36 protein-coding genes (1 of these 36 running past the window's edge) are annotated in these 57671 nt (G+C 59.1%); 20 read left to right on the forward strand and 16 right to left on the reverse strand.

Going from position 1 to position 57671, the window contains the following annotated elements:
* Positions 1–145: 145 nt before the first annotated feature.
* From ACFE7X_RS01810 to ACFE7X_RS01825, 4 genes are all read right to left on the reverse strand, one after another.
* On the reverse strand, positions 146–670 hold the full coding sequence (locus ACFE7X_RS01810; protein WP_375433946.1) for a DinB family protein: 525 nt from the start codon (positions 668–670) through the stop codon (positions 146–148).
* Positions 671–846: 176 nt separating this feature from the next.
* A complete protein-coding gene (locus ACFE7X_RS01815) occupies positions 847–1803 on the reverse strand; it encodes a helix-turn-helix transcriptional regulator (protein WP_375433947.1) in 957 nt (318 codons plus the stop codon).
* A gap of 98 nt (positions 1804–1901) precedes the next feature.
* The gene (locus tag ACFE7X_RS01820) at positions 1902–2159 is read right to left on the reverse strand and encodes a hypothetical protein (protein ID WP_375433948.1); all 258 of its coding nucleotides are present in this window, start codon (positions 2157–2159) and stop codon (positions 1902–1904) included.
* A gap of 59 nt (positions 2160–2218) precedes the next feature.
* The gene (locus ACFE7X_RS01825; protein ID WP_375433949.1) at positions 2219–2527 is read right to left on the reverse strand and encodes a hypothetical protein; all 309 of its coding nucleotides are present in this window, start codon (positions 2525–2527) and stop codon (positions 2219–2221) included.
* A gap of 422 nt (positions 2528–2949) precedes the next feature.
* Here ACFE7X_RS01825 and ACFE7X_RS01830 point away from each other — a divergent pair, with 422 nt between their 5' ends.
* Positions 2950–3750: an SDR family NAD(P)-dependent oxidoreductase gene (locus ACFE7X_RS01830; RefSeq protein WP_375433950.1), complete on the forward strand. Its 801-nt coding sequence runs from the start codon at positions 2950–2952 to the stop codon at positions 3748–3750.
* Positions 3751–4043: 293 nt separating this feature from the next.
* Here the strand turns inward: ACFE7X_RS01830 and ACFE7X_RS01835 are convergent, their stop codons facing one another.
* The 3 genes from ACFE7X_RS01835 to ACFE7X_RS01845 form a co-directional block, all read right to left on the reverse strand.
* Positions 4044–4943, reverse strand: coding sequence for a YsnF/AvaK domain-containing protein (locus ACFE7X_RS01835; protein ID WP_375433951.1), 900 nt, complete (start codon positions 4941–4943; stop codon positions 4044–4046).
* A 25-nt stretch (positions 4944–4968) separates the two neighbouring features.
* Positions 4969–5445, reverse strand: coding sequence for a YsnF/AvaK domain-containing protein (locus ACFE7X_RS01840; RefSeq protein WP_375433952.1), 477 nt, complete (start codon positions 5443–5445; stop codon positions 4969–4971).
* Between the two features lie 576 nt (positions 5446–6021).
* The gene (locus tag ACFE7X_RS01845; RefSeq protein WP_375433953.1) at positions 6022–9030 is read right to left on the reverse strand and encodes a PAS domain S-box protein; all 3009 of its coding nucleotides are present in this window, start codon (positions 9028–9030) and stop codon (positions 6022–6024) included.
* Between the two features lie 646 nt (positions 9031–9676).
* Between ACFE7X_RS01845 and ACFE7X_RS01850 the strand changes: the two genes are divergently transcribed.
* The 5 genes from ACFE7X_RS01850 (at position 9677) to ACFE7X_RS01870 (ending at position 16003) form a co-directional block, all read left to right on the forward strand.
* A complete protein-coding gene (locus ACFE7X_RS01850; RefSeq protein ID WP_375433954.1) occupies positions 9677–11278 on the forward strand; it encodes a YdiU family protein in 1602 nt (533 codons plus the stop codon).
* Between the two features lie 366 nt (positions 11279–11644).
* Positions 11645–13231: an amidohydrolase family protein gene (locus ACFE7X_RS01855; protein WP_375433955.1), complete on the forward strand. Its 1587-nt coding sequence runs from the start codon at positions 11645–11647 to the stop codon at positions 13229–13231.
* Positions 13232–13476: 245 nt separating this feature from the next.
* On the forward strand, positions 13477–14274 hold the full coding sequence (locus tag ACFE7X_RS01860) for a HipA family kinase (protein ID WP_375433956.1): 798 nt from the start codon (positions 13477–13479) through the stop codon (positions 14272–14274).
* On the forward strand, positions 14252–14635 hold the full coding sequence (locus tag ACFE7X_RS01865) for a DUF3037 domain-containing protein (RefSeq protein WP_375433957.1): 384 nt from the start codon (positions 14252–14254) through the stop codon (positions 14633–14635). The genes ACFE7X_RS01860 and ACFE7X_RS01865 overlap by 23 nt, the downstream gene beginning before the upstream one ends.
* A 45-nt stretch (positions 14636–14680) precedes the next feature.
* The gene (locus tag ACFE7X_RS01870; protein ID WP_375433958.1) at positions 14681–16003 is read left to right on the forward strand and encodes a leucine-rich repeat-containing protein kinase family protein; all 1323 of its coding nucleotides are present in this window, start codon (positions 14681–14683) and stop codon (positions 16001–16003) included.
* A gap of 216 nt (positions 16004–16219) precedes the next feature.
* On the opposite strand, the gene ACFE7X_RS01875 is transcribed toward ACFE7X_RS01870, so the two are convergent.
* The gene (locus ACFE7X_RS01875; RefSeq protein WP_375433959.1) at positions 16220–17104 is read right to left on the reverse strand and encodes a DUF1080 domain-containing protein; all 885 of its coding nucleotides are present in this window, start codon (positions 17102–17104) and stop codon (positions 16220–16222) included.
* Between the two features lie 160 nt (positions 17105–17264).
* Here ACFE7X_RS01875 and ACFE7X_RS01880 point away from each other — a divergent pair, with 160 nt between their 5' ends.
* On the forward strand, positions 17265–17960 hold the full coding sequence (locus ACFE7X_RS01880; protein ID WP_375433960.1) for an HAD family hydrolase: 696 nt from the start codon (positions 17265–17267) through the stop codon (positions 17958–17960).
* Positions 17961–18006: 46 nt separating this feature from the next.
* Here ACFE7X_RS01880 and ACFE7X_RS01885 read toward each other — a convergent pair whose 3' ends face one another.
* A complete protein-coding gene (locus tag ACFE7X_RS01885) occupies positions 18007–19236 on the reverse strand; it encodes a multidrug effflux MFS transporter (RefSeq protein ID WP_375433961.1) in 1230 nt (409 codons plus the stop codon).
* Between the two features lie 507 nt (positions 19237–19743).
* Here ACFE7X_RS01885 and ACFE7X_RS01890 point away from each other — a divergent pair.
* On the forward strand, positions 19744–20838 hold the full coding sequence (locus tag ACFE7X_RS01890) for an AI-2E family transporter (protein WP_375433962.1): 1095 nt from the start codon (positions 19744–19746) through the stop codon (positions 20836–20838).
* Positions 20839–21052: 214 nt separating this feature from the next.
* Here ACFE7X_RS01890 and ACFE7X_RS01895 read toward each other — a convergent pair whose 3' ends face one another.
* Positions 21053–22477: a hypothetical protein gene (locus ACFE7X_RS01895; RefSeq protein ID WP_375433963.1), complete on the reverse strand. Its 1425-nt coding sequence runs from the start codon at positions 22475–22477 to the stop codon at positions 21053–21055.
* Positions 22478–23025: 548 nt separating this feature from the next.
* On the opposite strand from ACFE7X_RS01895, the gene ACFE7X_RS01900 reads away from it, so the two are divergent.
* Positions 23026–23628, forward strand: a complete 603-nt coding sequence (locus ACFE7X_RS01900) for an HdeD family acid-resistance protein (protein ID WP_375433964.1) — start codon at positions 23026–23028, stop codon at positions 23626–23628.
* Positions 23629–23704: 76 nt separating this feature from the next.
* Here the strand turns inward: ACFE7X_RS01900 and ACFE7X_RS01905 are convergent, their stop codons facing one another.
* The gene (locus ACFE7X_RS01905) at positions 23705–24187 is read right to left on the reverse strand and encodes a DinB family protein (protein ID WP_375433965.1); all 483 of its coding nucleotides are present in this window, start codon (positions 24185–24187) and stop codon (positions 23705–23707) included.
* Between the two features lie 327 nt (positions 24188–24514).
* Here ACFE7X_RS01905 and ACFE7X_RS01910 point away from each other — a divergent pair, with 327 nt between their 5' ends.
* On the forward strand, positions 24515–27082 hold the full coding sequence (locus ACFE7X_RS01910; RefSeq protein ID WP_375433966.1) for an excinuclease ABC subunit A: 2568 nt from the start codon (positions 24515–24517) through the stop codon (positions 27080–27082).
* Positions 27083–27389: 307 nt separating this feature from the next.
* On the opposite strand, the gene ACFE7X_RS01915 is transcribed toward ACFE7X_RS01910, so the two are convergent.
* Entirely contained in the window at positions 27390–28415 is a 1026-nt protein-coding gene (locus ACFE7X_RS01915) for an SDR family oxidoreductase (protein WP_375433967.1), read from the reverse strand.
* A 442-nt stretch (positions 28416–28857) separates the two neighbouring features.
* On the opposite strand from ACFE7X_RS01915, the gene ACFE7X_RS01920 reads away from it, so the two are divergent.
* From ACFE7X_RS01920 to ACFE7X_RS01930, 3 genes are all read left to right on the forward strand, one after another.
* The gene (locus tag ACFE7X_RS01920) at positions 28858–29664 is read left to right on the forward strand and encodes an alpha/beta fold hydrolase (RefSeq protein ID WP_375433968.1); all 807 of its coding nucleotides are present in this window, start codon (positions 28858–28860) and stop codon (positions 29662–29664) included.
* A gap of 2 nt (positions 29665–29666) precedes the next feature.
* The gene (locus ACFE7X_RS01925; protein ID WP_375433969.1) at positions 29667–30854 is read left to right on the forward strand and encodes an ATP-binding protein; all 1188 of its coding nucleotides are present in this window, start codon (positions 29667–29669) and stop codon (positions 30852–30854) included.
* A gap of 318 nt (positions 30855–31172) precedes the next feature.
* Positions 31173–31805: a class I SAM-dependent methyltransferase gene (locus tag ACFE7X_RS01930; protein ID WP_375433970.1), complete on the forward strand. Its 633-nt coding sequence runs from the start codon at positions 31173–31175 to the stop codon at positions 31803–31805.
* 10 nt (positions 31806–31815) lie between these two features.
* On the opposite strand, the gene ACFE7X_RS01935 is transcribed toward ACFE7X_RS01930, so the two are convergent.
* Positions 31816–33765 (reverse strand): acyl-CoA synthetase, encoded by a 1950-nt coding sequence (locus ACFE7X_RS01935; protein WP_375433971.1) that lies wholly within the window; start codon positions 33763–33765, stop codon positions 31816–31818.
* A gap of 473 nt (positions 33766–34238) precedes the next feature.
* Between ACFE7X_RS01935 and ACFE7X_RS01940 the strand changes: the two genes are divergently transcribed.
* The 7 genes from ACFE7X_RS01940 to ACFE7X_RS01970 all read left to right on the forward strand — a co-directional run bounded on the left by ACFE7X_RS01940 (position 34239) and on the right by ACFE7X_RS01970 (position 52035).
* Complete coding sequence (locus tag ACFE7X_RS01940; RefSeq protein WP_375433972.1) at positions 34239–34730, forward strand: hypothetical protein; 492 nt, start codon at positions 34239–34241, stop codon at positions 34728–34730.
* Between the two features lie 230 nt (positions 34731–34960).
* Positions 34961–35734 (forward strand): DUF3891 family protein, encoded by a 774-nt coding sequence (locus tag ACFE7X_RS01945; protein WP_375433973.1) that lies wholly within the window; start codon positions 34961–34963, stop codon positions 35732–35734.
* Positions 35735–36113: 379 nt separating this feature from the next.
* Positions 36114–37769, forward strand: a complete 1656-nt coding sequence (locus ACFE7X_RS01950; RefSeq protein ID WP_375433974.1) for an SBBP repeat-containing protein — start codon at positions 36114–36116, stop codon at positions 37767–37769.
* A gap of 430 nt (positions 37770–38199) precedes the next feature.
* Positions 38200–41406 (forward strand): SBBP repeat-containing protein, encoded by a 3207-nt coding sequence (locus ACFE7X_RS01955; RefSeq protein ID WP_375433975.1) that lies wholly within the window; start codon positions 38200–38202, stop codon positions 41404–41406.
* A 432-nt stretch (positions 41407–41838) separates the two neighbouring features.
* Positions 41839–45018, forward strand: coding sequence for an SBBP repeat-containing protein (locus tag ACFE7X_RS01960; RefSeq protein WP_375433976.1), 3180 nt, complete (start codon positions 41839–41841; stop codon positions 45016–45018).
* 402 nt (positions 45019–45420) lie between these two features.
* Complete coding sequence (locus ACFE7X_RS01965; protein ID WP_375433977.1) at positions 45421–48555, forward strand: SBBP repeat-containing protein; 3135 nt, start codon at positions 45421–45423, stop codon at positions 48553–48555.
* Positions 48556–48843: 288 nt separating this feature from the next.
* Positions 48844–52035 carry an SBBP repeat-containing protein gene (locus ACFE7X_RS01970; protein WP_375433978.1) on the forward strand — a complete coding sequence of 1064 codons (3192 nt, stop codon included), beginning with the start codon at positions 48844–48846 and terminating at the stop codon, positions 52033–52035.
* Positions 52036–52162: 127 nt separating this feature from the next.
* Here the strand turns inward: ACFE7X_RS01970 and ACFE7X_RS01975 are convergent, their stop codons facing one another.
* From ACFE7X_RS01975 to ACFE7X_RS01985, 3 genes are all read right to left on the reverse strand, one after another.
* Positions 52163–53008 carry an SDR family oxidoreductase gene (locus ACFE7X_RS01975; RefSeq protein WP_375433979.1) on the reverse strand — a complete coding sequence of 282 codons (846 nt, stop codon included), beginning with the start codon at positions 53006–53008 and terminating at the stop codon, positions 52163–52165.
* 315 nt (positions 53009–53323) lie between these two features.
* Positions 53324–54241 carry a helix-turn-helix domain-containing protein gene (locus tag ACFE7X_RS01980; RefSeq protein ID WP_375433980.1) on the reverse strand — a complete coding sequence of 306 codons (918 nt, stop codon included), beginning with the start codon at positions 54239–54241 and terminating at the stop codon, positions 53324–53326.
* A gap of 125 nt (positions 54242–54366) precedes the next feature.
* Positions 54367–57671: the 3' portion of a DEAD/DEAH box helicase gene (locus ACFE7X_RS01985; protein WP_375433981.1), read on the reverse strand. It continues 88 nt past the right edge of the window; 3305 of the gene's 3393 nt are visible here — the last part of the coding sequence; the start codon falls outside the window, past its right edge — the gene reads right to left on this strand; the stop codon is at positions 54367–54369.

The raw sequence follows: 57671 nt of genomic DNA on the forward strand, positions 1-57671 counted from the left end.
CCGACACAGCATTTTACCTGTCGCGCGGCGGCGGGCAGCAAGACAAGTTGCCTCAACGTGTAAGTAGCCAACTGGCCAGAGCAAAGCCCCAGCTACGCGTTGTAACTGGGGCTTTAACGGAAAAGAATGGGCTCAACCTGAGTGTTTAGCCATGAAACATCGGCTCGTCGGCGGAGGGGCCGTAGATGGCGGGTACGGGCACATCGAGGAGGCGCAGGTAGACGCTCAGCTGGCCGCGGTGGTGCGCCATGTGGCTGATGAGGTGGCGGATGATTTCGGCGCGGGTCTGGCGCAGCAGCACTTGTTCGCCTTGGCGCAGCGTCCAGATTTGCTCGAAGTCGTCGGGTGTAGCCGCCATGAGAGCGGCCCGATTAGCGGCGCCGTTGGCATCAAGGTGCTGAAGGAGTTCTGAGTTGGTTGTAGCAGGCTGGGCCTCTTGGTCGGTGAAGTAGGATAAGTCTATTTCAGTGGTCTTGAGAGTGTTTTCGATGCCACCCATCAGGTCGGTGATGTGCGAGGCCAAGTGCCCAAGCGTCATCGACTTAGGATGAGGCTGCCAGTTGAACTGCGCGTCGGGAACGCGCGCCAGCACGCGGCGGGTGGTTTGCAGCTCGTCGTCGAGTTCAACTATCAGGCTTTGGGCGAGGGGGGCTAGCGTGTCGGTCAGCATAACGGAATGGGGTTTCGGTGAATGATATCCCAAACCTACCAGCCACCTATGACAGCCCTATGTCAGTAGGAAATGCGACCAGCGTATTTTTTTCAATAGTTCTGTTTGGAAACGATGCCACACGATGCAGAGGGAAAGCTCACCTAGCTGTTTTCCCCTACCAAGTCGTACGTGCCCTATTCTTTCCCGAAACACTCATAAGCAAGCTGCGCTAGTTGGCGCAGTTGCTGGTGCAAAGTGGGCGGCGATACTATGCTAACGTGGCCGGGGAAGAGCAGCAGCCAGCGCGCTAGGTAATCGAGGCGACCCGTCAGGAAGGTGATTTCCAGCCCGCCGTCGGGCAAAGCTTGCTCGTGGGCCCAGCCAAAATAGTGCTTATTTTCCTCTACATGAGCCAAAGCCTGCGGGGCGAAGCGCACCACGGCGGGGTACTGCTGCCGCTGCTCGGCGAGTTGCTGCCAATAGGAGTGCAGCGTTTCGGGGCGGGGCGCAAACTGCTCGTCGCGGAGGTGAAGCTGGGCAATCCGGTCGAGACGGAAGTCGCGGTACTCTTGGCGCAAGCGGCAGAACGCCACCACATGCCAGTACTGCCCGAAATACACCCCAATCGGCTCGACGTCGCGCTGGCTGGGCGCGGCCTGGTAGCCGGCCCGGTAATCCAGCGAAACCACTTGCCGGTTGGCAATGCCCGTGAGCAGCAACTGATGAGTATTGGGCGCCAACGGCACAGCAACCCGTTGCGAGCGGTTGGGCAGAATGGTGATGCGCGGACTCAGTTCTTCGAGATAATCCCGGTCGGGGCGGCGCAGCACGGCGCGAAGCTTGTCCATGGCCCCGCGACTAAGCTGGGCGGTGTGCGCATCGGTGAGTTGCACCACCAGCTTTTCGGCGGTGATAAGGGCCGTGGCTTCTTCGCGGGTGAACATGACGGGTGGCAGCCGGTAACCATCGGCCAGGGAATAGCCCACGCCTGCTTCGCCACACAGCGGCACGCCCGCTTCTTCCAGAGTGCGCAGGTCGCGGTAGATGGTGCGCAAGCTCACGCCAAACCGCTCGGACAAGTCTTGCCCCTTCACCACGCGGCGAGCCTGCAACTGCACCAAAATGGCGGTAATCCGGTCGAAACGATTCATAAACTCAGAAAAATAGCCATTGCCGGCCAGTTGAGGCAGCAATGGCTATGCCGTGGTAACCGACGGGGGCGGTGGGCGCAGCAGCTCAGTGCTAGGCCTTAGCTGGCATCAGCTTGGATATTGGTTACCGAAAAGCCCGCCGCCTCCAACGTTTCTTGAATGCCATCTGCGCCCGGGTTGGCAGCTTGGCTAACGGCTACTTCCACCTCGCCCTGGTCGATGCGGTCGACTAGCAGCCCCAAGCTCGTAAGCTGCTCACGCACCTCACTGATGCGCTCGGGCGTGTTCAGATCGGCTATCTGCACTGTGTAGCGGAGCAGTTGGGTAGGATTGATGTCGGGACTGGAAGAAGTCATGGGGCTGGTCGTTTTGGTGAGAAGGAGAGGGTGACGGGAGCGTTTCGGCGCTGCCGGTGCTAAGCAACCTGCTGCGACGCCGCAACAGCGGCTGGTGGCGTTGCCGCGGTTATGGCAGTAGCGGCTTTGATGTTGCCCGCCGCGTCGCAGTAGCAAACTACGTATTCAAGCTGCGAATCCCTAGCGATAAGAGAATAGTCGAAGTAAGGACTGCACGCATTGCGCGCTACGCACTGCCAAGCCTGTTGGTGCTGGCGGCGGTAAACGTACGCAAAACAACCGGGTACACATTCGAAATCGAGGCGCCGGCCGGCCGGCACCAAGTGGAGTTGCAGCGCCGCAGACGGCACGTTCGTAGGAGTGAGCATAGGGGTTAGGTTGGTGGTAGGAGCAGGAACAAGACGCCCGAAACGAAACGCATGGGCACTACTATAAACGATAGGCGCCAGGTATTTGAATCCCGGATTTCTACGGGTTTCTGCGTGGGTAAACCCTGATTTTACTGGGTTGGAAAGCATACTACCCAGGATGGTAGCGCGGGGGGCGTCAACGGAAAATAGGGCGGAGAGGCCAGAGCCGCCAACCCTCCGAAGTGCATTACCAAGCCCGTGAGCCCCGAATCTGCGCGTGCGGGCACTCGGCAAGGTTTCCGCGGCTGAAGAGCTACGGTGCAGCTCCCGCTTCTCTGCGTTGCTTATAGGCTGCCAAAAGCCTTGCCGGTGCGCTAAACGAGGATCAGGCACTCATCGTACGTAGACTAAACCCTGATTGAACTAATCACCAAACTGCTATGGCAAACGACCAAAAATACGCCCTCATAACCGGGGCAACCAGCGGGATTGGCCACGAACTGGCCAAGCTTCTCGCGCAGGACCACTACAATCTCGTGCTGGTAGCCCGCAACGAACACGAACTGGAAAGCACCGCCGCCGAATTTCGAGCGCAGTACGGAGTGGAAGTGCTGCCTATTGCCCGGGACTTGTTTCAGCGGGAAGCGCCATTTCAAGTATATGAGCAAGTGAGCGGCCAAGGCATTCAGATAGATGTACTCGTAAACAATGCTGGCCAGGGGCAGTATGGCGAGTTCGTGGAAACGGATATTTACCGGGAGCTGGACATTGTTCAACTCAACATCGGGGCCTACGTGATATTAACCAAGTGCTTCCTGAAAGAAATGGTGGCCCGCGGCGACGGCAAGATTTTGCAGGTGTCGAGCATTGGGGGAGAACTGCCAGGGCCGCTTCAGGCGGTGTACCACGGCACCAAGGCCTTTATTACGTCGTTTACGGAAGCCATTCGGGAGGAAACCAAAAACTCGGGGGTAACCATTACGGCCCTGCTCCCCGGCGTTACCGATACCGATTTCTTCAACAAAGCCGACATGACGCAGTCGAAGCTAGTAGCTGAAGGCAGCAAAGCCGACCCCGCCGAAGTGGCCAAAGACGGCTACGAGGCGCTGCTAGCTGGCAAAGACAAAGTCATTTCCGGCCTGAAAAACAAAGCCATGGTTTACGCCAGCAACCTAATGCCCGACGATATGGTGGCCGCCAACATGCACCAGCAAGGCAAACCCGTGGATGAAAGCAAGTAGTGTTGCTTTAACTCAACTAATTGAAAAAGGCTCTGGCAATTGCCAGAGCCTTTTTTGCTGCCCGTCTAAGGCTACAAGCCCCAGAAGTTAGCAAGCAAGTTGCCTGCCCAATTGAAGAGCGTAGGGAGTGACTAAAGCCCTGATCATCTAGCCCGTGCCCCCAAGCTAACTGCTAGGATTTACTCCGCCTGTAAGCCAACGGCGCCGACCTAGTTTTGGGGGAGAGGGGCAACAAAAAAGGTGACCTAACAGGTCACCTTTTTGCAGCTTATATTCTCGCTGTATTAGCAATACTAGCGGCGAGTTGTGGTGTCGTCGTCGTCGTAGGTAGTGCCCGTCGTGTTGGTAGTGCCCGTAGTACCGGTGGTGCCTTCGATGCGCTCAATGTCTACTTCGGTTTTGCGCACCGTATCGTGGATAGTTTCCTCACGCTCGGTTACTTCTTTGCCGAGGGTTACTTCTTCTACCACGCGGGCTTCTTTGCCTACTACGGCACGCTCAGCACTTTCCGTGATTTCGATTTCGCCTTCTTTGAAGGTATTGAAATCAGCTTCCGTTGCCGGGCGGTTCACTGGGTTACGCTGCACGGTTACGTGCTCTTCGCGCAACCGCACGCTAGCTTCTACGGGGCGCTCGATGATGCGGCTGCGCAGACGAGCACCGCCCGTTTGCTCTACCCGCTTGCCTACTTGCAAGTTTTCTTCGATAACCTTGGCCGACATTGCTCCTTCAGTGGTAGCAGCGGCTTCCGAAGCACCGGTGTAAGCCTGACCACCAGTGGACTGGTAGCCCGACTGGGCAGCGCGGTCATCTACGTCGATAGCACCGGCGGCATCCAAGATTTCGGCGGCACGCTGCGCGTTTTCAGCTGAATGAGCGTGTACCGTTACAATAGAACCCGTAGAGCGGGCTACGTGCGAGTAACGCTGCGTATCATCGTAGTCGTCGCCGCCGAACAGGTTGCTAAAGAAGTTACCGATACCGTCGCCGGTGCGGCCTGCTGCATCAGCAACGCCTTCAGTAGCCGTACCGCTCGTATTGCTGTAGTTGCTTGAATCTGAACCCGAATTGGATTGGGCATTGCGCGTAGATACGTCTACGTGGTCTAAGTTGAAGCCTGCGGCCTGAAGTTGCTGTGCGGCGTTCTGCGCTTCGGCAGCTGTGTCGAAAATTCCTACTACTGTCTGGCTCATAGCTTTTTTGGAGATTAGTGAACAATTAAAGGGTTTGGTTATGGGAATTGGGAAGGGAAGACGTTGTGTTGTCTGGCGCTATGCGCTCAACTTGTATTTGCTCGCTACGAAGAGTTACGCGCTGCGTTTCTTGCGTTTGAACTTGATGCTTGGTTACGCGCAACTCCTCCACAAGGAGTAGGCGTTTTACCATCACTTCGCGCACCACCGGAATTACCAACGTGTCACCTTCGTAGCGCATAGCCGGGGCGGTAGCCTCGTCAGCCACGTACTGGTTGCGCGGCACACGCTCTACATTCACTTCTTCGTGTTGCAAAGCAAGGTCGATGGCTTCCTCGTGCTCGTGCACAATTTTGGACAAGCGCACCCGGCCGCTTTCCACCATTTCGCGGTGAACAACAGTATGCTCCTCGATTACTGGCACCACCAAAGGAGTGGTCAGAGAAGGGGTAGGGAGCCGGCCAGAGGCGTCGGCGGAGAAGGAGTCGGTTGTGGTATCCATTTGGATCAAACTATACGCCGAGTCAAATGGTGAGTTTCAAGTATTTTATATGTTATTTTTGTTAGCTAAAACGTAGAGACAGGACTTATTTTATATATATAAAGCGTTATGTTTAAGCTAAAAACAGGTGATAAAGCAACGCAGAAGTTGTTTTTTACCAGTCAACCTTAACAATAAAAAATTTGCTTATTTCAAGATAAGTGAGTGCTAACTCCGGTTCTTGCTGCGTATAAAAAATTAGGGCTTAACATATACTGCCTCAACACGTAAGAATCAGGTCGCAATTCCGGCATCAACAGGCCCGCAACGAGTCACCCGCCTGACTTCACGGCTGAGGTAGTTGCCGGCTCTAACACAGGGCAACCCAGCACCAGCCAGCGCGCACTCGAAACAAAAACGAGCAGCGTAGAAGAGCACTTACTGAAACTTTCAGTGAGCTAGGTTCGCAGCATTCAGATGCTTCCTTAATACCGGCAAAGCCCTCAACGGCTAATTTCGTTGAGGGCTTGTACCGTTTGAAAGCGAAGTTGAGAGAGGTTGAAGCGTACCAACCTACCTCTTCGTAACAGCCAGCCGTTACTCGGCTACGCTTAGATAAATCCGGAAAGTGGTGCCAACACCAACCGTGCTATCGACCTTGATGTGGCCGCCGGCTTGCTGCACAATGCGCTTGACGAGGTAGAGGCCCATGCCGGAGCCGGCTACGTGGTCGTGGAACCGGCGGAACATCTTGAATAGGTCGTCGCCGTAGCGCGCCATGTCCAGCCCGAGGCCATTGTCTTGCACGACCAGCACGGGGGTGCCGTTTTTTGTTGTTTCACTGCTAACGCGCACAACGGGCTTGCGGTCGGGGTGGGCGTATTTGAGCGCATTGCTGAGCAGATTGTAGAGGATGCTTTGCAGGTTGAGTTGAGCGAAACGGACGGTGGGCACGGCGTTGAAATCCAACTCGAACTCGGCTTCGGCCGCGTCTACTTGGCTCTGCATGCTTTGAATTACGCCGCTGGTGAGCGGAAGCAACGCCACCGGTTCGAGGGGCGCCTCATCGTTGCGGCGCTCCACGTGCACCACCTCTGCCAGGCCCTGAATCGTGCTGTGAATCTGGTTGAGGGCGCCTTCAAACATTTCCACTAGCTGCTCGGCCTCGGGGTCGTGGAACGTGGCGCTGCGCTTAAGCTCCTCGAACACGCCCGCCAGGTTGTTAACCGGCTGCCGCAGGTCGTGCGAGGCCGTGTAGACGAAATTGTCGAGGTCTTGGTTGATGCGGGTAAGCTGCTCGTTGGTGAAAGCTAATTCGGCGTTGGCCAGCTCGCTTTGCTGGTTGGCAGTGCGCAAATCTTTGTTGGTAGTGGCCAGCTTCTGGCTGGCAAGCCGCAAGGCATGCTCGGCCATCTTGCGCTCATGAATATCCACTACGGCCCCCACAAAGCCTTCGTATTCGCCCGCGGAGTTGAATTTTGGCTGGCCCATGTCGGCAAACCAACGGTACGTGCCGTCTTTGCTTTTGAGGCGGTAAACGTAGTTAAACGGTACCTGCCGGGCGTTCGAATCCTGAAAGACCGTGCGGGCTGGGGCGGCCTCGTCGGGATGAACTGCATCGAGCCAGCCAAAATTCAGGGCCTGCGCTTCGGTTTGGCCGCTGTAGTCGTACCACTGCTGATTGAGGTAGGTGCAGCGGCCATCGGGCAGGGTCACCCAGATAACAACGGGCACTCGGTCGGCCATCACGCGGAAATACTGCTCGCTCTCCAGCAGTGCCTGTTCCAGGCGTTTCTGGTCGTGAATGTCGGTATCGGCCCCAAACCACCTGATAATTACGCCCTGGTCGTTGCGCAAAGGCGTGGCCCGCACCAGAAACCAGCGGTAGGCGCCCGCCGCGCTGCGCAACCGGGTTTCTATCTGGTAGGGCTTCCCATTTTGCAACGCCGCCGCCCACTGCTCTTGCACGACGGGCAGGTCGTCGGGGTGAATTGCTTGTTGCCAGCCAATGCCTTGCGCTTTTTCGGGCGTGCTGCCCGTGTAGTCGTACCACTGCTGGTTGAAGTACTCGGTTGCGCCAGCGGGAGAACTGGCCCATACCAGGTGCGGAATCGTGTTGGTTAGGGTTTCAAAGGCGCGGGCGCTTTGGGCTTCTTGCTGCCGGGCTTGCACCTGCTCGGTTACGTCGAAGGCAAACACCAATACACCGTCGATGACCCCTTCGGCGTTGTAGCGCGCCTGCTGGATATAATTGAAATAAACCGTTTTTGGCGGGCTGCCATCCCGGGGCTGCACCGAAAACGGCAGGGCTTTCTCTTCATGAGTTACACCGGTTTCGTACACCTGGCGCAACGTATGCAAGGCCGTATGATCAGCCAGTTCTGGCAGGGCCGTTTCCAGCGGTCTGCCGAGCAACCGGCGGTGCGGAAACAGCTGCTGGTAGGTTGGATTAACTAACTCAAACACAAAGTCAGGACCTTCCAGAACACAGATAGCGGCCGGGGCCTGCATGAAAAAGCGTTCTAGACGGGCCCGTTGCCGCTCGGCTTCCTGCTGTGCCAACTCCAACTCTCGGGTTCGTTGCTGCACCCTCGACTCTAGTTCCTGATTGAGAATTTGGAGTTCCTGCTGGGTGGTGGAAAGTTGGGTGTTGCTGGCCAGAAACTCTTCGTTGGAAGCGTGCAGTTCTTCGTTGGCGGTTGCCAATTCCTCGACGGCAGTTTGCAGCTCCACTTCGCCTTGTTCCAACTGCTGGCGGGCCAGCACCTGCTCGGTTACATCGTAGGCAAAAATAAGTATGCCCTCGACCCGCCCCGCCGCGTTGCGAATGGCTTGATAAATAAAATTGAAGTAGTAGGAAAAAAGTTGCCCCGTGTTGTCCCGGTCGATGTAAGCCACCTGTTCCCGGCCGTGGTAGGTGTCGCCGGTGCGGTACACTGAGTCGAGCAGTTGGAAAAAATTTTGGCCTCGCAACTCAGGCATTCCCTCCCGAATAGTTTTGCCTAGCAAGGGCCGCGTGCCTACCAGTTGCTGAAAGCTCAGATTAACCAGCTCAAACACATGCTCGGGGCCGGTTAGGGTAGCAATAGCGGCCGGCGCTTGCATAAGCAAGGCATGCAGGCGCTTGCGTTGCACGTCGGCGTCGGCGAGGGCTTGCTCCAGCGTTAGGGTGGTGGTGTCGAGTTGCTGCTGAAGAGCCAGCAGAGCGGTGGCATTGTCGGAGGGCACTGCCGGGGGGCTGGGAGCAGCCACGGGCTCCACGGAAAGCAGAACGTAAAGCAGCTGGCCCTGGGCGTCGAACAAGGGGCTGTGCGTGAAGCGCTGGTGCAGTAGGGCGCCGTGAGTGGGCAGGCCACTGGGTGGCAACAGGGTTTGGGGCTGACTGGTAGTGCGCACCCGCTCCAGCAACTCAGTTAAGTGCGCGGCCAGATCAGGGTGGTTGGGCCAAACGGCCATCAGACTACCGCCCACCAAGGTTTCGGGCGGGCGTTCCACTAATGCGGCAAAGCCGGCTGAACATTCTGCTACCATTCCATCCGGGTTCAACAACAAATAGTTGCCGGGCAAGGAGCGAAATATGTGCTGATAATCCGGTGATGAAAACACAATAGACAGGAGTAGGTGAGCGGCTTTAAGCACGAAGCCAATAGGACCTGGGTGGGAGACACAAGCTCATCGGATACAAGAAAGTACTTCTCTGTAAGCAGAAAGGTTATTGCCCAACTCACCAGAAGGCACCAAGAAACTCCTGATTTCCTAGGTTTTAGCAGCTGTTTTCAGCACTGAAGCAATTGAAGCAAAGAGTCCGTCGGGCAGCCAGCCAGGAACTCACCGAGCCTGCCGCGCCGGATTGAAAGGCCGCCTCTGGTTTCAATTGCTACGGCTCGGTGGGGGAGAAGCACAGCATGACGGCCCGTTTACTACCCGTCTCTATTCCCTCCTAAAGCAGGCGTCAAAACCTCAGGGCCAGCGTCCGGATGCAACCCAGTAAGCTGCGGGAGGCAACATGGCGCCTGCGACCATCGTCGCTTTAGGCGCCATGGGCTAGTACCTCGCCCGCGTCAATAGGCGGGCCGTCAACTTGCCGAGCAATAAGCTCAACGCTGTAACAAAAGACCCCGGCAGCTAGCGTCAGGGCCTTTCCTGATTTTATGGACTAAGACAAAGAACCGGAAACATGCGCGCCTAATCAGCGTTAGCCAACTTGCTGAACCTCTCCCACCAAGCCTTCTTTCTTTATTGCCGTCGAGCCATGGCCACACACGTTGAACCTCTAGAGCAAGTTACGTTTCACAATTCCTTCGTGGAAGAACTGCGCGGCGAGGTAGCCCCCGATAAGCTGCCGCGTCAAGTACCCGGCTACCACTATTCCCGCGTAGACCCCACGCCCGTGCCCGATCCGCATCTGCTGGCTTGGTCCGATGATTTGGGCGCTTATCTGGGATTGCACCGCCCGCCCGAGCGCGGCCCCGCCGTGGAGGCGCTGGCCGGCAACCGCGTGACGGACACCATGAAGCCGTTTGCCGCCCGGTATGGCGGACACCAGTTTGGTAGCTGGGCCGGCCAGCTCGGCGACGGGCGGGCTATTTCGCTGGGCGAAGTAACGGCCGCCGACAATTCCACCTGGGAAATCCAACTCAAAGGGGCCGGCCCCACGCCGTACTCGCGCCGCGCCGATGGCCGGGCCGTACTGCGCTCCTCGGTGCGGGAGTTTCTGTGCAGCGAAGCCATGCACTATTTGGGCGTGCCCACCACGCGGGCCTTGAGTTTGGTAGGCACCGGCGACTTGGTTGTGCGCGACATGTTTTACAACGGCAACCCCCGGCCCGAGCCTGGAGCCGTAGTGGCGCGGGTGGCCCCCACCTTTATCCGGTTCGGTAATTTCCAGCTGATGACGGCCACCGGCGAAATAGACAACCTGCGCGCCTTGATTGATTACGTGATTCGCCACCATTACCCCGAACTCGGGGAGCCGAGTCCGGAAGTGTACCTGCGCTGGTTCGAGGAAGTGTGCCGGCGCACCGCCGTCATGATTGCGTACTGGATGTCGGTGGGCTTCGTGCACGGCGTAATGAACACCGACAACATGTCCATCCTCGGCCTCACCATCGACTACGGGCCCTACGGCTGGCTGGAACCCTACGACCCCGACTGGACGCCCAACACCACCGACTTCAGCAGCCGGCGCTACGCGTTCGGGCAGCAGCCCCACGTTGGGCTCTGGAACCTGTACCAACTAGCGCGGGCGCTGGCCCCCGTCGTGGTGAACGTGGAGGGCTTGAACCAGGGCCTCGACCAATACCGCGCTACCCTAGCTGCCACCCAGCACCAGATGATGCTGCGCAAGCTCGGCCTGACTCCGCAAGCCGAGGAAGAAGACCGTGCCCTGGTTGAGAATCTGCACGAAGCCCTGGCCGAGGCGCAGGTGGACATGACCCTGTTTTTCCGGCGTCTCTCGCACGTGGCATTCAGCTTGGTAGCAAATCCTGGCAACGAAAACGGTTTGTTTCAGGACTTGTTAACGGCGGCGGGCTATGCGGAATTAGGCGGACCGCAGCAGCCTTTACTTGCCTGGCTCCACCGCTACAGCAGCCGGCTCCGGCAGGAGTCTGCCGGCCCCGAAGCTATTCGGGAGGGCATGCTGCGCGTGAATCCTAAGTACGTGCTGCGCAATTACCTCGCGCAGCAGGCCATTGAAGGGGCCGAAGCCGGCGACCTTTCCTTCCTGAACCGCCTGATGGATGTGCTGAAAACTCCCTACGACGAACAGCCCGAGCACGACGACCTAGCCGCCAAGCGCCCCGTTTGGGCCAGTGACAAGCCCGGCTGCGCCACGCTTTCGTGCAGCTCGTAACGCAGCGCCTGCCCAACCAGAACGCTGTCATTCCGCGCATCAAGCGGCGAGAGGAATCTGAGTTAGTTCGTTGAACGTATTTTCCTCAGATTCCTCTCGCCGCTTGATGCGCGGAATGTCGGAATGACAACGTCAGGATTGATAGTAGTACTACAAGAACATGTGTAGAGACGCCACACTTGGCGTCTCGTCGTTGAACGACTGGTTTGAACGACCAATCGTGCAGTCTAAACAACCTCAGCAACAACGAGACGCCAAGTAGGACGGCTCATCATTCGTGCGCCGGCCTGAAAAGCGTAAAGCCGTGCTATATTTCCAGCGGGGAGAAAATTACGTGGTGAAAACCCTACCTAATTCCAGCTGGCTATGTGGCGTGTATTGATACTCTGGATAAGCGCCGTGTTGTTAGCGCAACCTAGCACGGCGCAGCAGCAACGCGCCGACTTGCTGATCCGCAATGGCCGCGTGCTCGATGGCACCGGTAACGCCTGGTTCTACGCCGATGTGGCGGTGCGAGCCGGCCGCATTCTGGCCGTGGGCCGGCTCCCCAAAGACTACCCCGCCGATACCGTGCTCGACGCCCGCGGCCTGATTGTGGCGCCCGGCTTTATCGACGTGCACACCCACATCGAAGACGACGAAGTGCGCCAGCCCACCGCCGACAACTTCCTCTACGACGGCGTCACGACGGTCGTAACCGGCAACTGCGGTTCCTCACGCCCCGACTTGCGCCGCTACTTCAGCTTCCTCGATAGCCTGCACCTTTCCGTGAATGTGGCCTCACTGATTGGGCACGGCACGGTGCGCAAGGTGGTAATGGGCCGCGCCAACCGAACTCCGACCCAAGTGGAGCTAGCCCAGATGGAAGCCTTGGTGGAGCAAGCTATGCAGGCCGGCGCGGTGGGCATGTCGTCGGGCCTGATTTACATACCCGGCACCTACACCCGCACACCGGAGTTGGTGCGCCTAGCCCGCATGGCCGGCCGGTACCGCGGCCTCTACGCCACCCACATGCGCAACGAGGGCGACAGTGTGAGACAAGCCATTCAAGAAGCCTTGTTGATCGGGCGCGAAGCCAACCTGCCCGTGGAAATTTCGCACCTCAAGCTCGGTGGCCAGCAGAACTGGGGCCACGCCGCCGACCTGCTAACGCTCCTGGAAACGGCCCGCCAAAGCGGCCAGGAAGTGACCATCGACCAGTATCCCTACACCGCCAGCTCCACCTCCCTGAGCACCCTGCTCCCCGACGCCGTGCAAGCCGACGGCCGCGACTCCCTGCAAGCCCGCTTGGCCCGTCCCGCTGTGCGAGCCGCCGTGGAGGCCGCCATGGTAAAACGCCTGCGTGAAAAGAAGCTGCGCCACTTCGGCTACGCCGTGGTGGCCAGCTTCCCGCCCGACCCGAGCTACAACGGCCTCAGCATCGAAGCCATCAACCAGCGCAAGGGCCGGCAACACAAAGCCCGCGCCGAAGCAGCTACCATCCTGGACTTGGTGTTGCAGCACGACGCGGGCATGGTGTTTCACGGCATGGCAGAGCCCGATGTGCAGCAAATCATGCGCTACCCTTTCAATATGGTGGCCTCCGACGCCAGCATTCGGGTGTGGCAGGAGGGCGTGCCGCACCCCCGCGGCTACGGCTCCAACGCCCGGGTGCTCGGCCACTACGTGCGCGAACTGCACGTCATTAGCCTGGAAGAAGCAGTGCGCCGCATGACCTCGCTGCCCGCCCAAACCTTCGGCCTCACCGACCGGGGCCTGCTCCGCCCCGGCTTGGCTGCCGATCTGGTAGTATTCGACCCCAAAGAGGTGGCCGAGCGGTCCACTTTCACGCAGCCGCACCAGTACAGCGTGGGCATGCGCTACGTGCTCGTCAACGGCCAGCTCACCGTCCGCGAAGGCCAGCACACCAAGCGCAGGGCCGGCCAAGTGCTCTACGGCCCCGGCCGCCAGTAAGTGGTTTCGCAGTCGTTATACTACGTAATAGCGACGTCATGCCGAGCGAAATGCAGGGGAGTCGGAGCATCTCTACTGCTTCGTTGCGGCAGTGAAAAGGGCTTGCCACGCCGCCAAGACGCCTCGATTTGGCCGGCGGTTTCGCGGACGCCAAACTAGCCTGCCTGGTATTGTAGTGAAGTTTTGAGGGTGTAACAGGCTCTTCCTAATAAGGGCCAAAAAGAATAAATGTGGAATTTCGCGCCATGAAGTATAGCTCCCCTGAACTGCGGACCGTGGAGGTGACGCGGTATGTGAAACCCTTGCGCGAGGGCGGCTCGTTGCCGGGCTTGGTGGAGGCCGAGGACGAGTTTTTGTACGTACTCAAATTCCGGGGCGCCGGCCAAGGAGCGAAGGCGCTTATTGCCGAACTCCTGGCCGGTGAGCTGGCACGGGCGTTGGGCTTGCGAGTACCGGAAATCGTGTTCATCACCCTCAACGAAGCCTTTGGCCGCACCGAGCCCGACGAGGAAATTCAAGATTTGCTGCGCGCCAGCGAAGGGCTCAACCTGGCGCTGCACTACCTGTCCGGGGCCATTACCTTCGATGCCTTGGTAACCACCGTGGAGCCCCGGCTGGCCTCCCAAATTGTGTGGCTGGATTGCCTGGTGACCAACGTTGACCGCACGCCGCGCAACACCAACATGCTGATGTGGCACAAGGAATTGTGGCTGATCGACCACGGCGCGGCCTTCTATTTTCACCATGCCTGGCAGAACGTGCAGGAACAGGCCCGCCGCCCGTTCACCCAAATCAAAGACCACGTGCTGCTACCCCAGGCCACCGAGCTAGCCACAGTCGATGCCGAGTTCCGAGCTATTCTGACGCCGGAGCGCATCCGGGCCATTGTGGCGCTGATTCCCGATGAATGGCTGATGGGTGATTCGCCGTTCGAGTCGGTGGACGAGCACCGGCAAGCCTATGTTCAGTTTTTAGAGACCCGCCTCGCGGCGTCCGAAATCTTTGTTGATGCCGCGCAGCATGCCAGAAAAGCACTTGTTTGAGTATGCCGTTATTCGGGTGATGCCCCGGGTGGAGCGCGAAGAGTTTCTGAACGTCGGCGTTATTGTGTACTGCGCCGGGCAAAACTTTCTGCAAACGAAATTCGAGCTGAACGAAGCGCGGCTGCAAGTATTCGCCCGCGACGTAGACCTGCCGGAGCTGCACGAGCGGCTGCGGGCTTTCGAGCGGATTTGCGCGGGCCGCAAAGAGGGCGGCACCATCGGGCAATTGCCCCTGGCCTCGCGTTTTCGCTGGCTCACGGCTACCCGCAGCACCGTTGTGCAAACTTCGCCGGTGCATCCTGGCCTGTGCCTCGATGCCGCCGATACGCTGGCGCGGCTGCACGCGCAACTGGTGCAGTAGCGAAACGATGGAGGGCCTACTGGCGGTGGGTCCTACCTTTGCCCGATGCATACCCTCGAACAGCTCCGCACCGGGCAACTGGCCGGCATCCAACGCCTCGATTTATCGGGTCACCTAACCGAGTTTCCAACCGAGATTTTCAGCTTGGCCGACTCTCTGGAAATTCTGAATCTGTCGGGCAACGCTTTGTCAACGCTGCCCGACGACCTGCCCCGGCTGCACAACTTGCGCGTGCTGTTCTGCTCCGACAACCAGTTCACCTCGGTGCCCGAAGTGCTGGGCCAGTGCCCGCAGCTTGGCATGGTGGGCTTCAAAGCCAACCAGATTCACACGCTGCCCGCTGCGGCCCTGACCCCGGCGTTGCGCTGGCTGATTCTCACCGACAACCAGCTCCGCGAACTGCCCGAGGAAATAGGCGCGTGCACGGCTATGCAAAAGCTTATGCTGGCTGGCAACCAATTGCGGCACCTGCCGGAGTCGATGGCAGCTCTTACCAACTTAGAGTTGTTGCGCATCGCCGACAATCAGTTCACTGAGTTGCCGGCGTGGCTGCTCGCCCTGCCGCGGCTGTCGTGGCTGGCGTATGCGGGCAACCCATTCAGCGCATCGGCCGAAGCAGCCGCAGTAGCTTCCACTACCACCAACAGCATAGCCTGGCGTAGCCTGAGCATGCAGCAGAAGCTGGGCGAAGGCGCGTCGGGAATGATTTATCAGGCGCAGTGGCAGCGCCCCGCTGGTGTCTTGCAGCCAGTGGCCGTCAAGCTTTTCAAGGGTGCCCGCACCAGCGACGGCTTGCCCGGCAGCGAAATGGCCGCCTGCCTGAGCGCCGGCCTGCACCCCAACCTGATTGCGGTGGAAGGCAAAGTCAGCAACCACCCGAACGGTACCGACGGACTGGTATTGCAACTCATAGCGCCCGAATTCCGCAACCTCGGCGGCCCGCCTAGCCTGGCCTCCTGCACCCGCGACGTTTACGCGGCTGGTACCAGCTTCTCCTTGGACGTGGTGCTGCGCATCGCCCGCAGTATTGCCAGTGCTGCGCAGCACCTGCACAGCCGCGGCATTATGCACGGCGACTTATACGCCCACAACATCCTCACCACCGCTGCCGGCCAGTGCCTGCTCGGGGACTTCGGGGCTGCCTGTTTTTTCAGCCCCGACGAGCCGGAAATAGCCCTGGCGTTGCAGCGCCTGGAGGTGCGGGCCTTTGCCTGCCTGCTCGAAGATCTGCTGACGCACTGCGCCGAGCCCGATACTTCCGCTACGGTGCAGGCACTCCAGAATTTGCAGCAGCAATGCGCGCAGCCAGCAGTTTTAACCCGGCCGCTGTTCACGGAAATCCAAGCGGCGCTAGCCGGATTGCAGTAGAACGATTGTAGAGACGCCACACTTGGCGTCTCGTCGTTGCTGAGGTTGCTTAAGAGGTAAGAGGAGCGGCACCGGTCGTTCAACGGCGAGACGCCAGGTGTGGCGTCTCTACAATCGTTCTGGTGGACGGGAACTCAACGGGGTTTAAAGCCAGACAGCAGCGACAGTACTATGAATAGTCCGTCGCCGCTGTCTGGCTTCTACTTCTTCTAATTTCTATTTGAAATACTGCGCGTACTGGGCGGGCATGGCATCAATTTCCTTGATCAGGATGTTCTTGTAGAACACCTCGGCGGCTTCGCTTTGCAGCTGGATTTTGCCGTGCGTAAGCGGCTTGCGCTGACCCTTTACCACGTACCCCGAATTATTAACGGCCAATACCACGTGGCCATTCACAAGGTGCACGCTCTTGCCGTTGACGTGGATTAATTCCAGCTCATTCCACTGGCCGTTGGGCACTTCATAGTTGGCTGCGGCTTGGCAAAAACCGGGACCTCCGTTGCCTAACGTCACGGGGGCCGCTTTGGGGTCGTACTTCAGAACATCTTTTGCCGCGGGGCCTTTGGTGGCTTTTATATCCGCCGTAGAATTGGCGATGCACCAGAAGTCGCCCATGGCGTTGCCAGCGGCGTATTCGGATACCTGAAACTCCTGGCTGAGCATCCAGCTGTGCCAGTAGTCCACGCCGCACTCGCCCTGGCTGTTGTAGAGGATGCCGCTGTCGAGGGGTTCGTCGAGGCGGGGTATCCACTTTTTGCTGCCCCATTTCACTTTCAGCTTCAGATCGTAGTTGCTGAAATCCTGCTTGGTGAACACGCAGCCGTATATCTCACCGCTGATGCGCAGCACCGGCTCGCCGTCCTGCATCACCACCGAGAATACGTTCGCCTCGTTTTTGTCGTAGCCAATGGGCGCTATCGGTTTGCCTTGGGCATCGGTGGGCACCTGGCCTTTGTAGCCGACTTGGTGCCGGTAGCTCTCGTAGTTGCGCCACTTGCTTAGGCTCTTGTCGAGCAAAGGCACCCAGGTATCGGGCGCTTTCGACGAAGTAGAGGTAAAGAGAAGGGTGGCGCCGAGCACCAGGGCAGTACATGTTTTCATCGCTGGAAAGGAATTGTGGCGGCTAAATCTAACGATAAGCTGCTTATGGCTAGCCGCGCACCAGCGAGGTTGGCATCTGGCGGCCGGGAGTTAATTTTGCCCGCTCGGTTTGCTTGCTGCTTTAGCTGAAGTAGCGGGCTGTATCTGCCACTAATAGCTCATGACTACACCCCAACTGATTGCCTTCGACGCCGACGACACGCTGTGGCCCAACCAGCCCCATTTCGATCAGGCCGAGGCTGAGCTTTCCGCCTTGCTTACCCATTATGCCGATGCCGAAACGTTATCCAGCCGTTTCAACGAAGTGCACCGCCAGAACATGCACCTGTTTGGGTACGGGGCCAAGTCGTTTATGCTTTGCATGATTGAAACCGTGATTCAGCTCACCGAAGGCAGCGTAACGGGCACCGAAATCCAACAAATTATCGACAGCGGCAAGCAGCTGCTCAGCTTTTCCATCGAGTTGCTCCCGCATGTAGAAGCCGTGCTGAGTGAACTCAAAGAGCGCGGCGTGCCTTTGATGCTGCTCACCAAAGGCGACCTGTTCGACCAGGAAAGCAAGCTGGCCCGCTCCGGCCTCGGGGATTATTTCGATTACGTGGAAATCGTGAGCGAGAAAAACGAGGCCACTTACCGCCGCATCCTGAGCCGCTACCAAGTGCAGCCCCAAGACTTTATGATGATCGGCAATTCCCTGAAATCCGACGTGGTGCCCGTTGCCAAACTAGGGGCGCGGGCTATTTACGTGCCCTTCTACACCACTTGGATTCACGAGCGAGTCTCTGCCGAAGAAGTTGCGCAACTCTCTTTCCACGAAGTTGCGTCCCTCAAAGAAGTGTTAGCCTACGTGTCCTGACAGCACAATAAGGCTGCCGGAAATGGCTTGTGCCGTTCAGGCAACACTAGTGCACTGCTTCGGCCAGTTGCCCTTCCGGTACCGTAATTGGCGTCGTGATTTGTTTGCGGCCAACCAGCAAAATAAGCAGCGCCAAAACGGAGGCACCCGCCATGACGGCCACCATCGGCACGGCCGTATGATTGTTGAATACGCTCACGGCCACCGACGCCAGGGCGCCCAGGCCCATGCGGATAGCACCTAGAAGGGCCGAAGCGCTGCCCGCGTTTTTCTCAAACGGCGCCAACGACAAGGCCGACGTATTGGGGCTGCTGAAGCCGAGGCAACACAGAAAAACGAATAGCAGCGCAATTGTGCCTGCTAAGCCAATCCAGCCGTTGAGGGTGAGTACAAGGAACACCAGGCTGGTCAGTACCTGGCAAATCAGGGCGGTGTAAACCAATTGCTCGTTGGAATAGCGCTGTAGCAACGCGCTGTTCACCTGGCTCGAGCCGATAAGCCCGACCGAGAGAAAGGCGAAGATCCAACCGTAGGTCTTGCCGTCAACCCCGAAAATGTCCATGAACACCAGCGGCGAATCGGCCACGTAGGCGAAGAGCCCGCAGAACGCCATGGCGCCCGTGAAGGTGTAGGTGTAGAACTGCGGCTCCCGCAGCACCGACCAGAAACCAGTCAGGATGGGCAGCGGCTTCAAGGACAGGGTGGTGTCGGGGGTGTAGGTGTCGGGCAGCCACAGCACGCAGGCGGCCAGCATAGCAGCGCCCATAAAGGCGAGGGTGATGAAAACTCCCTGCCAGCCAAAGGCTTCCGTGACGTAGCCGCCGATGGTGGGGGCCAGCATGGGCGAGAGGCCCACGATCAGCATCAAGGTCGCGAATACCTTGGCGCTGTCCTTCACCGGAAACAAGTCGCGCACCATGGCCACCGAGGCCACGCCCGCGGCGCAGCTCCCAACGGCTTGCACCAACCGAAGCGCAATCAGGCCGTCAATGGTGTGAATAAGTGCGCAGCCAACCGAGGCTGCAATGTAAACCACCAGTCCAATGTAGAGCGGCTTTTTCCGGCCGAATCGGTCGAGCAGCGGACCGTAGAGGAGCTGGCCCGCCGAAATGCCAACAAAAAAGCTAGACAGCGAAAGGGCCACCCGGGCCGCCGTGGTATGTAGGTCTTGGGCAATGGCCGGAAAGCCCGGCAGGTACATATCAATGGAAAAAGGACCTATTGCCGTGAGGCTCCCTAGAATCAGAATGAGGGAAATATATTTTTGCTTGGACATGAATTCTACTACGAGCTTGTTTTGCGCCGTTACCGGTTTGCACCAAAGGTGGCTCAACACATAAGTTGGCGCGGACGGAAACCTGGCGCGCTAATACACATTAGGCGAAGTGAGGGTACGCAAGAACGAGCGCACAGTCTGAAAAAAACCAACGAAAATCTGGCTGAGTGGCTTCAAAAGTTTGGGGTAAAGGCGTCATCCTCACCGCGCTGACGCAGCTTACGCGCACAACGATGCGCGCCGCCAAGCCAGGCGCAAACCAGGTGCGTGCCTGACCGCACTACCGAAACCCACGAACAAGCACCCGCCAAGAAGCTCATCGGTGCGGAGTTGCCGTGCGCCACTAGGCCGAAGGGTAGTGCGCCTAGCGTATCCTACCGGGCAACTCAAGCACGGTTGAGCTAGCTGGGGCGTCGGCTATTAAAGAGCTTTAATAGCCGGGTTGAAAGGTTCATACTTTTCCGCTAGGGCTGCGTATCAAGGCCCATACGCCCGAAACCCTTGCTGATGGATGAGAAACCTAAACTAGAATTGCCCTTTTATGCTAAAGCGCCTTTGGTGCTGCTGGGCCTGGCCTTACTTGTGCTAACGATTTACCTCGCCGGCGACATCCTGTTTCCACTTTTCTTCGCCGCTATCTTCGCTATTCTGCTGCTCCCAATCGAGCAGTGGCTGCTACGCCGCCGGGTGCCGGAGTTACTGGCCATTACCCTGACGGTGCTCTTGGGGGTAGCTGTTTTGCTGGGTATTCTCTACTTTATTTACCTGCAAGCCGGGGAATTGGCTACGCAGATGCCGCTCTTCAAAACCAAGCTACTGCAAACCCAGCGGCAGCTAGTGGGCTGGCTCGATGCCCGTTTCGGAATCACCAATGAGCGCCTTCTGGGGTGGTTGCAGCAGGCCACGAGCCGCGCTACAGCCCTGGCCGGGCAGGCCCTCTCCACCGTATCGGGGTTGCTGGTGGTGTCTACGCTGGTGCCGGTGTATATCTTTTTGCTGCTTTTGTATCGGGAGCGGCTGGTCAACTTCGTCATCCAGGTTTTTTCGGGGCGCCGGCATGATCCGGAAGTGGAAGAAGTGCTCCACGAAAGCAAAAGCACCATCCAGAGCTACATGACGGGCCTGCTGATTGAAGGGGCCATTGTAGCAACGCTCAACGTAACCGGGCTGCTGATACTGGGCATCCCGTATGCTTTGTTGCTGGGCGTATTAGGGGCCTTGCTGAACTTTATCCCTTACGTGGGCGGCCTGATTGCCATTTTGTTGCCCGTGCTGATGGCTTTTATAACCAAAGACGGTTACATCTATCCGCTCGGGGTGGTGGGGGTCTACATGCTGATTCAGTTCATTGACAACAACCTGTTGGTGCCGCGCATTGTGGCGGGCAAGGTGCAGGTGAATGCCTTAGCCGCCGTGGTGGGGGTGCTGGTCGGCAACGCTATTGGCGGCATTCCGGGCATGTTCCTGGCGCTGCCCGGCATGGCCATCCTTAAGATCGTCTTCGACCGAATAGAGGCGCTCAAGCCTTGGGGTATGCTGCTCGGCGACGACGACCGTCCGCGCAAAGTCAAAGAAAAGGACAGTAAAAAGGTGCTGACGTAGAAGGGAAACAGCGCCTTGTCATTTTCTGGCTCTTGGTAGGTGCAACGGGATAGAAGCAACTCGACAAATAAACATGCAAGCCCCAACGGGTCGGCACCTACTATAATTGGTGACGGCCCGTTGGGGCTTTGTCTGTGGCAGGGCCCGAACTTTTACGTTTACTGGATTTTCCTTTCTCATAAACGAGGCTAGTTCGAGGCCTGTTCATTGGCTTCTACTTAGCCGGGGTTGGGTACTTGCGCTTCAGCCAGGCTTCCGGTACGGGCACGATGCAAATGTTCATCGAGCGGTTGTCGGCGGAGAGCATGGCCGATTGGATTTGGATGCGGGTGCCGTCGGGGCTGAAGGTGGGGTGGGGGTGGTCGGCGGCGGTTTCTTTGTGGCCGGTGCTGAGCAGAATCATTTCCCGCGTGTGGCGGTCGATGAGGTAGAGGCTACGCGAAAAATCGTCGCCGACCGCCCAGCGGCCATCCGAAGAGCCGTGTACGTGCCAGAGGCCGCTGCCGCTCGGGGTTTGGCCGGCAATAGTTGTTTCGCGGGTTCGTAGGTTCACGATGCCGAGGCCGGTAGGCTTTTCGCGGGTGCCCGAGGGCCCCCAGGCATCTTCCTGGCCGGGGTTGCGCTGGTCGGGGGTGGTGGCGGGCTGCGAACTGGCGGTGCTGGCCGTGGCGGTGGCCGCCTGCGTGTCTTTGTTGAAGTTGATTTTGCGGTGGCCCATGATGGCAATGGCCACTTCGTCGGGCGCAATAACGGCCTCGTGCGTCACCCATTCAAAGTCGGCTTCCGGGTAGAGCGGGCGCAGGCCGGTGCCATCGGCCAGCACGGTCCAGGTGCGCTGCGGCGACTTGCCGCCGGTTTCCCAGCAGAAGATAATCTCGCCGGGCACCCAGGGGTTGGTTTGCACGTGCCCAATCTGAAACGGCACCGACACGACGTGCTTGATAGCTCCGGTTTTGATGTTCATGCCAGCCAAACCCGCCGGACCAGCGCCCATTTTGCGCGGCCCAAACGAGCTGCTGATTTTGGCGTCGGCGGGCAGGTGCTTGGCAGCTTCGGTTTTGCCTACCCGGAAGTACACCACGTCTTCGTTGCCATCGAGGGCCATGTCGCCGCCGGCCCCGATTTCGGGCGGGGTGGTGCCGCAGACGCGCTGGTACACCGTGGCGGGCTGCATCTTGCCGGCTTTGCTGTCGGCGAACAGCTTGGCTAAGTCCACCTCAATGATTTGCACGCTGCGGGCGGGGTCGGGAGCTGTGTTTGGGGCCGGTTCGGCGCCCACGTTGCGCATGAAATAAAGCTTCATCGACTTGCGGGCAATGTTGAGCATGCCGGTGTAGCCACCTTCCGTCACCTGCACCATCTCGCCGGTTTTCTCGTTCACGGCCATGGCTTCCTTGGGCACGCGGCCCGAGCGAAAAATCAGCCACTGCCCGTCGGAAGTCCATTGGTTGTGGGTTTGGTAGATTTTGGCGTCGCCTTTGGGGGTGCTGGTCAGGAAGGTGAGCATAGTGCCCGTCACGGGGTCCTTCACCACTTTGCGCTCCGAGGGAAACCGGGTGCCAATCTGGGCGGATGCCGGCGGCGCCAGTAGGAAAGCGGTGTTGAGCGCCGCCAAGAGTAATACAGAGGTTCTTTTCATAGCGCGCATCCTGGGGGTGGGTCTTTTATTGATTCACGGGGCACAACAATGGCCTGGTTATCATCTAGCTAAAAGACGCCACTTGGCGCGGCCATTCCATCCTGCACCCTCCTGTTAGCGGCCCACCAAGCAAACGCTGTGGAAAGGCAACCCGTGGCTTTGCCAACCTTCGGTTCAGGTAAGAGCGTGGGAGGCGGTAGCGCGAAGTCTGAGCTTCGCGTATCGTAGCATGACCGGCACTGCTTGCGTAGCAACGACCTCGTGCTACGATACGCGAAGCTCAGGCTTCGCGCTACTGCCTACGATGCCTTTACAAAGGGGCAGTTCTGGCCATCCAATCACGGGATGCCAGCTAGGGTGCCTGCGGTGCCTGGCGGGCCACCGAAAAGAGGCCGAGCAAGCGCAAATTAATAAGGGAAAATACGGAGGCTTGAATGGAGTGGAATACGGATTTTCGAAAATTTGGGCTTGCTCGTCCGCAACATGGGCCGTGGGTCGAGGGTAATAAAAGTCGACTATCAAGCGGTAATTACTTCACTCAGACGGTTATGCAAATCACAGCTGAATCGGTTCTGCACTCAAACTGGTGGGTGCTACTCTTGCGCGGCTTTGCCGCTGTGGTCTTCGGCTTGCTCACGTTTCTGATGCCGGGGCTTACGCTGCTGGTGTTGGTTTCCTTGTTTGGCGGCTACTACTTCATCAACGGCGTCCTGACTTTGGTGGCGGCTTTCCGTGGCGGCCGGCACCAACCTCGCTGGTGGTCATTGGCCGTGGAAGGTGTGGCTAGTTTACTGGCGGGCATCATCACCCTGCTATGGCCCGGGGTTACCTCATTAGCGCTGCTTTATGTAGTGGCCGCGTGGGCCATCATAACGGGGGTACTGCAAATCGCAACGGGCATTCGGCTGCGCAAGCAGATCACCAACGAATGGGTGTTGATTGTGGGTGGCCTGCTGTCTGTTGGCTTTGGCATACTGCTGCTGTTGGTGCCCGTGGCGGGGGCCGTGGTCGTGGCGTGGTGGGTTGGCTGCTACGCCTTTGCTTTTGGTATCCTGCTGAGCGTGTTGGCCTTCCGCTTGCGCCGCCAAACAACGGCGCGGCCAATCAACCACATGCAGACGATAAATTCGCAGTCTTCTCCTACGATGTAAAAGCGGCCACCACCCACTAGCGCGGGCGCCCAATGCAGGCTACTGCTGCCAAAGCGGTTGAGTGCCCGAGGCAGGGCTACTCCCAGTCGTTGAGCAGGCGCCGCACCAGAATAATCTGGCCGGTGTGGTAGGCGTTATGGTCGCCAATCAGCAGTGCTTCCCGGAAAAGTGTCTGGCCGGTGCCATGCGGGAAGGGCGCAAACAGGTCTTGGGCTGGGTCTTCAAGCACGGCAATAAATCGGTCCCGGTCGTGCTTGATTTGCGCTAGCGTGGCCTGCCAGCTAGCCGCGTCGCCCTGGGTTTCCGGCGCTGGCCAGTACTCATCGGGCCATTTGGGCGAGGTATGAGCTGGGTTGATGGAGAACTCCACAATATCCAACTGCGCAATCCGGATGTGCTCGGCCAATTGCCAGACGGTGTACGGCAGGTTGGGAACGGGCTGGTTGAGCAGCGGCAGCGGCACGTTGGCACAGGCGTCCTCGAAAGTAACGTGGGCATTGCCCTGCACGAGCAAGTTGCGTAGTTCTTCGACCATTCGTTTGCGGGTTTGTTGTTCCATAGCGGGTAGGAGTGGGGTGAGAGTAGTGTACGCAACATCGGGCAACTGGCTGGTAGTGCACTTCAAATAAGCCCAACTTAAAGCAGTTCTTGGGTTGTAGCGCGAAGCCTTTGCTTCGTATTTCGTAAGATCTTGTTGGAGAGGCAACGTCAACCGGGTAACGAGACGCGACGCAAAGGCTTCGCGCTACCGCCTCTAGGTCAACTTGAAAACACGCTGGTTTTCGATGAGGCAGAAGCCCTTTCGATAGTTCACTTGCAACTCGGCAAGCTTGGTCGGTTTTGCGTACCATAGGGCATCTGCTACGTACTAGTGGCCCTGCACTTCATGGCGAAAAACACGCAACCCCATCCACCACAAGAGTTTACTGGCTTTGTGCGCGTCCGAGGGGCGCGGGAGCACAACCTGAAAAATATCGACGTCGAAATTCCGCGGGATGCGCTGGTCGTGTTTACGGGCGTATCGGGGTCTGGCAAGTCGTCGTTGGCTTTCGGGACGCTTTATGCCGAGGCGCAGCGGCGCTACCTGGAATCGGTGTCGCCGTACGCGCGGCGGCTGTTTCACCAGATGGCGGTGCCCGAAGTGGATGCCATTGAGGGGCTGCCCCCGGCTGTGGCCTTGCAGCAACAGCGCGGCACGCCCACCACCCGCTCGTCGGTGGGCAGCGTTACCACGCTTTCCAACCTGGTGCGCATGCTGTATTCGCGGGCCGGCAACTACCCGGCGGGCCAGGGCATCATCTACGCCGAAGCCTTTTCGCCGAACACCCCCGAAGGCGCCTGCCCCACCTGCCACGGCCTGGGCCGCACCTACGAGGTAACCGAACGCTCTATGGTGCCCGACGATTCGCTCACGATTCGGGAGCGGGCCATTGCGGCTTGGCCCCAAGCCTGGGGCGGCCAGAATCAGCGCGACATCCTCGTTACGCTCGGCTACGACGTGGACCGGCCTTGGCGCGACTTGCCCCAGAAAGACCGGGACTGGATTCTGTTCACCGAGGAGCAGCCGGTGGTGCCCGTTTACCCCGGCTACTCGCCCGCTGAAACGCAGCGCGCCCTCAAGCGCCAGGAGCCACCCAACTACATGGGCACGTTCAGCAGCGCCAAGCGGCACGTACTGCACACCTTCGCCAATACCCAAAGCCCGCTGATGAAAAAGCGCGCCTTGCAGTACATGCTCAGCACCGAGTGCCCGCTGTGTCACGGCAAGCGGCTGCGGCCCGAGTCGTTGTCGGTGACTTTTGCGGGGCTGGATATTGCCGAACTGTCGTATTTGCCGCTCAAGCGGGTGGCGGCCTTGCTGCGACCCTACGCCGACGGCACGGCCGCGGGCCGCAAAAAGCAGGACGCCGCGCACCCCGAGCAAGCTATTGTGGCCCAGCGTATCGCCGCCGATTTGTGCGCCCGGCTGGCGGTGCTGCTGGATTTGGGGTTGGGCTACTTATCGTTGGAGCGCAGCACGCCTACTTTATCGCCGGGGGAGTTGCAGCGGCTGCGGCTGGCTACGCAACTGTATTCCAATCTGTTTGGGGTGGTGTATGTGCTCGATGAACCCTCGGCCGGCCTGCACCCTTCCGACACCGAGGCCTTGCTAACGGCGCTGGCTGCGCTGAAGCAAGCCGGCAACTCGTTGTTTGTGGTCGAGCACAACCTGGACGTGGTTCGGCAAGCCGATTGGCTGGTGGACGTGGGGCCGGCGGCCGGCGAGCAAGGCGGGGAGGTGCTCTACAGCGGCCCACCCGCGGGCCTGGCCGCGGTGCAAGCCTCGCAGACGCGCCGCTACCTGTTCACTTCCGATGCCAAGCCAACAACTCGGGTACCGCGCACGCCCACTGGCTGGCTGAAGCTAGAGGGCGTCACGCGCAACAACCTTAATAAGCTCGACGTGGCTTTTCCGCTGGGCGTGTTCACTACCGTCACGGGCGTATCGGGCTCCGGCAAATCCAGCTTGGTAAGCCAGGTGCTGGTGGAACTGGTGGCTAAGGAATTAGGAATTAAAAATGAAGAATTAAGAATTGACGAAGAACAAGAAGACGAAATTCTTAATTCTTCATTTTTAATTCCTAATTCAACCGGCGGCCACATCATAGCTGGCATGGAGCAGCTCAAGCGGCTGGTGCGCGTAGATCAGAAGCCGATTGGCCGCACGCCGCGCTCCAATATGGCCACCTACACCGGCCTCTTCGACCACGTGCGCAAGCTGTTCGCGGCCACGCCAACGGCCCGCAAGCGGCGCTACGACGCCGGCCGCTTCTCCTTCAACGTGGTCAAAGGCCGCTGCGAGAATTGCCAGGGCGAAGGATTCGTGATGGTGGAATTGCTGTTTCTGCCGAGCGTGTACGCGCCCTGCCCCGTTTGCCACGGGGCACGCTACAACGCTAAAACGCTGGAAGTAACCTACCGCGACAAAAACATAGCCGAGGTATTGGCCCTGACGGTGGATGCGGCCTGGGAGTTCTTCGCCGAGGAACTGCCCGTGCACCGCGCCCTCACGGTGCTGCGCGAAGTCGGCCTGGGCTACTTGCGCCTCGGTCAGCCCGCCACCGAGCTATCGGGCGGCGAAGCCCAGCGCATCAAGCTAGCCACCGAACTACAGCGCGCTCAACGGGGCAACTCGCTCTACGTCCTCGACGAGCCCACTACCGGCCTGCACCCCGCCGACGTGGAAAAGCTTCTAGTCCAACTCAACGGCTTGGTGGAAGCCGGCAATACCGTCATCGTAGTGGAGCACGACATGCGCGTAGTAGCTGGCAGCGACTATGTGCTGGATATGGGCCCCGGCGCCGGCGACGAGGGCGGCCAAGTAGTAGCCGCCGGCCCCCCCGAGCAGGTGGTCAATAGCAAAGGCAGCCGCACCGCCCCGTACCTAGCGCGCTTCCAAAGCAGCGGGAATTAGCGTGCTCGACCCAACTTCTAGTCTATGAGGTAGCTGCCCTTGTCCTGTAAACTAAGAATTTAACCGTTAAGGCCTTGTCATTCCGACGCAGGAGGAATCTGAATGAAGTTATTGAACGTCTTTCCTCAGATTCCTCCTGCGTCGGAATGACAAGGCCCTATGCGGATAGTCTCTAACTTGAGTTGATGGCCGCCGCGTAGCAACTTAAGCTCTAAAGAACAGCGCATACCTTTCGCTTATTTCGACACTTCCAACCTTGGATTGCTACGCGGTTGATTTCGGTGTGGAGCTAACTTACCAGCGGCCCTCACTCTGATTCAGGCGTTTGTTGCGGATTGGAGCTTGGGCGCTGCTGCCACGCGTAGAAGCCCGCTGCGGCAGCAACCATTGCCACGGCGGCACCTAGCCACTTAGAGTTGGAGCCACCAGAAGAGGAAGTTGGGCGTCGCCAGCCGCCGGAAATGTCGGTGCCGTGGCGGGCGGGGGTGGGCGTGAAGAGGCTGCCGTCGGAGATGGGGGCGCGCTCGGCTTGTTGCAAATACCGCTGAAGTAGGCGCATGCCGCCCCAGCGGGTGGCGGCCGGAGCCAGGTTGTAAAGCAGCCGAAGAGCAGGAGCCGTCCAGCCTACCATCGTGGAAGGCCGCGGGTGGTCAACTAGCTTAACAACAGCATCAGCTACCTTCTGGGCCGGAAATACGGGCGGCGCGGGCTTGATAACGCGGCCGGTATAGTTGGCGCCGTGCTGAAAGCCGGGCGTGTCGATGTAGGCCGGGTGCACGTCGCAAACGTGGATGTGCGGCTCGGTGCTGAGCTCGGTGCGCAGGGTGTCCATGAGGCCGCGCAGGCCGTACTTGCTGGCGCTGTAAGCAACGGTGTATGGCTCGGGCAGCCAGGCGCCCAGCGATATTACGTTGATGAGCAGGCCTCGGCCTTGCCGCCGGAAGATGGGCAGCACGGCGTAGGCCCCGTACAGGTACCCAAACAAGTTGATGCGCAGCACCTGCTCGTGCGTGGCCAGCGGAATGGTTTCGAATGGCCCAATGGCCCCGCTGCCCGCGTTGTTGACCCACACATCGAGCCGGCCACCAAAAGCCACGGCTGCTTCGGCGAGGCGCTGCACGGCCTTGGCATCCGTGACGTCGGTGGGAACGGCCAGGGCCTCGGCGCCCAACGCCTCACATTCCGCCACTACCTCGGCCAGAACGGCCGCGCGCCGGGCCGCTAAAACTAAACGAGCCCCGTGGCGGGCAAACGTCAGCGCGGTGGCTCGTCCAATGCCGCTGGAGGCTCCCGTAATAACGACAGTTGTATTGCGTAGATGCTTGTTTTTCATGAATAAAGAACACCAGTTGAGGAGTTGAGAGTATACCGCTGGCTTAGTGCTAGAGTTATAGACGAGCATCGAGGGTAAGTGGTGCTTGAGGACCCATCCAACACTAGCCGCCAAAAGGACGCCCATGCTTCGATAAGCACCGCAGAACCGCTTTATTTAAAGTAGCTGGGACGAAGGTAGTTAACTAGGTGTTCAGCACTTATTTGAAGAGCCACAACCGCTAGCTGCTTTGCATCAGCCAAAGCCAACCACCAGATTGCGTAGGGCAAGCTAGTGGCAAATTCTGGCGGCTTTGTAGTCAGCTGCTTTAGGTAAGTGAGTTTCGCCAACGGTTTTGTTACTGCCTGGGCCTACTATCTTAGGGCGCAAAGAAGGCGCAGCCAGTCCTGGTAGTAGCGCCGCGCCGCGCTTTAAGTGCTTACCTAGTATTTCTCGAGAAAGTATGGATATTCTAAAGCGGCATCACGTTACTGTTTCTGGGGCGGGAACCCAGGCCATGGTATTTATCCATGGCTTCGGCTGCAACCAGCACATGTGGCGGCTGGTGGCCCCGGCTTTCGAGGCCAACTACCAGGTGGTGCTGCTCGACTTGATGGGGGCGGGGCAATCAACCCTAACGGCTTACGACGCGGAGCGCTATAGCTCCCTGACTGCGCATGCCGAGGACGTGCTGGCCGTAGTGCGCGAACTCAACCTGCGTGAGGTACTACTGGTGGGCCATTCGGTGGGCGCCATAATTGCCGTGCTGGCCGCTATTGAAGAACCGGCGCGTTTTCACCGGTTGGTGCTGGTGGCACCCTCGCCGCGCTACCTCAACGATGTTGGCTACACTGGTGGGTTCGAGCGGGCCGATATCGAGGAACTACTGGCCGCCATGAACGACAACTACCTTGGGTGGTCGGGTGCCATAACGCCGGTGATTATGGGCCACCCCGACCGGCCCGAGCTGACCTCCGAGCTCAACAACAGCTTTTGCAACACCGACCCCACCATTGCCCGGCATTTCGCTCGCGTCACGTTTCTGTCCGACAACCGCGCCGATCTGCCCCGGGTGCGCACGCCGAGCCTGATTTTGCAGTGCACCCAGGACGTGCTGGCGCCCTTGGCCGTCGGGACGTATATGCAGCAGCAAATGCCGGATAGCCAATTGGTGGTGCTCGATACCTCGGGCCACTGCCCGCACCTGAGTGTACCGGAGGCTACGGTCTTGGCAATTAGCCGTTTTGTGGATTTTACGCGTACTCCCTAGCTATGAGTGATGGTGACGACGAGTGGCTACCCGAGTTGGATCTGCGCCTAACCGCGGAAAATCCCAACGATTTCTACGAGCACGCGCCCTGCGGCTACTGCTCCTGCCTGCCCGACGGTACGCTGGTAAAAGTAAACCAAACCTTGCTGAGCTGGCTAGGCTATACGCGCCCGGAGCTAGTGGCTCGGCAGTGCTTGCAGCAACTGCTAACTGTGGGCGGACGCCTGCACTACGAAACCCACTGCGCGCCCTTGCTGCTGCTACAGGGCCAGGTGCGAGAAATTAGCTACATGCTACGGCGCAAAAACGGCACCACGCTGCCGGTGCTCCTAAATGCTGTGCTGCTGCGCGATACCAACGGCCAGCCGCTGGTGGTGCGCGTCAGCCTGTTCGACATCACCGACCGGCGCAAGTACGAGCAGGAACTGCTGCGGGCCAAAGCCCAGGCCGAGGAGCAGCGCGAGCAACTGGCCCGGGCCAACGAACTGCTGCTCGTGAAGAACGAGCAGCTCACCCGCATCAATGCCGACCTGGACAGCTTTGTGTACACGGCCTCCCACGACCTCAAGCAACCCATCGACAACATGGTAGGGCTCTTTGCCGAGCTCAGGCGCGACGTTACCTTTCACGATCCGGCCGCCCCCAGCATGATAGGTATGTTTGAGGACGCCTTGCAGCAGATTCTGAGCACGATTCAGGGGCTGACGGCGGTGGTGCAGCAGCAGCGGGAGCTAGAGCAGGTGCCCGAAGAAGCAGTGGCGTTGCAGCCCCTCGCCGAAGAGATTGTGCGGGCCCTGCAACCCCAAGAGCAAACTGCGGCTTTCACTTTAAACTTCAGTGCCGCGCCTACGCTGCGCATGGCCCGGCCTAGCTTGCACAGCATGCTCTACAACCTGCTCAGCAACGCCCTCAAGTACGCCGAGCCCAGCCGCCACCCCAGCATTCAAGTCAGCACGACGCTTGCCGATGGGGCCTCGGTGCTTTGCGTGCAAGACAACGGCCGCGGCATCGACCTGAAGCGCCACGGTCCGGAGCTGTTTCAACTGTTTCGCCGTTTTCACCCCGAGGTAGCCGGCTCAGGCATGGGGTTGTACCTAGTCAACCGCCTGGTGCACCAGGCCGGGGGGCACGTGGAGGTGGATAGCACAGTGGGGCAGGGCAGCACCTTCCGCATCTACTTGCCCCGCTAGCAGTGCTGGCGGCTATCGGCAGCACTGCGTTGTCGGTGGCCAGCTAGTTCGGGTTGCGAAAGTACTTGTAGCAAGTGCTGCTACGGCCGCGCAAGTCAGGCTGCCGGGCCAGAGGGGAGACCGTAGCCGGTGGTTTCAGGGCCGGCCAACCGCTGGTTTCCGAGCGGGGAAAGGCAACGTAGCCGCAGTTTCAGCTACCCTACTGCCAACCCAAGCACGGCGTGCGAAGTAAGCTGAACCCTATACCTGCGGCAACAATAGGCCGTACAAGCTGCTGAGGCCAATTGGCTATCCCTCGTTCCACCCTAGCTGCTGCTCATGCTACCTATATCTTCCTTTGTCGGAGAGTTCTTCCGTAACCCCGCCACCGTTGGCTCCCTGATACCTAGCTCCGGTGAGCTAACCAATAAAGTAACCGAGCCCATCGATTTCACTACGGCTCGTTGTATTGTCGAGTATGGCCCCGGTACGGGCGTGTTCACCGATATTCTGATACAGCGCCGCAAAGCAGAAACGGTGATTGTGCTGGTGGAAGTGAACCGCCGTTTTGCGCAGTTACTCCGCCAACGATACGTGGGCCAGCCCAACGTGTACATCATCCACGGCTCCGCCGACCAAACGGGAGAGTACCTGCACAAGCGCGGAATCAGTGAGGTGGACTACGTGGTGTGCGGCTTGCCTTTTTCCTCGTTGCCCCGGCGGCTGGGTTGGCGCATTCTCGAACACACCCGAAAAATCCTGCTTTCCTCCGGCAAGCTGATTCTCTTTCAGTATTCCCTCCAAAACAAGAAGCTGTTCGGCAAATTCTTTCGCCCGCTCGACGAAACCCATGTCTTGCTCAACCTGCCCCCCGCCTACGTGCTGGTGTATGAGCCCACCCCTGCTGCTTCGGCTGCTTCGGCTGCCCAAGCAGCAGAGGCTACGCTAGTCGGCGCTGACACCGGCGGCTAGCCTGCTTAAGCTACTCCTTTGTCACCCGCAACTCGTGGGGTACAGTGTAGCCCTGGAGAGCTTCGTACACCGCCTGCTTTACGTCCAGTCCGGCGGCACCGGAGGCCTCAATAGCTACCACCAAGCCGCGCTGCCTATCGTCGCGGACGGTTAGCTGGCGGACGGTGAGGCCCGAAATAGAAGTTAGCCGTGCCCCGAACACCCGGCTGATTTCCTGCTTCACCAGGGCGGGCTTGAGAATCTTGCCAATAGCCGTCAGGGGCAGCTCGTCGGCGAGGTAGATGCGCTTGGGAACGGCGGCGCGTTCGGGAATATGCTCGGCGGCGTAAGCAAGCAGTTCAGCTTCCGTAACGGTTTGGCCGGGGGCGCGGGTGACGTAGGCCACGGGCAATTCCCCCACGTCGGCGTCGGGGCTGCCGATGGCGGCGGCGAGGGCCACGGCGGGGTGCTGCTGGAGCACTTCCTCGATTACCTTGGGGTCGATGTTGTGGCCGCCGCGGATAATCAGCTCTTTCTGCCGCCCAGTGATGTAGAAGTAGCCCCGCTCGTCTTGCCGGCCCAAGTCGCCGGTATTGAAAAACAGGCCCTGGCCGTCGCCGACGTCCACCCAAATACCTTGGTTGTGCTCGGGCTGTAAATAGCCACCGAACACGTTCTCGCCGCGCACCACGATGGTGCCGCTCTCGTTGGGGCTGGCCGGGCGCACGTACTGGCTGGTTTCGGGGTCGAGCACCACCACGCGCACGTCCTGGTAGGGCAAGCGCAGCCCGATAGAACCCGCCACATAGTCGCCCGCGAAGGGCGTGACGGTGGTCGTGCAGGAGCATTCGGTGGAGCCGTAGCCTTCGGCGATGCGCAAGCCCGTCCGGCGCTCGAACTCCTGAATCAACCCCATAGCCAATGGCGCGGCCCCGCAGATGGCGTAGCGCAACGTGCTCAGGTCGCGCCCGGCAACGGGCACTTCCAGCAGCCGGCTAAACACGGTCGGCACGCCACTAAACAAGGCAATGCGGTAGTGTTCCACCAAGTGCCAGAAGTTGGCAATAATACCCGGCCCCCGGTAGCCCTGGGGGCTGCCCAGTACCAGCGTGTGCCCCATCGACCAGGGGGCGCACACCGTCACGACCACTCCGTTGATATGGAACAGCGGCAAACCGCAGAAAAACACCAAGGGCCCCGTTTCCTCGGTGCGCCCGAGCAGCAACTCGGTGCCGCTGGTAATAACGGTGAGGTTGCGGTGGGTGAGCGACACAATTTTGGGTACGCCGGTTGTGCCACCCGTATGGAAATAGCCGGCCCTGTCGGTAGCCGCAATAACGCGCCCCGACAGTAGGCGGTCGGCGGGTTGGGCTTTCAGGATTTCCTGGAAATCAACCACCCGCTGGCCCGGCAGCGCGGGCCGGTGCTGCCCGAGCCGCAAAGCCCCCACCAGCAACCGCTGAGGCGTGGGCAGGTAGGGCAGCAAATCCACCGTCACCACCGTTTCCAGGGTGGGTACCAGGGGCGCCAGGGCTTCCACTTTCTGCCAGATATCGGTTTTTGGGAAGGCCCGCAGCGTAACAAGTACTTTGGTGCCGCAGGCGTTCAGGATGTCGGCAATCTGCGCGGGCTCCAGCAGCGGGTTGATCGGGTTGACGATGCCCGCCACCTGCCCGCCCATAAACGTGAAGGTGGTTTCCGGCAGGTTGGGCAGCAGATACGACACCACATCCGTTGGCTGCACCCCCAAGGCATGCAGGGCGTTGGCCGTCTGGTACAGGCGTTTTAGCAGCGTGGCGTATGTGAAATCAACAGAGTGCGTGGGCTTCTCGCCATTGAGCACGAAGCGCAACGCCAGCGTCTGCGGATTCAAGGCGGCCCCCCGCTGCACCATCGTAAACGTATCGGGCGCAACGGGCCGCTCCTGGAGCGGCGTTTTCTCTAAGTCAAGAATATCGGGCAGCGACTGGTAGCCGGGCATACGGGTGGAATAGCAGCGTAGAAAGAAGGCGAAAGTACTACGCGCAACCGGCAGAACAGTGAAGAGTAGGCTGGGGGGTTGGTATTGGTTGGCTTCCTGAGCTGGCGAAGGGCCTTGTTCCGCTTCAACGAACGCCGGAACAACGATTTGTTTGCGCGTGAAACGACTCTTCGCCACCGCCCGCTCAAGAACACGAGAAAGCACAGCCCCACCAACCCGCCCTAGCTAGCTGTGTAGTACTGGGTTGGCGCTTCGCGTAAGCTACGCCCTAGTCACGCTCGGAGGCGCGGTAGTAAGCTGAACACTAGTGCGATAAGCCCTTTTTTCTTCAAACTACCTCGGTCAACTGCCGTAGAGAACAGCAGGTGCAGCCTCGAATCAAGGTCAAGCACGACCAAGAAATCCGGGGCTTTTGAAAATTTCTTATCCATACAAAACAAAGTCGGGCAAAAGCCAGACGCGAAGAAGGTACTATGACAGGCAAAACCATACTTTACGGGCTGGCAGCAGGTGTAGCTGGCGTGGCCGCCATGACGCTGGCCGAAAAAATCGAACAGCGTTTCACCAAGCGCCCCGATTCGTACGTGCCCGCGCACGTACTGGAAAAGCTGCTCGGCCTACCACACAAACCCGACGAAGAACGGCTCGGCCTCAATTGGACCATGCACTGGGGCCAGGGCATTCTGATGGGTGTCGCGCGGGCTTTGATGGCCGAGCGTGGCCTACGGGGACCTATGGGCTCTTTCCTGTTCATGAACCTACGCTTACTCAACGACCAAACGCTGGAGAATGCCACGGGCGTAGGCGCCCTGCCCTGGACCTGGCCCCGCGACGAGCAGGCCATTGACCTCCTGCACAAAGGCATCTACGCCTTCACCACCGGCGCCGTGCTCGACAAGCTGATTCCTGGCCCCGACCAGACGCCCGTACCCCGCAAAGGATGGACGATAGGGGAGAAGGCATAAGGAAGCACCAGCGTGCCCAACGAGGCCACGAGTACTACCTCTGCCGGTCACCTGCTTTTCGTGTCGAGCGCAACGTGCAGGTAGTAGCTATAAAAGGCAGAGGTTAGTTGCCAACACGCGGCCTTTGCCCTGCTCGTTGAGGGTGCTGTTCAATAGGCTACATCCGTATAAGTCGGATAAGTTAGGGTTGGGCAGTCGTTCTGCAACTCACCCCGCCGTTGGAGTTAGCTATGATTGTTCGGGAAACCCCTGCCAGCTTTTACTACGTGAACCAGCACGATCATGCACGGGTAGCGGGCGTGCTGATCGAACACTGGCACCCTCATTATTTCGAGGGTGCGGCCCTGCGGCCGGAAGTGGAATTGGCCGTTCAGCAGCACGACCGGGGGTGGATTCCGTTGGATGCCGCGCCCCGCTGGAACGAGCAAACGCACGCGCCGCATTCCTTTCTCGACTTTCCGGTTGAACCCAAAATTCAACACTATCAGCAGGGAATACTGGAAGTAGAGCACATGGCTGCCTATGCGGGTCTGCTTTGCAGCTTGCACTACACCGGTTTTCCCGACCTAGCCAAAACCGAGGTCGGACAAGCCTTTCTGGCAACCGAAGAGCAGCGCCAGCAACGCTTGCAGCAGCAACTTAATCTTAACACGAACGCGCAACAGCAAGTCCTCGATTTCCACCTACAACTCCTGAAGTTCGCGGACCGGCTGTCGCTCTATTTATGTCTAAATGAGCCAGGCGCCGACAAAGCCCATGAGCACCCCTGGTACCGCAACGGGATTCCGTTTTCCGATTACTTCTCGTTCACCCATCGCCAACTTATTCAGGCACACTGGCTAACGCAAAGCCAGGTACGCGTGCAGCCCTTCCCCTTCGATGAAACCTTCAGCGTTAAACTCCGCTATAGAGAGCTGCCAAAAGAGCAGCTAGCGACAATGAGCTTGATGGCGTGTTTTCGGCAGGCTCCGGTGCGCGAGTTGGCGATACGCATAATGCAGTAAACGCAAGATAGTCTAGCGCGCTTGTCAGCCGCTGCCAGAGTTGGCCGTGCTCAGCGGCGTTTACACTGTAGTTTATTGCTGGGTGTTTGAAAAATAATTGGACCCGCAATATCCGTTTCTACAAGTTTAACTATAGCGGATGAAAAAGCTGTTAAATAGCTGTTAGAACAATAATTATTTGCATTTAAATAACAAATATATCTTTTAGCCAGGGTCTATTTATTCAAGATTTTATCCTACTTAAGATTTTATTCTTTGTTCAATCCTAGTGTATCAGATTATTATATTGTACTTATGTGAGAAGATTGGATTTAATACAACTTTCTTTCTACAATACGTATACCACCTCAAACGCCATTATCCTTCTAGCCTTTATTATATGAAACACTTCTTTACGCACTTATTGCCATTAGCCGCAAGCCTGTTAGTTCCTGCATCCGTTTCATACGCTCAGTCGGTTGGGATTCAGCAACTCTGGGCCGCTCACTATACCGATACCAAGCCCGGTAACAACGATGATGTAGCGAAAGCCGTAGCCGTGGATGCGGCCGGCAACGTGTACGTAACCGGGTACTCGCTGGGCAGCGACAACCGCTACGACTTCGCCACGACCAAGTATTCGGCCAGCGGCCAACAACTGTGGGAAGCCCGCTACGATGGCCCTAGCAACAGCTACGATCAAGCAACGAGTGTGGTAGTGGACGCGGCCGGCAACGTGTACGTAACCGGCACCAGCACCACCGATTATGTTACCATCAAATATTCAACCAGTGGCCAGCAACTATGGACTGCCCGCTACAACGGCCCTGGCAATAGCGCCGACGAGCCCACCGACCTCGCCCTCGATGCGGCGGGCAACGTGTACGTGACGGGCTCCTCGATAGGCGTTGGCAGTGGCAGCGACTACGCCACCATCAAGTACGACGGCGTTAATGGCCAGCAACTCTGGGAAGCTCGCTACAACGGCGCGGGCCGCAGCGTGGATCAAGCCAGCTCCTTGGTGCTCGACGCGGCCGGCAATGTGTACGTGACGGGCGCTTCCTACGGCCGTTCCGACTATGTTACCCTGAAATATTCGGCGAGCGGCCAGCAGCTCTGGGAAGCCCGTTACAGCGGCATCAGCAACGGCAACGGCTCGGCTGCCGACATAGCGGTAGACGCCGCTGGCAGCGTGTACGTGACGGGCTACTCCCTCGGGGGCAGCAGCGGCTACGACTACGCTACCGTTAAGTACTCGGCCAGCGGCGAACAGCAGTGGGTTAACCGCTACAACGGAACCAGTGGCCGCAACGACTGGGCCACCAAACTCGCCGTGGACGCGGCCGGCAACGTGTACGTAACGGGCCGCTCGTATAGCGGGGAGGGCTTCAGCAGCTCCGACTACGCCACGCTCAAGTACTCGGCTAGTGGCCAGCAACTGTGGAGCGCCCGCTACAATGGCCCCGGCAACGGCGCCGACGTAGCCACCGACTTGGCCGTAGACGCGGCCGGCAACGCCTACATAACCGGCTACTCCGATAACAGCGCCAGCAGCGAAAGCTACGACTATGCCACGCTCAAATATGCCGCCGTCAGCGGTCAGCAACTCTGGACTGCCCGCTACAACGGGGCCAGCAACGGCGTAGACCAAGCCAATAGTATTGTGCTGGATGCAACGGGCAACGTGTACGTGACCGGCTACTCCGTAAGCAGCGACACCAACTCCGACTACATCACCCTCAAGTACGCCCAGACGGGCACGGCTCCGCTGTCGGCAGCCGTAGCGCACGAGGCGCTAGAGGAATTGGCCGTGTACCCGAACCCGGCCGCGTCGCAAGCCACCGTAAGTTTCCGCTCGTTGGTGAATGGGCCGGCGCAGGTGCAGGTCTACAACCAACTCGGCCAGCAGGTAGCCACCTTGTATGAGGGCCCCGTGCGCCAGGGCCAACGCTACACCTTGCCGCTTGACAGTCGGAACCTAGCCTCGGGCTTATACATCTGCTCCTTACTTGTCAACGGTCAGCGCGAATCCGTGCGCTTGCACGTTGCCCATTAAGGCAGCACACTAAGTCATCTTAAAAGCGTCCTTAAACGTAAGTTGAGGACGCTTTTTTATGGTAAGAGGGCGTAGGCATAGCTAGCGGTTCAAGCGAATTTGTTGGGAGTAGAAAATCAATACTTGTGGAGCTAAGTTCTCACCTCTCAGCACAATAAACGATGCTTATTGCAATTGGCTGCGTCCGTCAACGAACAGCGGAGAGGAGGTTGCTAGCATATGTAGATTAATTAGCATTAATTCGTTAATAATCTCGTCGATTGACGCCGGAAATTGAGGCCGAAGACTGAGCCGTGAATGAACTGCATTAGACTTAGGTGCTGTGCAGGTTCCAAAGTAGAGTGACATGTAGAGCAAGCGGAATAGGTGTTCTTTCGCTAGTACGCAGGCCCCGACCTGCTTTTTCTTTTTCTAACCTTCATCCCACCATATGAAATCAGCTTTTACACGTTTGCTGCCCCTAGCGGCAAGCTTACTGCTTCAGGTGTCGGCCGCTCAGGCGCAGACCAACCTACCTCGACCGTCTAGGCGGGACGCGCACCTCCTTCCCGCGCTGCCTCAAGAGCTGCTCTTGCCACCCGGCGCCCCGGCTTTGTCTCACGCGCTGCCGGCAACCAAAGCCGCGCTCCTGCCAAGCCGGCCCGCCCCCGTTGGGGCCGCGCAACGGCCAGCCAACCCGGCAGTAGGAGGGTTGCACAGCCAGGCTATCACTTCCGGATCGGCCACCGAAGCGTGGGTAGCTCGCTTCAGCGAGTTCGGCACCGTTGCCAACGTAGCAAGAGACATGGTGGTAGACGCCGCCGGCAATGCATACGTAACGGGTTACTCTTTCCGCAACGGCAGCAACGACTTCGCGACGGTTAAATACTCGCCGGATGGCCAGCAACTCTGGAGCGCCCGCTACAATAGTGCTGGCAACGGCAATGATGTGGCCACCGACATGACCGTAGACGCCGCCGGCAACGTGTACGTAACCGGGTATTCTGCCGCAGGTGCCAGCAACCTTTCGCGCTACATTACCATTAAGTATGCGGCCAATGGCCAGCAGCTGTGGGTTGGTCTCGGCGCTGTTGGGGGCGTCGTCCTCAACGACCGACCTACCGACGTGGGCGTGGATGCAGCGGGCACGGTGTATGTAACCGGCATTGGCTCCTCTGTCGAAGGACGCTACTACTACACCACCTTAAAGTACTCGGCGAGCGGCAATTTCCTCGGCCAGATTCTATTTGTGGGAGACCAAGACTTCGGGTTTGGCTCTCGCTTAGCCCTGGACGCCGCCGACAATCTTTATATAGCGGGGAGCAACATCTCGGATTATTTCACCCGCAAGTACTCGACCACTGGCCAGCTCCAGTGGTCCGCCAGCTACAATGGCCCCGACAACAGGGATGATCGGGCCACGAGCGTGGCCGTGGACGCGGCCGGTAACGTCTACGTAACGGGTTACTCCAACGGCGCCACCGCCAACGACTACGCCACAGTGAAGTATTCGGCCAGCGGGCAGCAGCTGTGGGCTACGCGCTACAATTCGCCCAATTTCGCCAGCGATGATCAACCTACGGATCTGGCCGTAGATGCAGCCGGCAACGTGTTTGTGACCGGTACCGCTTACGGCGGCACCACCCGCTTCGACTACGCCACGGTGAAGTATTCGGCCACTGGGGAGCAACTCTGGGTGGCCCTCTACGACGGAGTGCAGAACAATGGTATTGAACAGGGATACAGCCTCGCCCTCGACGCCGCCGGCGATGTATACGTGACGGGTTACTCCAGTGCCACGTCTAGCGCGCTGAGCAGTGATTTCGCGACGGTGAAATATGCTAGCGCCAACGGCCAGCAGCTTTGGCAAACCCGCTACACCAGAGTCGCCTTCGATGGTTACCAGCCGGTAACCGTTGCGGTTGGTGCCACTGGCAATGTGTACGTGAACGGTACCTCGGCCAGCTCCGCCTACACCACCATCAAGTACGTGCAGAGTGATGTAGAGCAACTCTGGGAGGCGCGTTTCAACACGCCGACCAATGGCAACGAGGTAGCTACGGATGTGGCCACCGACGCGGCCGGCAACGTGTACGTGACGGGCTACGCCTACAGCGACAGTACCAGTTACGACTACACTACGCTCAAGTATTCGGCCAGCGGCCAGCAGTTGTGGAGCGTCCGCTACAATGGCCCCGCCAACAGCGACGAGGTGCCAACCGCCTTGGCCCTCGACAGCGCCGGCAACGTGTATGTGACGGGCTACGCCTACAGCGACAGTACCAGTTACGACTATGCCACCGTTAAGTATTCGCCTAGCGGCCAGCAACTGTGGAGCGCGCGCTACCATAGCAACGGCGAGGAAATGCCTACGGCCCTGGTTGTAGATGCCGCCGGCAACGTGGTGGTGACGGGAAGCGCAATAGCGGCCAACCTGAGCGACTACGATTACGCCACGGTCAAATACGCCGGCGCTAGTGGTCGGCAGCTCTGGGAAGCCCGCTACAGCGGAGTCGGCAACAGCAGCGAAGTGGCTTCTGCCTTGGCTCTCGATTCGGCCGGCAACGTGTACGTGACGGGCGGAGCCACCAATGCCACCCAGAACGACTACGACTATGCCACCCTCAAATACGCCGCCGCCAGCGGCCAGCAACTCTGGGAAGCCCGCTACACCGGCAGCGGCAATGGCAACAGCAACGAGGTGGCCACAGCCTTGGTTGTAGACAAAGCCGGCAACGTAGTAGTGACGGGCGGAGCTACCGCCAATGGGCGAAACAACTACGATTATGTAACAGTCAAATATCTCGGGACCAACGGGGCCGCAGTGGTATTCAGCACCTACAACGGACCCGCCAACGGCGACGATGTGCCGACAAGCATTGCCCTGGACGCGGCGGACGATGCCTACGTGACGGGCTACTCTATGAGCAGTGATGGTACGTATGATTATGCCACGGTGAAGTACGACTACATTCCGCCCTACTATGGTGGCCGGCAAGTATGGGTTGCACGCTACAACGGCCCCGGCGACAGTTACGACCAAGCCTCAGCCGTAGCGGTGGACACAACGGGCAACGTATACGTAACGGGCTTGTCGTACAACGCGGACGGCACCGACGACTACGCCACGCTCAAGTACGCCAGCGCCAGCGGCGAGCAACTCTGGGAGGCCCGCTACAACGGCGCGGGCAGCAGCTACGACGAGCCCGCGGCCCTGGCCCTGGATGGCGCCGGCAACGTATTGGTAACCGGCTTCTCGTTCGGTAGTAACACAGGCTATGACTACGCCACGCTCAAGTACAGCCAGACAACTGGTGTGGCCCCAGTGACCCAGACCACGACAACCCCGCTGGGAGCCGTTGGTGCGCCGCTGGCCGTGGCTGCCCCGAGTGGGCGGTTGCAGGAGCTAGCCGTGTACCCAAATCCGGCCACCGGCCCGACTACCGTCAGCTTCCGGCCAGTGCTCGATGGAGCGGCGCAAGTAGTGGTTTACAACCAGTTGGGCCAGCAAGTAGCCACGCTCTACGAGGGGAAGGTGCGCCAAGGCCAGCACTACGAACTATCATTGGATAGTCAGAAGCTGACGGCGGGCTTGTACACCTGCGCCTTGCTCGTAGGCGGCCAGCGCGAAACAGTACGGCTAGTTATTGCTCGCTAAGCACACCACTTGATGATCTGAAAGCGCCCCTGGACTTGTTCCGGGGGCGCTTTTTTGTGCGCCGTGTACGCCCCTGCCGTACTGCCATAGTACGCTTCCTTGATAGGGTGGCAGCCGAAGACCTCCTTGCGTTCAAGCTGGCGGCTTGAACGCAGGTGTAGAAAGTAGTGCACTTGCAACGGTCAGTTATTTAAGTACTACCTGACTATACGGTTGAGCTACAGGCCAAGACGTATTGATTTATTCTATAAATCTTGTTTTAGTAATCTTATTTTTTAGTACTTGGCGCTGGATTACGTGTTGTTGGTCGCTCAGTAAGAGCGTTGTCTGGGCTCACAAGTGAGGAAGTAAAGCTGTTTTCTTACTTCTGTTACTGCTTCTTTCTTTATTAACCAGACTACTAGTTGCTTTTCCTTTCTTGAAACTCCCCCTATGAAACAACCTTTTACTTGTTTGCTGCCGCTAGCAGCCGGCTTGCTTTTCTGCGGGCCGACTGCCCAAGCGCAGACCCGCCAAGTGCCGGCTTGGGCCAGGAACCAGAAGCCCGAGCGGTCCGAGCAGTTTCTGCTACCTCCCGGCGCGCGTGCCTTGCACCATGCCCTCCCCAAAGGCCCGACGGCAACCAGTGAAACAAGAGCGGCCAAGCAGGCAATACAAAACGCACCAGTAAATGCCCGGCAACCGAAACCGACTAGCGTTGATGATCTGGCCCCCACGGCCGGGCCGGTTCGGGAAGCATGGGCGGCCCGCTACAGCGGCCCAACTGGTAGCTATGATCTGACGGCCGCTACTGCCGTGGACAAGGAAGGCAACGTGTACGTGACGGGGGCCGTCAGCAGCGTCTTCTCCATCGATTATGATTATGTGACGGTCAAGTATTCAGCTAGTGGGCAAGAGGTATGGACAGCCCGCTACAACGGAGCAGCTAATGGCGATGATGTGGCCACGGACCTGGCCGTGGATACGGCTGGTAATGTGTACGTGACGGGCAGTTCCTATAACGGTAGCACCAGCAGCTACGACTACGCTACCGTCAAGTACGCGCCTGATGGCCAGCAGGTGTGGCAAGCCTCCTACAACGGCCCGGCCAACAGCGACGACCTGGCCGCCAGCGTGGCCGTGGACGCGGCCGGCAACGTGCTGGTAACGGGGGCTTCTTACCACGGCCCGAGCACGGGCTACGACTATGTGACGCTTCAGTACGCGGCCAGCGGTGCGCCACTCTGGCAGGCGCACTACAGCGGCAGCGGGGCCAGCGACGAGTTGCCTACGAGCATTGCCGTGGACGGCAGCGGCAACGTGTACGTGACGGGCACCAGCTACACCGGCAGCCAAAGCGACTACCTCACCCTCAAGTACGCGGCCAGTGGCCAGCAAGAGTGGGTGACTCACTACAGTGGCCCGGCCAGTGGCTATGACTTGGTGCGGGACCTGGCCGTGGATGCGGCCGGCAACGTATTCGTGACGGGCACCAGTGACAATGGCCGCAGCTACGATTATGCGACGGTGAGGTACGACGCCATCGGCGGCCAGCGACTCTGGGCGGCGCGCTACAACGGGGCCGGCAACAGCTACGACGAGGCCACCGCCGTGGCCGTCGATGCGGCCGGCAACGTGGCGGTAACCGGCGTTGCCGAAACAAGTAGCGGCAACTGGGATTATGTCACCCTGAAATATACCGTGGGCGGCGGGCAGTTGCAGTGGGAAGCGCGCTACAACGGCCCCGATAGTGGCTACGACGAAGCCAAGGATGTGGCCGTGGATGCCGCCGGCAACGTGGCCGTGACGGGTCGTTCCTTCAACGGCAGCGGCCAGAGCGACTATGCCACCGTCAAGTATGCCGCCGGCAGTGGTCAGCAGCTCTGGGCCAGCCGCTACAATAGCCCAACTGCTGGCGATGAGCAAGCCGTAAGTTTGGCGGTTGATGCCACCGGCAATGTAGCCGTAACGGGCATCTCCAATACCAGCAGCAACGATTCCGACTACGCCACTATCAACTACAGCGCCACCACCGGCCAGTTGCTTTGGGAAGCCCGCTACTCCGACGCTCAAGCCATCAACAACGATGATCAGGCCAAGGATATAGCCGTGGACGGCAGCGGCAACGTGTACGTGACGGGCGCTTCGGCGGGCAGTGGCAGCCGCTATGATTATGCTACCATCAAATACTCGGCTAGCGGCGCCAAGCTCTGGGAAGCCCGCTACGATGGGCCCGGCGACAGTTTTGACACGGCCCTTAGCTTGGTGGTGGATGCGGCCGGCAACGTGTACGTGACCGGCACCAGCAATTCCGACTATGCCACCGTTAAGTATTCGCCCAGCGGCCAGGAGCTGTGGGTGGCGCGCTACAACGGCCCCGGCAACAGCATGGACGACCCCAAGGAAGTGGCCGTCGATGCGGCCGGCAACGTGTACGTAACCGGCCATTCCATTGGCACCGGCACGAGCTACGACTATGCCACCATTAAATACACTCCCAATGGCAGCCAGCTGTGGGTGGCGCGCTACAATGGCGCCGGGGCCAGCAACGATCAGGCTAGCGCCTTGGCCGTGGATGCCACCGGCAACGTGTACGTGACGGGCGCCTCCTACGGCCGTTTCGACTACCTCACCGTTAAGTACTCGGCCAGCGGCCAACCGCTGTGGGAAGCGGCTTACAGCGGCGTTGGTAGCGGCAATGGTTTGGCAACTGACGTGGCCGTGGACGCAAGCGGCAACGTGCTGGTAACGGGCCAATCGATTGGCACTACCGGCAGCTACGATTATGCCACCGTGAAGTACGCAACTAGCGGCCAGCAACAGTGGGTGGCGCGCTACAACGGCCCCGGCAACCGCAGCGACCAGGCCGCAAAACTAGCCGTCGACCCCTCGACGGGCAACGTGTACGTAACGGGACGTTCTTACAGCGCAACCGCCTTCACCAGCTCCGATTACGCCACGCTCAAGTACGAGGCCGCCACGGGCCAGCAGCTCTGGGCGGCTCGCTACAACGGGCCGGGTGCCGGCACTGATGTGGCAACGGACTTAACGTTGGATGCGGCCGGCAACGCCTACGTAACCGGCTACTCCGATAACAGCGCCAGCAGCGAAAGCTACGACTACGCCACGCTCAAGTATGCGGCCGCCAGCGGCCAGCAGCTCTGGGAAGCCCGCTATGATGGGGCCACCAACCGCGTCGATCAGGCCAGTGGCATAGCCGTTGATACGGCGGGCAACGTGTACGTGACGGGTAGCACCCTCAGCCTTTACGTCAACACCGACTATGCCACCATCAAATACGTCCCGGCCGGCACTACGGCTTCCACGGACGTAGTTGCTGCCCCTCGTCTGGCCCTGGCCACCGGTAGCAACGTGCAGGAGCTGGCCGTGTATCCTAATCCCGCCGCCGGGCAAGCGTCGGTGAGTTTCCGGCCGGTGCTCGATGGGGCAGCGCAGGTACTGGTTTACAACCAGCTCGGCCAGCAGGTAGCAACCCTCTACCAGGGCGCCGTTCAGAAAGGGCAGCACTACACGTTGCCGCTGGCCAGTCAAAAGCTTGCGCCAGGCTTGTACACCTGCTCGTTGACCGTTAACAGTCAGCGCGAAACGGTGCGCTTGCTCGTTACGCATTAGCAAGAATCCGCTCCGCACAAAAAAGCGCCGCCAAGCTATGTTTGGCGGCGCTTTTTTGTGCGAATCAACACCGTGTGCTGCAATGGTTTCGTTGATTTTCGGGCGGCAACAATAGGCGAGCTTGTTCTAAAGCGAGCAGCTAAGCCTCAGACGCAGCTTAAAATGCACTTTCCCTTATGGTTGCCATCTGAGTGAGTCTAAACAAGCTTTCGATTGCTTATAATGTCGAAATTATATTATAACTAAATCATGTTTTAGTTTAGTTATTTTCAGTACTTTATAGTAGGTATTGCGGCGCTGTTGGCGTGTGGTTCTGAGCGACGGGTAGCGCTTCGGCTGTATCTTCTCGATAAGCAGCCTATACTCTTGCTTTCCTTTTTCCGAGTTCTTCCTACTCCTGCTATGAAACACGCTTCCACCCGGTTATTGCTTCTGGTAGTAGGTTTGCTCCTTCACGGGCTAGCCGTTCAAGCACAGATCGTTCCGCCCTTAAGTGCTAGCAAGGCTCGGAAGCCAGACCCCATTCAGTTGTCGCAGTTAACGCTGCCAGTTAAAGCATCTGGCTTGCGCCACGCCTTGCCCACGGCTGGTGGTGCCTCGGCTGCGCGCCTAGCTCAACAGCCCTCGCTGGCGGGCGCCCGCGCAAAACAAGATGTCCGCTCAAGCGAAACACCCGCCCCAGCCCGGACTTCAGGTTCCGTAAGCGAGTTGTGGGCCGCGCGCTACGCCACGCCCGACAACAGCTACGATGTGGCCACAAGCACCGCGGTGGATACGGCCGGCAACGTGTACGTGACCGGTTATTCCTTTGCAGACGCCAGCAGCGCCATTAGTTATGATTACGTCACCATTAAATATTCAGCGGACGGGCAACAACAGTGGCAGTTACGGTACGACGGGGCAGCTAATGGCGATGATGTGGCTACGGACCTGGCCGTGGATACGGACGGCAACGTGTACGTGACGGGCAGTTCCTACAACGGCACCAGCTACGACTATGCCACGGTCAAGTATTCGCCCAATGGCCAGTATCTGTGGCAAGCCTCCTACAACGGGCCGGCCAACAGCGACGACCTAGCCGCCAGCGTAGCCGTGGACGCGGCCGGCAACGTGCTGGTAACGGGGGCTTCTTACCACGGCCCGAGCACGGGCTACGACTATGTGACGCTTCAGTACGCGGCCAGCGGTGCGCCACTCTGGCAGGCGCACTACAGCGGCAGCGGGGCCAGCGACGAGTTGCCTACGAGCATTGCCGTGGACGGCAGCGGCAACGTGTACGTGACGGGCACCAGCTACACCGGCAGCCAAAGCGACTACCTCACCCTCAAGTACGCGGCCAGTGGCCAGCAAGAGTGGGCGGCCCGCTACAACGGCCCGGCCAGCGGCTATGACTTGGTGCGGGACCTGGCTGTGGATGCGGCCGGCAACGTGGCCGTGACGGGCACCTCCGACAACGGCACGAGCTACGACTACGCCACGCTCAAGTACGCGCCCGATGGCCAGCCGGTATGGCAAGCCCGCTACAACGGGCCCGGCAACAGCTACGACGAAGCCACCGCCGTGGCCCTCGACGCCATCGGCAACGTGGCCGTGACGGGCTATGCTAACACCGGCAACGACAACTGGGATTTCGTCACCATCTTCTACGCCAGCGTCAGCGGACAACCGGTGTGGAGGAGAGCGTATGATGGCCCCGACAACGGCTACGATGAGGCCACGGACGTGGTGGTGGACACCTACAACCGCGTGATGATAACCGGACGCTCCTACAACCGCAATGGCGAGTGTGACTATCTCACCACCGGGTATTCAATTCAATATGTTGGCCGACAACTACCGGTAGCCCGCTACAACGGCCCCGCCGGTGGCGACGATGGTGCATCGGTCCTCGCCGTGGACGCCATGGGCAACGTAATAGTGACGGGCACTTCGTTTGCCGGCAGCCGAAACTTCGACTATGCCACCGTGAAATATTCGCCTGTAGGTGAGCAGTTGTGGGTGGCCCGTTTCGAAGGTATTCAGACGACCGGACTCCCAAGCCAGGCCACGGATATGGCGGTAGATGCGGCCGGCAATGTGGTCGTGACCGGGTACTCGCGCGCTGGCAGCGGCAGTAGAGTTTACGCTACGGTAAAGTACTCGGCTAGTGGGCAGCAGATCTGGGAGGCGCGCTATCCTCCTGCGTTTACCGGTGTTAATCCGGTGGTTGGGGTGGACGCGGCGGGTAATGTGTACGTGGCCGGCACCGGGGCCGGCGACTATGTTACCATCAAATACGACGGGGCCACGGGGCAACAGCTTTGGCTCAGACGCTACTTCGCGGGGATTATTAACCGTGGCAATGACGTGACGGACCTTGCCGTCGATGCGGCCGGCAATGCCTACGTGACGGGCCGTTCTGTTATGGGCCTCATCACACTCTATGATTACGCCACCATCAAATACTCGCCCACTGGTCAGGAACTTTGGATTAACCGCTATGGACCCAGCATTGGCGCTGGTGCCAATGATGTACCGTCTCGTGTGACCCTGGATGCCGCTGGTAACGTGTACGTAACCGGCACTTCTTACTCTGGCGTCAATCTCGGGAATGCCTATGCTACCATCAAGTATTCGGCCGGCGGCCGGGAGCTGTGGGTGGCCCGCTATGGTACCCTTGCTGTCGGTTATAATCCGACGGACATAGCCGTTGACGCCGCGGGCAATGTGTACGTGACCGGTATCAGCACCCTCAAGTATTCGCCTAGCGGCCAACTCCTCTGGACCGCCCCATTCTTTGCCATTGGCGCCGCTATAGCCGTTGATGCCGCCGGTGACGTATTGGTGACGGGCACTGGCTACCTCAACGCTGATCGTAGCCAGGGTATTTGGGTGACGGCGAAGTGCGACGGGGCCAGCGGGCAGCGGCTCTGGCAGGTTTTCAACGGGCTCGGCAACCCCACTGATCAGGCCGTTGCTATGGCCCTAGACGGTGCCGGGGATGTGTACGTAACCGGCATCTCTAGTGGCAGTAGCACCAACTACAACACCATCAAGTACGCCGGGGCCAGCGGCCAAACGCTGTGGGAAACCCGCGACAACAGCCCCAGCAACGCCGACAACAGGCCGGTCGGCCTAGTCGTGGATGGTACCGGCAATGTGTACGTAGCGGGCACCTCTTTCGCCAGCAGCTCCGACTCCGACTACCTCACCATCAAATACACTCAGGCGAGCAGCGTCGCCTCGGCATCGGTGGTAGCGGCCAGCCGGGCCCAACTGGCGGCGCCGGCCGGTATGCTGCAAGAACTGGCCGTGTATCCGAACCCGGCCGCCGATCAGGCTACGGTCAGCTTCCGTCCGGTGCTTGATGGGCAGGGGCAGGTGCGGGTCTACAACCAGTTGGGCCAACCGGTGGCTACGCTCTACGAAGGCGCCGTGCGCAAGGGCCAGCGCTATACGCTACCGCTCAAGAGTCAATCGTTGCCGGCGGGCCTCTACGAATGCGCGCTGCTCGTCAACGGCCAGCGCCAAACGGTGCGCCTGCTTGTTGCCCATTGAAGGTCCTTCATGAAACTAAGAGCTTCCTTGAACAAGCTCCAGGGGTGCTTTTTAGGGCCGGGGCTAGTGATGAGGGGGCTACGCTACACGCGAACTAGCAACTGATTATTTATACCATGAAGTCCTATTTTAACTTTCCTGCTTTCTGAATATTTAGCGCTGAATTTCAAGTAGTTGACTGTCTGATCTTGGCTAGTGTGGGTGGCGTAGCGTGCTACCACATTCTTCCTTTTCCTGACTGTGTAGGCGCAGGCCACGGCCTGCCGTTGCTTTCTTACTTCCTGTCCGATGAAACAAACGATTACCGGTTTGCTGCTGGCGGCCGGTGTACTGCTGTGCGGGCCTGCCGCCCAGGCGCAAGCCCGCACAGCCTTGGTCTCAAGCAAAACGCAAATGCTCCTGCCTTCGCTGCCCTGCGGCTTTACGCTACCCGTGGGGGCGCCAGCTTTGCGCCACGCCTTGCCCACAACCGGCGCGGTGGGTAAAGGAAAAACCTCCGCGGAACAAGCACTTCCGAAAGCCGGGCGTAACCAACAAGTTGTGGCTTCGGCGCCAGAGATTCCCAGCGCCTCCCTCACCAGCGGGTCTGTCAGTGAAGAATGGGTGGCCCGCTACACATGGTCCGACAACAGCTTTGACGGCGCCACGGACGTGGCAACGGACACGGCTGGTAATGTATACGTGACCGGCTACTCGTTCAGGGGGAGCAGCTACGACTATGCCACGGTTAAGTACTCGGCCAGCGGCGAGCAACTCTGGGAAGTTGTTTACAACGGGAGCGGCAACAGTGCTGATGTGCCCACGAGCATTGCCGTGGATGCGGCGGGCAACGTGTACGTGACGGGTTCGTCTACTGGCAGTAGCAGCGGCTACGATTATCTTACCATCAAGTACAGTGCTAGCAGTGGGCTACTGTGGGTGGCGCGCTACAATGGCCCCTCCGACAATGATGACGTGGCTACCAGCCTCGCCGTGGATGCGGCCGGCAACGTGTCGGTAACGGGCTTCTCCGACGGTGGCAGCAGCAGTTACGACTACGTCACCATCCAGTATTCAGCCAGCGGCGAGCAACTCTGGCAAGCCCGCTACAATGGGCCGGCCAACAACTTTGATCTGCCAACGAATGTGGCCGTGGACGGCAGCGGCAATGTGTACGTGACCGGCACCAGCTACACAGATACGCAGAGCGATTATGCCACCCTCAAGTATGCAGCTAACGGGCAGCAACAGTGGGTTGCTCTATACAACGAGCCATCAGGTGGCTATGACCTGGTGCGGGGCCTGGCCGTAGATGCGGCCGGCAATGTGGCCGTGACGGGCACCAGTGACAACGGCACGAGCTACGACTACGCCACGCTCAAGTACGCGCCCGATGGCCAGCCGGTATGGCAAGCCCGCTACAACGGGCCCGGCAACAGCTACGACGAAGCCACCGCCGTGGCCCTCGACGCCACCGGCAACGTGGCCGTGACGGGCTATGCGCTGGGCAGCGGTGGCACTTGGGACTATACCACGCTCAAATACGCCGCGGGCAGCGGGCAGTTGCAATGGGAAAGCAGCTACAACGGCCCCGGCAACAGCTACGATGAAGCCAAGGACGTGGCCGTGGATGCCGCTGGCAACGTGGCCGTGACGGGTCGTTCCTTCAACGGCAGCGGCCAGAGCGACTATGCCACCGTCAAGTACGCGGCAGCCAGTGGCCGCCAACTCTGGGAGGCCCGCTACAACAGGCCCGTCAACAGCGACGAAGCTCCGGCCAGCCTGACGGTGGATGCGGCGGGTAATGTGGTTGTGACTGGCTATACCGGTGGCCGTAGCAACACCGATTCCGACTACGCCGCTCTTACATACGCCGCGGCCACTGGGCAGCTGCTCTGGCAAGCGCATTATTCCGGCATTCGCATTCGCGCGTATCAGCCGACCGGCTTCGCCGTGGACGCGGTCGGCAACGTCTACGTGACGGGAACTACCAGTAGCAGTATCGTCATGTTTGGGACCGTTCAGGCCCAAACCGCCTACGTCACCATCAAGTATGCCGCCAGTGGCCAGAAGCTGTGGGAAGCCCGCCTTCGTTATCGTTCCAATCCTTTCTATGCGCACGAAACCAGCATGGCCGTTGATGCAGCGGGCAACGTCTACGTGGCTGGTATCGACTTCAGCCAGTATTTCGCTGTTAAATATTCGACCAGCGGGCAGCAGCTCTGGCGAGTTTCCCTCAACGCGCTAAGCCCAGGTGGAGGGAGTCGTATTGCCGTGGACGGAGCGGGCAATATCTACGCAACGGGCTCCGCGTCTAACGCAGGCGGCCCCGATTACGCAACGGCCAAATACTCAACCAGTGGGCAGCCGCAGTGGGTAGCGCACTACAACGGGCCGGGCAACAGTGATGATCGAGCCACTAGCTTGGTGGTAGATGCGGCCGGCAACGTATACGTAAGCGGCTCCTCTAACGCCAGCGCCTCCGACCCCGATTATGCCACCGTCAAGTATTCCACCCATGGCACCCAGCTCTGGGCTGCCCGCTACGCCGGAACCAACAGCAATTCTTTGGATCAGGTAAGCGACTTGGCGGTGGATGCGGCCGGCGACGTGTACGTGACGGGGCGTACGGACAACGACACCCTCAGCAGAAGCAGCGACTACGCCACCGTCAAGTACGCTGGCGCGAGCGGGCAGCAGCTCTGGGTGGCCCGCTATAATGGACCGAACAACTTGTATGATAACCCAGCGGCCTTAGCTGTGGACGCCGGTAGTGTGTACGTGACGGGTTATTCCTACTCCAGGGACCGGAGCGAATACTCTACCATCAAGTACGACGCCGCCAGCGGCCAGCAGCTCTGGGCCAGCCGCTACAACGGACCCGCCAACAACAACAACACCGACGCCGCAAGGGACCTAGCCGTGGACGCCGTCGGCAATGTGTACGTGACCGGGTACTCCGTTGGCATCGGCAGTAGAATCGACTACGCCACGCTTAAGTATTCGGCGAGCGGCCAACAACTGTGGGTAGCTCGCTACAACGGCCCCGCCAACAGCGACGATGTGGCGGCCTACTTGGGCTTGGATGCCGCTGGCAACGTGTACGTGACGGGAGGCTCTAATGGCAGCACTGCGGCCAGCACCTACGACTACCTCACCATCAAATATTCCCAAGCCAACGCCACGTTTCCGGCCCAACGCGTCGCTGCTACGCGGGCAACCTTGGCCGGGCCGGAGGATGGCCAGCAACTGGTGGTCTACCCCAACCCGGTCGCCACAACGGCGACCGTAAGCTTCCGCCCGGTGCGCGATGGCTCGGCGCAGGTACTGATTTACAATCGGTTCGGCCAGCGGGTGGCCAGCCTGTATGAAGGCACCGTGCGCAAGGGCCAGCACTACCAATTGCCGCTGCACAGCCAGAAACTCGCGCCGGGCTTATATACTTGCTCGTTGCTCGTCAAGGGGCAGCGCGAGTCTGTGCGCTTGCTCATTGCTCGCTGAGGCTAGGTATGTCTTGCAGCGCAAAACGCCCCCAGATAAGGTCTGGGGCGTTTTTTGTGTGTGCTGGTCGATTGTCGTCAGATGGTTCTTCCGAAGAAAAGTTGAACTGGCGACTCCAGGCGTACTTCTAAGCTGAGTAGCTGGTGGCCGTGGCCGTTTCTTGCCAAATTTCCCGCTGCTCTTGAATACCAGCTTCTTTCTTGCCAGCCAGATCATACGCATCCGGTCCTAAGAAAAGGTGCAGGGGCGGAGTAGCCGATGATATCACCTCAACCAGCACGCGCATAGCCTTTTCCGGGTCGCCGGGCTGCTGGCCATCGTAGGCCGACCATTGGCTTTCGGCGGCGCGTACTTCCGTGTAGTCGGGCACCGGCTGGGCCGGCATCACCAGAGAGCTATCCGCCAAGAAATTAGTCCGGAAAGTGCCCGGGTACACCACCGTAACCTGCACGCCGAACGGCTTGGCCTCGGCTGCCAGCGCCTCGGATAAGCCCACCAAGGCAAATTTCGATGCGGCGTAACTGCCACTGCCGGGAAATTCGCCGAAATAGCCCGCAATGGAAGCAATGTTAACGATGTGTCCGGCGCGTTGCCGACGCAGTTGGGGCATTACATGGCGAACGACGTTCAGCGTGCCGAACACATTTACGTCGAACGTACGGCGAACTTCCGTGTCGGTTAGCTCTTCCAGGGTGCCGAATTGCAGATAGCCCGCGTTGTTAACTACTACATCGAGGCGGCCAAACATTTTCACGGTGGCAGCTATTGCTTGTTGCACGCTTAGCTCGTCGGCTAAGTCCATTTCCAGCGGCAGGAAACGGTTGGAGGGCGCTGCCCCAACCGCGTCGGTGAGGGCCTGGATGGTGCGGGAAGTGGCGGCCACGCAGCTGCCAGAAGCCAGCAGTTGCTTGGCCAGGGTCAAGCCTAATCCTTTAGAGGCTCCGGTGATAAACCAAACGGTGGGCGTTGTCATGGGGAAGGTAGTTGATGTGATGCCCGCCCTGTGCGGAACGCTGCAAAGGTCTGCTACCCCCGTCCCAAGAAAATAAGGATTTCAACCCATTGCTTAAGTTATTCAAACAAGTTTCTCCGTCGTCCGAATCAGTGGGCAACTTCATCAGCCGGCTTGAAATCCACTTAAACTGGCCCGTCGTGCTTGCGCTAGCGGCCGTTTGCCGAAGTAGCTCTCCCGCTTCGTTGAGCAAGGCATCAGAAGTTGCTTCAGCGGGAGAGCTACTTCGGCTGCGCTCAGCAGGACAAGGCTGTTTCAACTTGTTGGTCGAGCTTTTTAGATAGCCTTTTTGGCGCGCAGGGCTCTGGGTGGCAGACCAGTATGCTTCTTGAAGAAGTTGTTGAAATACGTGGGATACTCGAAACCGAGACTGAACGCAATTTCAGAAACACTCCAGTCGGTGTGCTGCAACAGGGCTTTGGCTTCGCTGATCATGCGCTCGGCAATATGCACCGTAGTTGTTTTGCCGGTTAGCTCGCGCACGGCGCGGTTGAGGTGGTTGACGTGCACGGAGAGGCAAACCGCAAAGTCGCGGGCAGTCCGCAGCTTCAATACGCGGTTGGGCGAGTCAATCGGAAATTGGCGTTCCAGCAGTTCCGTGAACAGCGCCACAATACGGCTGGCGGCGTTTTGGTGCGGATAGTAAGGTGTTTGGGGCTGCATCTTCAGCGCCTCATGAATGACGAGGTTCACGTAGTTCCGCAGCAAATCCTGCTTGTACGGATACGTGGAGTCCCGCTCGGCCAACATCTGCCGGAAAAATTGCCGCAATGTCTCTAACTGCGTTTCATCCGGGAAGAAAATCGGGTCATTCCCAATCTTAAATAGCGGCGAATCCTGCAAACTGGCGCTGCGGTCATTGATTACCAGAAAATCTTCCGTAAACAAGCACAAGTAGCCGGTCTGCGCCTCTGATACCACCTCGCACGAATAAGGAACCAGCGGATTGGAAAAGATCAGGGCGGGTTGGTCGATCCGCACGCCCCGGTCGGCATAGTTGAATTGATAAACGCCCGTCAGCAACGATATTTTGTAGAAGTCCCGGCGATTGTATGCCAAATCGGTCGTGCAGAGCTGCTCGACGTCGTAGACGTTGAAGTGCCCAGATTTAACGGCCACTTGCTGCCCGGCCAAGTTGGCCTCGGGAAGGCGCTGGAGCTGGTAGAAACGCTCCACAGATTCATTGGATTTCATATAGGAAAGTAAAGAAATCAAACAACATCAGGCTTGCTAAGTTGGTGCTGTAGCAAACGGTAGCTGAACCCGAGTGAGTCTTTTTAGCGCGTGCCTGGCGCAACTACCACGAAGTCGCCCGCGTGCTAACTGAACAAGTCCAGCAATTCCTGCTGAGTCAGCGTCTTGATAAAGCCGGTGTCCGTCTTGACCAGGCCGTCGGCTAGTTCGCGCTTCGCGGCCTGCATCTGCATGATTTTCTCCTCGATGGTATCGGGGCAAATCAGGCGCACGGCCACCACCTTTTTATCCTGGCCGATGCGGTGGCTCCGGTCGATGGCCTGGTTTTCCACGGCCGGGTTCCACCACGGGTCCACGAGGTACACGTAGTCGGCTTCGGTAAGGTTGAGGCCGGTGCCGCCCGCTTTCAAACTCACGAGGAACACGCGCACGGTTTCGTTTAGCTGAAAATTAGCAACGGTGGCGGCGCGGTTTTTCGTTTGGCCGGTTAGGTACTCGAAAGGAATATTGTGGGTTTCCAGCTCTTGCTTGACAAGGTCGAGCATGGTCACGAACTGCGAGAAAACCAGGATTTTGTGCTGCGGGGCTTTGTTGCGGATTTCTTCCAGCAAGGCATCCAGCTTGGCGGATTGTTGGCCGTAGCTTTCCTGGTCGGGGAGCAGGGCGGGGGAGTTGCAGATCTGGCGCAGCTTGGTAAGGCCTTGCAGGATGTGCATATTGCTTTTGCGGGGCGTCTCCTGCTGAATGCCCATCAGCAGGTCGTGGTACTCCTTTTTGCAGGCCTCGTACACCCGGCGCTGCTCGGCGCCCATTTCGCAGTAGAGCACCATTTCGGTTTTGGCGGGCAGCTCGCGGGCCACTTGGGCTTTGGTACGGCGCAGCACAAAGGGGCTGATTTTGCGCTGCAGCGCCCGCGCCTTCTTGTCGTCCTTGAACTTGTCGATGGGGCTCCCGAAAATGTCGTTGAAGTGCTGCTTGCTACCCAGCAGGCCGGGGCAGGCAAAGGAAAGCTGCCCGTACAAATCGAACGTGTTGTTCTCAACGGGCGTGCCGGTGAGCACCACCCGGTTGCGGGCTTGCAACAAACAAGCCGCCTTGTAGCGCTGCGAATCCGGGTTCTTGATGGCCTGGGATTCGTCCAGGAACACGTAGTTGAAGCAATACTCCTTGAGCTGCCGGATGTCGGACACCACCGTGTTGTAGGTGGTCAGCACAATGTCGAAGGCATTGAAATTCTGAGTGATAAGGTTACGGGCGCTGCCGTGTAATACGTGTACGCGCAACGAGGGCGCGAACTTCTGCACCTCGGCCTGCCAGTTGAACACCAGCGAAGTCGGGACGACGACCAGGTTGGCGGCGGTATACCCTTTGGCGCGTTGCAGCAAAATAAAGGTTAGCACTTGCAGGGTTTTGCCGAGGCCCATATCATCGGCCAGGCAGCCGCCGAAACCGAAGGTGTCGAGGAAGTTCAGCCAGTTCAGGCCCTGCCGTTGGTAGTCGCGCAAGGTGGCTTGCAAGTTGGGCGGCACCGCCACGGGCGCTATGCCAGTGAAGTCGGCCGCGGCTTCTTGGTAGGCGGCCAGCTTGGTTTGCGCTTCGGCGGCCAGGGCTGCGGGGTCGTAGAGCTCCTCAATGGCCGAAAAGTTGATGCTCGGGGTGCGAATTTTCTCTTCCACCACGTGGCCGGCCGCGAAATAGTGCGTGAACTTCTCGACCCACTCCTGGGGCAGAATGCCGCGGGTACCGTCGTCGAGGCGCACGTAATGGCTTTTGTTGCGGATGGCCTGGTGCAGTTGCTTCAGGGAAGCCTTTTGCTTGCCGAACCGTACCCGGAGCTGCGTATCAAACCAGTTGGTTTCGCCGGTGACGCGCACCGAGATGCGCGCCCGGTTGGGGTTGAGGTCGTTTTTCCTGAGCTGGTTGAAGCCGAGGATTTCAATTTGCTCGTGCTGCCAGTCCTCGAAGGCATTCAGAAACCATTCTTCTTCCAGAAACAGGCTTTTCGGCACGTACAACGAATCGAACTGCATCTGCTCCTGGAAGTCGGGGTAGTGGCGCAGCAGGGCATTGGCAAAGCGCCGTTCCGCCACGTCGTCGCGCTCCAAGGCAAACGGATTACCTAATTCGTCGACCGCGAAAAGCTGCTTGCGCGACAGGATGGACACTTCCTTGGTGCCGTAGCGCATCACGGGCAGCAATTCCACGTGCGCCCCGGCATCGGAGAGGTACAACAGTTTCTGCGGCGCCTGGTCGAAACCGTAGGATACCAGTTGCTGCGGCGTAGCGGGCCGGGCGTAGGAGTAGGAGATTAGCAGGCGGTCTTCCAAGTTCGCCAGCACATCCAACTGAAACTCGGTAAACTTGCTTTGGTGAATTAGGAGGGTATTGTTGCGCTTGGTGAAGAACTCGATAACGCGCCAGATGTCGGGGTCTTCAATCAGGTACAGCACGTCCTGCACCGCCACAAAGTACTCGTAGCGCATGGCCAGCGTCTTCAAGTCCACAGGTTGATTTTCCAGCACTAATAGGCCCGCCACCTCGTAAAACTCGCCTTTCAAGTTCACCGACAACCGCAAATCGGCCGGAACGCTGCGCACCCGCAGGCGCGTGAGTGACGGAGCCGTGAGCTTGTCGGACACGGCAGGGTTGTGGCCGAAGATGGGCAAGCCCGTGGGGTTGTGCAGCACGGCTTGCAGCGCCGCTATAGCAGCCGCGGAGCGGGTATCGTCGTAGTTGTTTTGGAAGCGGGCCAGGCCGGTGTAGAACTTCAGTTCGGCTGTATCGGTGGTCTTCCAGATATCATCCAGCGGGTTGAGCACGGTCACCGGGTTCTTGACTTTGCCGGCCGAGGTGAGGGTGGCTTCCGCTAGCTGAATGGTGAGGTGTCCGTAATATTTGTGCTTGCCAAACACCACAAACCGCTGCGTGTCAACGGGTGTCGGCACCACGCCCCGCCGTTGCGGCAACAGCTGCCCCATTAGTTCCTGCTTGGTAGTGGCCGTAATTGGGTACAGCCCCGCCTGCCGCGGGCTGACCACCACCGATGGGCGCACGTAGGTCAGCTGGAAATGCTCGTCCAGGTTAGAAGCGTGTTCCAATCCGTAGTCGCGGGCAGTGGCTTGCAGCAGCGTGCGGCGCTGCACCGCATCGAAGAACACCCGGAACTCTTTGCGGCGCATGACGCTAAGCAGCACCTGCGCCTGGTGCTCGCACAAGGTGGTTTTCTCGGCAAGGCAGGCGCAGGAAAGCAGCACTCCCTGGGCTTGCTGCTCGACAATCACAGAAGGAAATTTCAGTTGTCCGGGTGCGGGCGCCGAACTGGTAAACGAACCGAAATCCAGCGTCAGGCTTTCGGGCTGAACGGCAGTCAGCGCATAAGAGTCGGTGACAAACAGCGGCGGGTAATGCCGGGCCACATCCGCGTCGGTCA

Origin of the sequence: uncultured Hymenobacter sp., assembly GCF_964242765.1 — a bacterium.
Lineage (GTDB): Bacteria > Bacteroidota > Bacteroidia > Cytophagales > Hymenobacteraceae > Hymenobacter.

What these genes read in the sequence shown, in the direction of transcription:
- ACFE7X_RS01820 (WP_375433948.1), bottom strand. Translation starts at nt 2,159, where the DNA reads ATGACTTCTTCCAGTCCCGACATCAATCCTACCCAACTGCTCCGCTAC.
- ACFE7X_RS01865 (WP_375433957.1), top strand. Translation starts at nt 14,252, where the DNA reads ATGCCAGAAAAGCACTTGTTTGAGTATGCCGTTATTCGGGTGATGCCC.
- ACFE7X_RS01850 (WP_375433954.1), top strand. Translation starts at nt 9,677, where the DNA reads ATGGCCACACACGTTGAACCTCTAGAGCAAGTTACGTTTCACAATTCC.
- ACFE7X_RS01860 (WP_375433956.1), top strand. Translation starts at nt 13,477, where the DNA reads ATGAAGTATAGCTCCCCTGAACTGCGGACCGTGGAGGTGACGCGGTAT.
- ACFE7X_RS01895 (WP_375433963.1), bottom strand. Translation starts at nt 22,477, where the DNA reads ATGAAAAGAACCTCTGTATTACTCTTGGCGGCGCTCAACACCGCTTTC.
- ACFE7X_RS01890 (WP_375433962.1), top strand. Translation starts at nt 19,744, where the DNA reads ATGGATGAGAAACCTAAACTAGAATTGCCCTTTTATGCTAAAGCGCCT.
- ACFE7X_RS01810 (WP_375433946.1), bottom strand. Translation starts at nt 670, where the DNA reads ATGCTGACCGACACGCTAGCCCCCCTCGCCCAAAGCCTGATAGTTGAA.
- ACFE7X_RS01920 (WP_375433968.1), top strand. Translation starts at nt 28,858, where the DNA reads ATGGATATTCTAAAGCGGCATCACGTTACTGTTTCTGGGGCGGGAACC.
- ACFE7X_RS01975 (WP_375433979.1), bottom strand. Translation starts at nt 53,008, where the DNA reads ATGACAACGCCCACCGTTTGGTTTATCACCGGAGCCTCTAAAGGATTA.
- ACFE7X_RS01880 (WP_375433960.1), top strand. Translation starts at nt 17,265, where the DNA reads ATGACTACACCCCAACTGATTGCCTTCGACGCCGACGACACGCTGTGG.
- ACFE7X_RS01835 (WP_375433951.1), bottom strand. Translation starts at nt 4,943, where the DNA reads ATGAGCCAGACAGTAGTAGGAATTTTCGACACAGCTGCCGAAGCGCAG.
- ACFE7X_RS01875 (WP_375433959.1), bottom strand. Translation starts at nt 17,104, where the DNA reads ATGAAAACATGTACTGCCCTGGTGCTCGGCGCCACCCTTCTCTTTACC.
- ACFE7X_RS01945 (WP_375433973.1), top strand. Translation starts at nt 34,961, where the DNA reads ATGATTGTTCGGGAAACCCCTGCCAGCTTTTACTACGTGAACCAGCAC.
- ACFE7X_RS01965 (WP_375433977.1), top strand. Translation starts at nt 45,421, where the DNA reads ATGAAACACGCTTCCACCCGGTTATTGCTTCTGGTAGTAGGTTTGCTC.
- ACFE7X_RS01830 (WP_375433950.1), top strand. Translation starts at nt 2,950, where the DNA reads ATGGCAAACGACCAAAAATACGCCCTCATAACCGGGGCAACCAGCGGG.
- ACFE7X_RS01910 (WP_375433966.1), top strand. Translation starts at nt 24,515, where the DNA reads ATGGCGAAAAACACGCAACCCCATCCACCACAAGAGTTTACTGGCTTT.
- ACFE7X_RS01915 (WP_375433967.1), bottom strand. Translation starts at nt 28,415, where the DNA reads ATGAAAAACAAGCATCTACGCAATACAACTGTCGTTATTACGGGAGCC.
- ACFE7X_RS01980 (WP_375433980.1), bottom strand. Translation starts at nt 54,241, where the DNA reads ATGAAATCCAATGAATCTGTGGAGCGTTTCTACCAGCTCCAGCGCCTT.
- ACFE7X_RS01840 (WP_375433952.1), bottom strand. Translation starts at nt 5,445, where the DNA reads ATGGATACCACAACCGACTCCTTCTCCGCCGACGCCTCTGGCCGGCTC.
- ACFE7X_RS01925 (WP_375433969.1), top strand. Translation starts at nt 29,667, where the DNA reads ATGAGTGATGGTGACGACGAGTGGCTACCCGAGTTGGATCTGCGCCTA.
- ACFE7X_RS01870 (WP_375433958.1), top strand. Translation starts at nt 14,681, where the DNA reads ATGCATACCCTCGAACAGCTCCGCACCGGGCAACTGGCCGGCATCCAA.
- ACFE7X_RS01900 (WP_375433964.1), top strand. Translation starts at nt 23,026, where the DNA reads ATGCAAATCACAGCTGAATCGGTTCTGCACTCAAACTGGTGGGTGCTA.
- ACFE7X_RS01855 (WP_375433955.1), top strand. Translation starts at nt 11,645, where the DNA reads ATGTGGCGTGTATTGATACTCTGGATAAGCGCCGTGTTGTTAGCGCAA.
- ACFE7X_RS01940 (WP_375433972.1), top strand. Translation starts at nt 34,239, where the DNA reads ATGACAGGCAAAACCATACTTTACGGGCTGGCAGCAGGTGTAGCTGGC.
- ACFE7X_RS01935 (WP_375433971.1), bottom strand. Translation starts at nt 33,765, where the DNA reads ATGCCCGGCTACCAGTCGCTGCCCGATATTCTTGACTTAGAGAAAACG.
- ACFE7X_RS01905 (WP_375433965.1), bottom strand. Translation starts at nt 24,187, where the DNA reads ATGGAACAACAAACCCGCAAACGAATGGTCGAAGAACTACGCAACTTG.
- ACFE7X_RS01955 (WP_375433975.1), top strand. Translation starts at nt 38,200, where the DNA reads ATGAAATCAGCTTTTACACGTTTGCTGCCCCTAGCGGCAAGCTTACTG.
- ACFE7X_RS01930 (WP_375433970.1), top strand. Translation starts at nt 31,173, where the DNA reads ATGCTACCTATATCTTCCTTTGTCGGAGAGTTCTTCCGTAACCCCGCC.
- ACFE7X_RS01825 (WP_375433949.1), bottom strand. Translation starts at nt 2,527, where the DNA reads ATGCTCACTCCTACGAACGTGCCGTCTGCGGCGCTGCAACTCCACTTG.
- ACFE7X_RS01970 (WP_375433978.1), top strand. Translation starts at nt 48,844, where the DNA reads ATGAAACAAACGATTACCGGTTTGCTGCTGGCGGCCGGTGTACTGCTG.
- ACFE7X_RS01950 (WP_375433974.1), top strand. Translation starts at nt 36,114, where the DNA reads ATGAAACACTTCTTTACGCACTTATTGCCATTAGCCGCAAGCCTGTTA.
- ACFE7X_RS01960 (WP_375433976.1), top strand. Translation starts at nt 41,839, where the DNA reads ATGAAACAACCTTTTACTTGTTTGCTGCCGCTAGCAGCCGGCTTGCTT.
- ACFE7X_RS01885 (WP_375433961.1), bottom strand. Translation starts at nt 19,236, where the DNA reads ATGTCCAAGCAAAAATATATTTCCCTCATTCTGATTCTAGGGAGCCTC.
- ACFE7X_RS01815 (WP_375433947.1), bottom strand. Translation starts at nt 1,803, where the DNA reads ATGAATCGTTTCGACCGGATTACCGCCATTTTGGTGCAGTTGCAGGCT.